Below are 57,671 nucleotides of genomic sequence, written 5' to 3'. Positions count from 1 at the left end.
ATAGACGGCGGCATTGAAACCGCTGAAGCTAAGCGAGATGTACATCAATTGAGTGGCAAACGTCAACGAAAACGTCGTCCAAGGGATTGACTCGTTTGTCAATCTTTCAGCTGGCACGTCGACCACTGCACTGGATCGCATCGCTATGGCAATCGCCACAAATGCCGCGATCAACAGGAATTTAAGGATCACGACGAAATCTTGAACCCGAGCCCCCGGCCGCACCCCAAGCGTGTGCAGGATTGCAGCAAGTACAACGACGGTCGTGGCGATGACGCCTTTTGGCATCGCGTCTTGCCAGCCGAGATAGGCTTCGAACGTGGTCGCAGCAAATGCGATCGCACCCGTAAATCCGGCCAGCAGCGAGACCCATCCGGCCATCAAGCCAGCGATCGGGTGCAGTTTGCGAGAAAGAAACAAATACTCGCCGCCCGACTCGGTCAACTCACGCGCCAACGCGCCGTAGCAGATCGCACCACAGATCGCGATCACGCCTCCGGTGGCCCATGCCACCAGTACCCACGCCGGCGATCCGAGCGCCGCCAACGTGAATCCGCTGGTCGTATAGACTCCCGCGCCGATCATGCTGGCCGCGACCAAGAACATCGCCGAACCCAGACCGAGCGGTGTGTGTTCAGGGGGGGCTTCCGCGTCGGTAACCGGTGATTCGAGTGGTGGGTTATTCATCGCCCGCCTGGACTGGCTTGCGAAACTCGAGGAAGTAGTTTTCTTTAAAACCAGGGATCTTGCGTTCGGCGGTCAGTTCAAAACCAACCGATTGCACTTCGTCGATGAAGGTCGCTTTGCCGGCGCGGACATGACCGAGTGTCCATTCGCGAGACACCCCGGGGATTCGCTCGAAATCGATAATCACCACTCGTCCGCCTGGGCGAAGCGCATTGTAGATCGACTGCATCGTTTGCTCGGGGAATTCAAAGTGATGGTAGACGTCACAGATGAACGCCAGGTCGACCGAGTCCGGCGGCAAACAAACCGAGTCGTCGTCACACATCACCGTCGTCACGTTTTCGACTTCGCGTTGATCAAACTGGTCTACCAAGTATTGGACAAATTTGGGCGAGATGTCCACGGCGTACACCCACCCTTTGGAGCCAACCGCAGTGGACATTAGCAGCGAGTAAAATCCCGTGCCTGCACCGACATCGGCGACCCGGTCACCCGGTTTCAGGTTTAATTGTGTCATGATCGCATCGCGAGCGTGGTAGACCTCGCGGCTTTCGACTTCAAACCGTTCGACCCACGCCTGCACATCCATTTCCGGATCAAGAAAGCCGTCGTTGATCCCCGGATTGACGCTCGCGGTCGTGTCGCCGGACGTTTTTGTGGCAGACGGTTGTTGCGTCGCGGTCTGCGCAATAGGCGCGGTCTGTGCCGTTAGCGGGGTAGGCGAGAGTAACAGGAGCAGCGAGAGCGAGAGCAAGTCAAAACGCTTCATTGGATCCTCGGTCAGGTAGGGGTGAGGGAGTCGACGATGATTGTAGTCAAAACAAGCGAGCCGAGTCCGCAGGGGGAGCGTGTTCGCATTAAATGGTGAAATCGCCAAACGCTATTGACAACCCGCCAAGGCAAGTCCGGCAATGGCTCGCGTCTAGTGGCCGCAGCAAATAGCCTATCCACCACCGTCGAAGTGGCCTCATCATAAAGTGCCGGAGGCACGACAGGATGTAGCATGGGGCGTGAGCCCCATGTCGGCTGGTCCAAACGTCAGCAAAGCCCCAGAGGGGCGGCAGCAATCTTAGTTTTCAGGAGTGACGATCCAGAGTCTTTCGGCGGTGCAGAGGATTGCGGAATCGCAGCCTGGAAAGAACTGTAGTGTCAATCGATTCGCGTGTCCTTCGGGGATGATCCGAAACTGATCCATCGTTCCGGTATTGCGATTCTGCCGATAAGCAACGCGTCTATCTTGTTCGTGCCACCAGATCACCGAATCGGTCGTCGCAATCGGCCTGGTCCTCGATGGTACATCCGCCAACCCAATCTCGTACCACCGATCCTCGTTGAGCTTGAACAGTCGCCACCGTCGCTCTTTTGCGTCAACATCGTAACGGCCGACGACGAATTCATATTCAGCCGTTCGTCGAAACTCTCTGCTCTGGAACCCACCCGATGGAAAACGCGTGAATCTGTCGGCATCAAGTTCATATCGCCAAACACCATTGCGCTGCGAGTAAACGGCTGACTCTAAATCGTATCCTTCATCCATCACGATAATGACTCGGTTCTCATCTTGCGCCATCATCAACCCACAGCGGGCACCCGGAAAATCATCCAAAGGTGTTTTCGCGTCTTTCCTTTGGCATGACGCAAGCAATTCGACCTGTTTTGTTTGCAAATGGATCGAGACGAAGTTTGCGTCGGCTCTTTCTTCCCCAACCCAGCTCAATAGGTTGCCGCCAACCGGCAATACCTGCTGGACACAATTCGATGAAAGCCCCCAGGTCGTGTCGATTTTGAATGCAGGGCCACCACTCAATGGAAACGCCAAGACTCCGCCACCCTCGGTCGTAACAAAGATGTGGTCGTCTCCCTTCACGATCACGTCCGGGATGAACGGCCGGCCATAATAAGTGCGCATGAAGGGCGGGACTTCCTTTCTAACGTTTCGTTCTTTTTCCTCCTCCTTGATTTTCAAATGAGATAACTCCAGCTTCCCGATTTGCCTGACTTCGGCGCCCTCCTCGCCTGTCGTGCGGTAGAGCAATACCTGGGTCGACTTCGCTCGCGTGCTAACATCAAGCGCAACCACAAATATCTCGTCGTCAATGATTTGGGCGTTCAGCAACCTCGGTCCTGTTTTGCCTGACTCGGGGAGCGTGATTTCTCGAACATGCTTCCACGCCAACGGCATGTTGGTGGTTTCACTCGACATGTCCTTTGTCGAAAAGGGTTTTTCGACGCGTGCACGTTTATCCCGAATGACGTCGATCAATGATTCGTATTGTTGGTCGTCTAAGCCAAATCGATTTTCAGCGACCATTTCCATGGTCCTGTCGAGAAGTGCAAGATCTTCGGCGATGTAGTAATAATGCGATGGAGCTACGACGTTTTTAAGGACTTCGGAACAGAGGATGCCGTGGTCAAGTAAACGAAAATAAGGATCGCTGTAAACTTCTCGCCGATGGTCGGGATCGGGAGTCAGCGAACACGTGTAATCGAATAAACGTCCCAGAGTGTTTCGCTGGTAACTCTCTTGATAACGGAGCTTGCGAACGTAGGCGGTAACGAAATCCCGAGACTCGATCGCTGCTTGTTCATCCACCCGCTCGATTTGGTCCGCAATGTCGTTTACCAATCGAATCACTTGCGACTGAAATGCATCCGAATAAACAAACCCTTGTGTGTTCCGCTGCTCACGCAACAAAAAATAGCGAGCGGCAAGACTTGCGCTGGGATTCGCGGACGGGTCTACTTCCGAAAGACTCTTCAGCAGTTTCGCTTTGGCTGACGGGTTCAGATCATCCACCGATAGGCGTAAGCCATAGAGATGTTTGAGCCACCGGTCATGTTTTAGGTTCTTTTCAAACACCGAAACAAATCGCTCGTCCCAATTGACCAGACAATGCCGATCATGGTCCCCGGTCAGTCGCACTAACTCTAACGAAGAGATCTCGTTCTCGAACCGCTGTAGTGCCGCTCCCGAGAGCTTGCGTCTCGCGTCGTTGGCGAAATCGGTAAACACCGTTTTGTAAGCGTCTTCATAGAAGCTGCGTAGGTCGCTGAAAACTTCAGGCGACCGATCTGGGTCGACTCGAAGTACCGAAGAGCCAATGCCATAAGGAAAGGTGAAATCGATCGCTAGCGTGTTCGCAGGACGCGTTTCATCATCGAGAAACGGCCACGCTGGCTTGGCTTGTTCGGTTTGATGAATCTTCATGCGGATTCCGAGCAGGTAGCGTCCGAGTTCGACGCATTCACGCCACTGATCAATGGAGATGTCCTTCCCACCGCGATAAAATTGTCCTCGTGCGGTCCCCACGAATGAATTCGACTCAATCAAGAGGCTTCGGTGGATCGAGCGTGCTAGCGAAACCAAGACCTGCGGATCGTCGCTCAACGCATAGGCCGCTTCGTAACGAACGGCTGCGGAATAGGGTTGCCGCATCATCGAATGCCGCTTTGCTTCACGCTGTAAATTCCTCGATTCCACATCATGCGAGTCACCGTTCTTTTCTCTCATCGATGGCTGCGTCAAAATCGCAGCAATTGACTCGGCAGTCTCGTCAGTTAGCTTTGCAATATCGGCTTCGGAAGCATCGATACGCACTTTTTTAACAAGTGATTTTGGATCGGGAGCATCGGCTTGGTAGAGCAGCAATTCGACTTTGATCGTTTGTTGATCTAAACGCGACAACTGCAAGGTCAATGTTTCAGTCGAGCTGAGTAATCGAGCTTGGATTTTTGCGATGGGTAACATGTCTTCTTTGAGCACAAACCGAAGTCGCGAGCGCTCCAGTAGTCCAACCGAAGGCAGTTGAGTCAAACTCTGCTGGAGCCGAGCGACGTATTGGTCGGATGCACTTTGCCACTTCGGCGGCAGATCAACATTTCGCACCGAGGTCAACGAGATCATCGGTAGCGTTGACAAGTCAATGTCGCGGTACTGCTTGGCTACGATGCCGATGCGTTTCGCCAGTTGGTGCGCAAGTTCGATCGGGTCCGACGCCGCCAGTTCACGATCCTCGATACGTATTCCTGTTTCACCATCGAAAACGATCATCCTGCCGCTGGCGTTCGTGGTGCCTTTCTCCCAAATGGCGAACATTTCAACGCCCAGTAGATGTCCGAGCAACAGCGAGTCGGAGTGGCTGTTCATGGTGGCGAGCTGTTGTTCGCTGAGCACCTGTTCGATACGACTTCGCTCTAAGATTTGAAAGTCGCTATTTTGAGCAAGCTCAACGCTCGCCAGTTCCACGATCGACGCGTCTGCGGGGTCCGCAGCAAAGACCGCGATGGTTTCCGCTCGAGTAGGCGCGGCGAAGACGCAGGTTACCAGCAGGCAGATGGAAAAGAACAAATCGCGTTCGAACATGATTTTGCTGCTTGAATTCAAGTTTGGATGTCCTGCCCCGAGTATACCTCAGACGCCTCGCCAAACGGTTCAGCTACCGAAACGCGAAGTCGTGAGGGCATGCACTGCGGAGGCAAAATCGTATCGTTTGAGCGTCTTTCTGAAGGGCTGGCGGCACGACGGTACGCAGGCAGAGACCCGCGTCCGAGGATTTTCTTGATTCGAAAAGAAGTCGGCAAAAAGATGGGTGGCAAAAATATCGGAACAGTAGGTGGCTGGAGTTTCATTTTTTTGCCTCCTTTCCTTGCGGTTCGCATCGGCCGAATCAACGCGGACCGCACGGAGAGCGGAGCGACACTCGCCAGGATGAACCGCGGGAGGTGACGGTTTGCGAGGACAAAACTGAAAATACCGAACGTGTGGGGTGGGAAATTGTCTTTTTTCTTATAGGCGAAAACCACCTAGTGCGACACTCAGGGAGAGTATGTTAAACTCTGCGGCACACCGGGGGTGTAGCTCAGTCGGTTAGAGCAGGGAACTCATAATTCCTTGGTCGCGGGTTCGAGTCCTGCCACCCCTACTTCTTACATTGCCCCCCAAAAAGTTTGCAATGCCTCGCATCAGGCTCGTCTTTCCAAGAGGGAATTCGAGCCTTTTTCGTAGCTCCGTTCTCGTCATTCACACCAGCTCCCACGCTAGCTCTGGGCACCCGATTTGGCCGCAAATAGGTTAGCGGCACATTGCCAATTCATTGACTTTGGGGCCGTTCCGTGCCACTATTGAAGTACAAATTTCACGAAGTCCAGACGTTGGAGCGAAGCCATGACACTCGAAATCCCTAGCGAATACGAAGGCGTTCTTAACGACGCTGTCGCAAGCGGTGCGTTTGCCACGCCCCAGGATGCGTTGCGTCATGCACTGGCGACCTTTGCAAAAGAGCGTGCAAGTAACACGGGTCAGCAGTTTCCTGATACGCCCCCTCGTCCAATTCGCCAGATGCCCAAGACAACCGACGTTGAGGAATTAGCAAGAAAACAAGGTGTGCAACCCCTGAAGGACTTTCGGCAACTTGAAGCTAGTTTTTGGCCTGCCGATGAATCCGTCGACGACTTCATTCAGGCAATTCGTGAAGGTCGTCAAGACGATGGGGCACGGACGCGGTAATGTCATCTCTGGTTGTCGATACCGATGTCGTTTCTTTGGGCTTCCGTCAGTCCGACAACTTTGTCCAGCACTACGGACCGGCTTTGGTAGGCTCACGATTAATCGTCTCGTTCATGACGATTGCTGAGTTGACTTTCGGTGCTCTTAATCGCCAGTGGGGGCCAAGACTCAGGGGCGAGTGTTGCGAACTGCTGACGGCTGGGTTGCCGCGACAGCCGTCTATTTGAATCTGCCCCTTGTGACCCACAATGCTCGAGATTTCAATTACCTGCCTCAAGTTCAACTGATTACTTTCCCGTAGACGAAGGCCTTTGTCGAACTTGGGCTAAACTTCGATCTGACCTAAAAAAAGCGTGTCGAGTCATCCAGCCGCAGATGCTTGGATTGCCGCGACTTCAATCGTTTTGGCAACACCGTTGACAACCCACAACGCACGTGACTTCTTGCATGTCGCTAGATTGGACTTAATCAATTTTCTTGCAAGGTGATTAGCTCTAGCTTGTTGGATTTAAGCTCTTCTCGGCGTTGGCAAGCGGAGCAGGCAAGTCCAGCATCCAAAATAGCCGAGAAAGAGTCCGCGTACCTTACATCCCCCAGCCTGTTTCGGCAGGAGATGCGAAGACGCTATTTCAGGTTTCCAAACGGTTGGCCCGCGAATCACGTGAATGAACGCGGGTGGGCAATGCACGAAAGCCGCGGTAGCGGCGAAAGCATTTAGCCCCATGCGTAAGCATGGGGTTTCGAACCATCACACTACAAAGCCGCGGAGCGGCGACAGAGATCGTTGTCAACATGCGAAGCAGCGGCAGGGGACAAACGCGGTGGTTCGCACCTGAGTGAAGGCGAACGGATAAAAAATGAAGACGACGTGAGCGTTCAGAGCCAATCACGTATCGTCATGACAGTCTCCTTTTTTCTGTCGCACCAATCTTTCTGTCTATCCATCGTTCGAGCAATCGCCGAACCGAATACGCAGAGAGTCCGACGCACCTCGAGCGTCGTCATTCCACAACCGTCGATCCTGTTGTGCGCTGTCGTTTGGTGTTTGACCATCCCGCAAGTAACGACAGAAAGATTGGTGCGACAGAAAGATTGAAATGTTGGGAATCAAATGACATTCTCGCCGCAATGCGATTGTCACCTGACTTCCCGAACGTGAATCCGGGGGGCCCACAGCAGCAAGCTCGCAATGCGGTGGCGAGGGCACTCCATGCAACCAGAGGTTGGGCAGGAAAATGGAGGGGGCAGGAAAATGGGAAAGCCAGAATGGGATGTTATCTATTCCGGCATCGTCGTCTTACGCCTAGGAAAAAGAGATAGGTTAAAAGATGAAAGGGATAAAAAATGAAGACGACGTGAGCGTTCAGGCCCGATGACGTATCGCCATGGCAGTCTCCTTTTTCTGTCGCACCAATTTTTCTGTCTATCTAATGTCCGGCGATGACCGAACCAAACTTGCAGAGCCTCCGACACACCTCGCGCGTCGTCATTCCGCAACCGTCGATCCTGTCGTGTGCTGTCGTTCGGTGTTTGACCATCCTGCAAGTAACGACAGAAAGATTGGTGCGACAGAAAGATTCAAAAGCGGCGAATCGAATGACCGTCTCACCGCAATGCGATTGTCACCTGACTTCCCGAACGTGAATCCGGAGGGCCGCAGCAGCAAACTCGCGATGTGATGGTGGGTGCACGCCATACAACCAGAGGTTGGGCAAGAAGATGGAGGGGGGCAGGAAAATGGGAGCCGGAATGCAACGTCATTTAATCCGGCGCTGACGCCTTACGACAGAGAAGAAGCGAAAGGTTAAAAGATGACCGGTTAAAAGATGAAGACGACGCGAGCGTTCAGGCCCAATCGCGTATCGCCATGGCAGTCTCATTTTTCTGTCGCACCAATTTTTCTGTCTGCCAATCGTCCGAGAAATGACCGAACCAAACTCACAGGGCTTCCGACACACCTCGCGCGTCGTCATTCCACAACCGTCGATCCTGGCGTGTGCTGTCGTTCGGTGCTTGACCATGCCGCAAGTAACGACAGAAAGATTGAAATGTTGGGAATCAAATGACATTCTCACCGCATTGCGATTGTCACCTGCTTTCCGAACGTGAATTCGTGCGTCTGCAGCAGCAAACTCGCGATGCGGTGGCGAGGGCACTCCATGCAACCAGAGGTTGGGCAGGAAGATGGAGGGGGCAGAAAAATGGGAGAGCCAGAATGGGATGTTATCTATTCCGGCATCGTCGTCTTACGCCTAGGAAAAAGAGATAGGTTAAAAGATGAAAGGGATAAAAAATGAAGACGACGTGAGCGTTCAGGCCCGATGACGTATCGCCATGGCAGGCTCATTTTTCTGTCGCACCAATTTTTCTGTCTATCCATCGTGCGAGCAATCGCCGAACCAAATATGCAGTGAGTCCGACAGACTACAGGAGTGTTTATTCCGCAACAGTCGCCCTCGCCTTGTCTCGGCGTTCGGTGTTTTGAGATGCCGCAAGTGAGGACAGAAAGATTGGTGCGACAGCAAGATTAAAAAGAGGGGAATCCAATGGCGGTCTCACCGCATTGCGATTGTCGCATATTTTCCGAACGTAAATTCGGGGGCCCGCAGCAGCAAACTCGCGAAGCGATGGCTGCTGTGCTCCGTGCAACCGGAGGTTGGGCAGGAAAATGGATGGGGCAGGAAAATGGGAGAGCCGGAATACGGATGTTGTCTATTCCGGAATCGTCGCCTTTCGACTGAGAAGAAGAGAAAGGTTAAAAGATGAAAGGGATAAAAGATGAAGACGATGCGAGCGTTCAGGCCCAATTGCGAAACGCCATGGCAGTCTCATTTTTCTGTCGCACCAATTTTTCTGTCTATCTATCGTCCGAGCAATCGCCGCACCGAATATGCAGTGAGTCCGACACACTACAGGAGTGTTTATTCCGCAACAGTCGCCCTCGCCTTGTCCCGGCGTTCGGTGTTTTGAGATGCCGCAAGTCAGGACAGAAAGATTGGTGCGACAGAAAAATTGAGATCGCGGCAAATCGCCTGCGGACAATCCTTAGGTCGCTCCCAAATCCAACCGAGACATCCGATGGGAATGGCAGAAAGGCGATGTTTGATGAAATCAAATAGGCCAACGAGCTACCAGCTCAATCCATCGAAAGCAAGAGGAGGTTGAACACTGCTTCCCACTCATCTTCGCTAATCGATTAGTGCAGGTCCGTGCCGATTAGTGTTCCGCGCCTTCGGTGCAAAAAAAGTCGTCACTTGTCGACGATCGGTTGCCGCCAGCAGGTGCGGCCGATTGGTTTTCCATTGCTGATCGCCTAGTGCCGTGCTCCGGTGGATAGCTTAGGTGTCCGCGTTTTGGAGGCTGCGTCTTGGAGGCTGCGGTGTGCGTTGTTCGATCACGTGGCACGCGAGACGAGTCAGCGAAGCACAACCGTGCCGATGTATGACAACCCAATACTGAGCCACGTCCAGGCAAGCAGTTTAGCAAGGGGACGAAATGATCCAGGCAGTTTGTATTGATACGCGACGTGGTTGAAAAGAAGCATCAGCGTGACGACGAGGCTCATGTATTTATCGTAACCGTAGTCACCCTCGGTCACCAAAATTGCAATGTTGACAACGAGCATGACGAGTATAAAGCCGAGAAAAGCATTCTTGTACGGAAAGTCATGCCGCGAAGTAGGGACAGGGTCGATCATCTGCAGCTCACGTATGAGTTTGGAAGGCGGTCAGGAAAATCACGTTTGAATTCACATGGTGGCAGCAGTGGGTGATCCTGCGTCCAGACGCACGGCCACCGCCAAATCGGGTGCAATTCTCTGGCTGTCCGCGATGATGACGTTCATCGGCTTGGCATTGTACCCCCGGGAGGGCAACGACGAGGCGTCGTCACGCTGGCCCAAAGCCCGCAAACGCTAAACAGAAATAAGACAATCAATCAATGCCGCCGATTGACGTTACGTCGGAGGTTTTGTCATCAACGGAGAACAACCCGGTATGACCAGCATGGTCGCGAGGACAAGTTTAGTAAATAAGGAATTCATAGTGGCCTTATCGGGTAACTCTCCTTTGAACGCCCGCACGATCGGGTAATCCAGGTGAATTCGACCAAGGATCACACCGTGAGTCAACTGATTCAGCGTGGATCACTCGGTAGCATGCCCGAGGGAACGGCGATTTCAAGGTCGAGGCCCAAGGAAATCGCGACCGATCGCCTTTGTCAACCTTGGGCTCAGCTTCGGGCGGACGCTAAGAAAGCGGGTCGAGTCATCCAGGTCGCTGACGCGTGGATTGCCGCAGCGGCAATTTTATTGGGAGCGCCGCTGGCAACCCACAACGTACGCGACTGCCTGCAAGTCGTAGGATTGGAGCTGATCCATTGTCCGGTGAATTGATTTGGTATATATACTTCAGCTCAAAGCTACCCGGTGTCGGCAAGCGGAGCGTCGATTTAAGAGCCACTTTCGGTGCACAGGACGGTTCGTCCTGATCACGCGACGAATGTTGCCTGCCTACCAGGAGGACGCCGCTCCTACTCGGAAGGATTCTTGCTTTTCGTAATGATCCGGATTCCCTTCTTTTCTTGTTTGAACTGTGAGATGAAGCCCCTTTTCTGCAAGGCTTCCGCCAAAGCCAGGTTGACGTCGCTTTCTGCAATCAACGGCCTCTTGCCGTAATCCGTGATTTCCTCGTAGGGAGTCCCGATTGTTTCGAGATTGCTCATTACCCGGACTTCGTCCCACATTGGAATCATCCGGACTAGGAGCTTGGCTGCATCGCACTTTGGCACGCTTCTGATAACCCTTTCGACGAAATCCGGGTTAAAGTCGTCAATCGCCGTCTCAGGGTTGGCGAGTATCCGGACAACATTCTTATGTAGTTCCACGTCCTCTCCTAGCTCAATCGTTCCAGCTTTCAGAAGCAGTTTCCTCTTCGCATCCTGAGGAACGGTTGATTTGAGGAGTCCAGCAAGTTCCTTCTCTTCGATGGACCAATCTTCAATGTTCTCTTGAAAGGTCAGGAATTGCTTCTCGATCAGTGCCACGCGAAGCGCAGGATCTCCTTCTAACCAAACGTATGCGTCCTTGCTCAACTCGATCATACCGGCGCGGATCAGGTGGAGCTTTTTATCGCGTTCAATCGCGGTCGGAAACTCGGTAATCGTCCCCAGTTCAGGACCGATAAGCATCTGGTAACTTTCCAGTCCCATCTCATCGAAATTGACGAGCAGACCGAAGAGTTCCGGCCGGATTTCCTTCCGGTCCTTGGCCAGCTCGGAGACGACATCGTGCGATTGAAAGACTGACGCAAGCTGCGGAAAATCGACCGTCTCGACAAGGAACTCTTCGAAGTTCTGCCAGTCGATGACAAATTTCTCTTCCTCGACAAGCGTAGCCCAGTAGTGCTTCGGCACGTGCAAAAACCTGAGTCGTGCATTTTGTCTCTCGATCACCCGTTCTCCGAGATTCTCTTCAAGCCCCTGTACTGACAGCAATTTCTCGACGCCCTCTCGAGGCTCTGCGACGGTCGAGTCCACTTCCAGAAAGCAATTCTTGACGAAATCGTTTATGTGCTTCTCAACATGATCGAAGACGCTGGGCGGAGCATTTTTTAAGCTGCGGAACATCTCGGATTGGGCCGCATCCGCTTTCATTCCATGCCACGCCAGAATCGTGGCGACATTCATCGGCGTCATCTTCCAGAGCGCATGCTCGGTCACGCGTTTGATCGCTTCCGAGCGAACGTCGTCCGAAAGGCTCGGAAAGCTGATGTCACTGATTTGCAACCCGCTTTTCGCCAACAACGGAAGTTGTCCGGCGAGTTCGGGTCGATCAAAAATGTCGGGAGCGGATCTCTCGATCATTTGCGTGAACGCACTAGGATGCCGCAGCGCAGTGAGAGTTTTATCTGGCGTTCCTTTGAGAATCTCCTTCACGTGAGGAATTGGGTTCTCGCATTTGGCCGCGGCTTCGATGAAGTCCTCCCAAGCTTCAATGAGTGTCCGTAGCAGTTTTTCAGTATTCTCTCCTTCCGCGTAGTAGGCTTCGAGAAACCGGAAGGCTTCGTTTGGAAATGCCTTGACCCCTTCAACCAACCTGGGGCGATGATCGGCCGCCGTCTCATCAAGGACATGATCGACAATGGTGATGTTGAAACCTTGGGGCTTGCCGAACAAACCGTCATCGAGGATCAGGAGTATCTCACTCGGAGTATCGATCTTCTCGCCGAAATCGATTTCATAACCCTTGTTGAACCTTTGGACGAATTCGCGGTCGACTCGGGTGGTGGCGCCTTTGTGGAAATACGACGTGTAATCGTCGTAGTCTTCTCCGAGATACCCTTGTGTTACGAGGTAGACAAAAAGATCGCCATGCTCGACTTCTGAAACTCTTTCTGTGATCTCCTCGGCTGAGAAAACGCGTTTCATCGGGATGTAGCGAGCATCGCGTAACTCTCTTTCGACCGCGATGCGCCTCGTTGCGATCCCATCTTCCTCGAGCTGGGCGGCTCTGTCGATCTCGTGCAATCTATCTTCGACGGAGAGTCCTGGGTGGATGACCTCTTCCAAGTCCGCCCTCAAGAGCTGCGTCGGCTGGCGATTTTGTATGTCGAGTAATTGGATATCGCTGCTTTCTTGTATCGCCTTCAGGATTGATTCAGCGTTGCCGTGGATACTTATCTCTTGTCCTCGTGCGAGGCGCAAACTTCGTATCTGTCGCTTGTAGTGCCGCTGCATGGCTCCGACGTACGCACAGACTAAGGCTTCCCGAGAATGGACTCGACCTTCTCGCGTCTGCTTCTCCACCTCGTTTATTTGTTTCAGCTGGTCGCTGAGTTCCTCTCGCTTCTTCTGTCTCCGTTCCTGTAGCTCTCCGACGAGGGTCGCAAGAACTCCTTGATTCATATGGAGTATTCCAAAATCGCTCGGGAAAAACACCTTGTATAGGATGATCGCAAACAGCCTATTCGGATCGAGATTGGAATCGGAAAGAGTTCTGCGATACAGGGAGTACTCATTCACGATGTTCACCAAGTGACGGTTGTCCGTGACGTAGACCGTGACCTGACGAAGGAACTTGTCTTGCAGCCCCTCCCTCAGTCCTGCGTTCTCCAACTTGTTGTGTAGAACGTTGTAAGCGTTTCCTGCGCTGACAAAAGGGATGACGGGGATGAGCAGGTCGAAGAACTTGGTTCGATCCTTTCCCTTGAACAGATCGTCGCGGATCGCAAAAAGGAAGACGATCGGCTTGTTGTTGTGCGGCCTCACATCCGGATTGGCATTGATGAGCTGATTGATCTCGCGAATTTTCGTGAAAATCTCGGTCTTCCCGAATCGATCCAGATCCTCGATAATGACGATGTCGCAAGGCGTTTCCTGGAAGAAGTAGACGATCTCGTCCAAGTGTTTGTTAAAAACAGACTCCTTGGATTTGTCCTCCGTCTCGATCTCGGCGTTCTTGAGAGAGAGTTTCTTGATCGAGAGACCCGCGATTGTTTTGAGGATTCCGTGGACTATATCCAGAAATAGGGCCAACCAAAGCAAGCCGACAGTTCCTGCCACCGCAAACTCCTGCCAGCGATCCGCTTCAGCCACGAATTTCTCGAGCTTGTCCCAATACTTGATCGCCGATCCTGTCAAGATTGCGAAGACACTCAGGAGGAACGCCTTTGCCCGCAACCAAGTCGGCTTCCGTATCTTCTTGAAGCGTGAATATTCCAGCTGCTTTCTTCCCGCGCTGTAAATGAGCTGCTGGAGAATGCTCTTTTCAATTCTGTCCGATTTGATCTTCTTTTCGTCGTCGCCCTCAAAGGTAGCCAGGGAGATCCGGATGAATCTCAGTTTGGGGTAATTATCGCGGAAGGCATTGATGAGACTCGTCTTGCCCGCACCGTAGGGACCGGTTACAGCCACGCAGGTGACGTCTTCTTCGATGATCGTGCTGAAAGCGCCAGCGTAGCGTTGGTACGTTTCCGGGTCTGCGACCGGCAATAGCGCTTCGATCTGATCTTCCTTGCTATCCGGTTCAAGCTTGTCGGCAAAAGAGTGAAACCAATTTGTCAACTTCTCGAATCGGCCCGCCATGATCTTCAGAGTTCGTTTTGCGGTTTCCTCCTGCATTGCTGTTACCCACGAAAGAATATATTTTCAGACTTTACGCCACTGCCATCCACGGCGGGGAGGCGATTAACGGTAAAAAACAAGGAAATGCACTGTAATTTGGCTTGCGACGAAAAACAACGGCTTGGTGGGCTTCAGTTTTGTGCACGTCAGCCATTCAGGTTGTTGAGTTTCTTGACACCACGTGCCTGTGCCACTTGATCAATTTCGGAACACTTTGACGCGAAGGCTGTGCCGAAGTTGTGGATGCGGTCTCGGGCTAGAAAGCATTCTTCGCACCCAGTTGCTGTGGGCTCCAGCCTTGAGACACGGCCAATTCACTCGCATTTGTGGCTGGTGTAGTACTCGATTTCGCCATAACGCATAGGAGGGCATGTCCTGAGCACATTAGTGAGTGTTGAAGAATTCAGGGAACCTACCCCAGTGACCGACGCCGGATGCTCCGGTTTCATCGACTGAAGCTCTGACACAGCGGACGGCCAAGGTTATTGGTCGAAAGGGTCACGAGCTACCGCGGTGTCGTACCGGCGATCATGATTCTCCTCGTCGCTATGGGCTTCGAACGCCAACGTCAGGAAGCTGTCCATTGCGTAGCGTTCCATTTGGTTTGGAAGGCGACCGTTTTCTTAGTCTAGAAGAGCGACCGCAACCGCTTGTATCCTGCACATCTTGTTCTAGCCCCATCCCGATAGGGATTCTAGCAATTAGCCGGTGGTTTGAGCGTAGCGAACACCACCGGAAAACCTGAGCCAACCTCGGGATTGACCCTGGAAGGGTCACAGACAACCGGGCTGCGATCCCTCCAGGATCGAAATCGATTTTGCACTCTCGATTCCGCAGGTGTCGCTTCGCTTACCTACGGCTAATGTCTTTCATCTCTATCGGGATAGGATCGAAAAACAATCGTTCGGCTTCGCCGGAGGGTTGTTTGCGGTCGGCAGGCGAAGTGGGGCTCGTGCTTCGTATTGTCTGAAACTTCGGTTCTTTGCTGGAGTGGAGCTTGCTTAAATAAAAACTCGCTGTGTCTTGGGGCTGGGAGGATCTTTAGCAAGATCCACTACCTTCAAATGAATGACCGACAAAGACCTAGGAAGTCGCTGCTAGCACGAGCTCGCTTGTTCCCTTTGGCAAGTCGAAACAGGCGACAAGTTTTTGATCGTAGGCGATCCATGTCCCTGCATCCAAAGTCGATCGATCGGTCGCCTCGCGAAGTAGTGTGCGATCGTTTCCTTGCTGGAGACTCACAGGTCCCGAACCGCCGTCAACCTGCAACGTGAATCGTTCTGTGGCAAAGGGTGCCGTCAGCATCAAGCGGTTACCCACGCGGCTAATCTCGGTCAGCTGTTTGGCGGCCCAGTAACGGGCAATCTCGCTGACCTTCATCCAGATCGTGTCATCGGCGAATCGCGACGCCAACGACCCAACGACTCGTTGGAAGGAACGGAATCCTTCTTCGCTGCCGTTGCTGTACATCCCTGGCCAATGACAAATCATGACCGCCGGTTGCCGCCGCCCGATCAGTTCGACCATTCGGCCGCTGGTCGCCGCAGCATTGCAGTAGCGATCGGGTTCCGAGAGGGAATCGCCTTGCCAACCGCCAAACCAATCGCCTGTTCCCGCCGGCACGTTCACCGTCACCCGCACGTCGTCGGTCCCCACGCCACGCAAATGTTCGAGCTTGGGTTCCGTGCTCTGGTCGCCAGAGATGACGTATTTGAAGTAGTGCGGCAGATCGATCCCGTAGACGTCGCGAACCGCTTGGTCGACCGCGATCGGCAGTTCGGCTTTCATCGAATTGCCAAAGCCACCGGGAGTGGTGATTCCTTCGCAGGGAAGGTCACAGTTCTTCACGAGGCGAAGGGCATAGGCCAGGTAGGCTGCCAATTCGTCGACGCTCTTCTTTTCCTGGGGATACGAATTCTCCATCGTTGCCGCGCTGATTTCCTGCATCGGTCGGCCGGTCTTCAAGTCGATCACACGCGTGTGCGTGATCATCTCGGGATGGATGTCCCAATTGGGGAGCATCAATTCGCGGACAAGTTTTAAGCTGGACTGCAATTCGGATCGCGACCAACCGGGCAATTCTCGGTCAAGCCAGCCGACGCAGGCAGGGTTGGGGACGATACTGTACTTGCCTTTCACTCCCTGGCTGGCACACCACTGACCAAACTTGCGGACAAAGCTATCGGGGATCTCACGCGGCCATGATCTCCACGGTTTTTGATACTCGCTGCGGTTTGGCAAGGCGGTCGCGAACTGCGGAGTGCAAAAGTGTCCCATGTTCACCAGGCACGTCGAATCATCAATGATGAACGACAGCGGCACTCGATCTCGCGGCATCAGCACTTGGATGCTGGCGGGCCGGGTCGGCAGCAAAGCGGACGCCGTGAGCTCAGGCGTTTCGGCCGAGCCTAATCGGGACATCCCCATACCGGCAACGGTTGTCGCGGCGGCGCCCCAGGCACTCGCGCGAAGAAACTCTCGCCGGTCCTGGGGCATAAATGCACGGTGCTGGTTCACTTCGGACACTCCCGGTTGCCATTTGCATGCTCACGGCGGGCACAACACGGCTCGCCGTACTGCTTTATCCTATCGCCCACCGGTGGACACATGGGACCAACTGCGCCGCACGTCTGCTTTGATTCCAGGAACCTATTGAAAGAAGCGGAACCTATTGGAAGAAACTGAAAACGAGCACGCCGACGGTGATCAGTCCCAGCACGACCACCAGCAGGTTTGGCATTACCTTGACCTTCTTCAGCAACGAGGGGCCAAATTGGCCAATCAACAGTAGCGAAACAACGATCCCTAGAATTGCCCCTGCTGTGATGCCTTTGGCAATCAGAAACGCCGAGAGCAGAAGGAGTCCGCCCGTGATGCTGCCTGCGATCAAAGAAGCCTTGCTCTGAGCTTTGACATAGCCCATGACTCCTCCAAAGACGACAAAAACTCCAAAAATTGCTGTCACGATTACCGGAAAGTCCACACAAGTCTCTTTAAATTCGATTGCCAAGTTCTGGCAGAAATGATTCGGATTCCAACACCGATCCATCCACTCAAGCTGCCGTTTACCGAATTGTAATGGGACGTCCCCAAGGTGCCAGCCGCCGAGCGTCCAGTGCCACCTAACTTTGGGTAGCGGTTCGGCGCGGGGCCGTCCGGTTTGTGGCGGGTAAAACGTTCGGTCATGACCGGGCGAGGCCCCACGCCGCTCCGCTACGAAAATCACCCGGCTAGGCACTGTCTGAGAACGCATCAGAGGCGGGAACTTGGTAGCGGAATTCATCAACGGCTTGTTGATTTACTGAGCCGCGACGCGTCAGCGGCCGGGTCCCGCGCGCTACCCGGTGCCTTACGGCCCACGGCTCACTGTTGCGATTTGCATTTCGATTAAATCAACAGCCCGTAAAGCATTTCTTCGTAGCTGCCGTTGTCAGAAGGTGGTGATTCGTATTTGGGTGGCATCCATCCACGCTCTGGCGAGCGTAGCTACAGGACGTCAATGCCGTCATTTGAGACCTGATTTTCTCGCTTGTTGCCGGTCGCCAAATCGGCTGGGGAAAGGTTTTTTTGAGTATTTGAAAATTTTGCGAAGTTTTCTCGAAACACTTTCTTGCCAAACTAGTTCTATAGAGTGCAGTGTATAAGGTCCCACCCTGGATCGTCCGATCCGCTTCTACATTGATGTCACATCGGAAGTGTAAATCCTGTTTGAGGTTTCGATGTCGCTTCTGAGTCTCTAGCGTCCTGGACGTCATGCCTTCGCCTTCGTGATGGCGGTTTCTTCGTAAACGCCCCCGAGATCGCGGGCTAAAGGTCTGCGCAAAACGCGTGTCCCTTGACCGCAATCCGCCCCCGGTCTGCCGCCGGTACGCTCCCGTCCTAGATCCGTATTTTTTCTGTCTTTCCCGTTACTCCCCAGCACAAGGACATTGTTAATGAAAACACGAATGCAAAACTCAGGTTTCACCTTGGTGGAACTGCTTGTTGTGATCGCCATTATTGGCGTGCTCGTCGGATTGCTGCTGCCAGCCGTGCAAGCGGCCCGTGAAGCTGCCCGGCGAATGAGTTGCAGCAACAACTTTAAGCAGCTTGGTTTGGCACTGCATAATTACCATGCGGCTTACAACAAGTTTCCGATGGACGGCACGGGCACTCAGCCTACCGTGCGGACCGACGCGTGGGCCGGCGTGGCCACAGGGAACAACCTGCGTTTGAGCATGCTGGTGGGATTGACCCCGTTTATGGAACAGCAGGCGTTGTGGGAGCAGATCAGCAATCCGTTGGCGTTCAATTCCGACGGTTCCAGCAAATCTCCGCCCTGGCCGGCAATGGGACCGACCCCAGAGAATATCAATTACGGACCTTGGACGACCGAGATTGCGGGACTGCGTTGTCCCAGCGATCCTGGGGTTGGACTGCCCGCACTGGGACGCTCGAACTACGTCGCCTGCTATGGCGATTCGGTCATCAATTCGATCACGAGCGTGTACAGCATCGGCTCTACCGTCACATTCCCTTATGTGATCACCACGACGAACTCTGAAAATTGTCGCGGCGGCAATCGAGGCATGTTCAATCGCGGGTTGCAGCTTGGGGTTCGAGATTGCTTGGACGGGACCGCCAACACGATCATCATGGGCGAGATCGCGACTTACCTTGGGGACAAGGACATTCGTACGATCTCGACGGCAGGCACCGCCAACGTGACGAGTCTGATTCGCGACAACCCCAGTTGGTGTCGTGACCAAACCGGTGGCACGGCAGCCCACATTGATCCAGCGCGTCCGCAATTCTGGAGCGGCAATACCGTGACAGCTGGGGTGGGTCGTGGTTTTCGCTGGGCCGATTCGATGCCTAGCTTTGGCATGTGCTCGACGATTCTGCCACCCAACAAAGAGTATTGCGGACACGGTAGCGACACGCGTCCGAACGTCACCGTGATGTCCAGCCAGCACCAGGGTGGTTGTCACGTGCTGATGACCGACGGAGCGGTGAAGTTTGTCACCGATTCGATCGAAGCCGGTGATTCGCACGCGGGAATGGTTTACAACGGCGGTACGGGGGCACAGGCGCCCGGCAGCAAGAGTCCTTATGGACTTTGGGGTTCGCTAGGGACGCGGGCATCCAAGGAAACGATTCAAGACTTCTAATCGGGCTGGCCGCCAATGGCCGCTAAGCTACGAATGTATCAAACGCCTCAGGCCGAATTCGGCCTGAGGTTTTTTGATTGGCGAACCGTTGATCGATGAATTCGATGCCGCTCGTAAACCGAGTGAACCGGCTGCGTCTTGGAAGACCCAGCGAGTTGCGTAGGGCTATTTCTTTGCGGCGGCTTTCATCGCGGCGGTTTCGGCTTCCTCGATCGCTTTTTGCTGAGCTTCGTATTCCTGAATCGCGGTGGGATCAGCATCCTTGACCACATTTCCATCGCTCGCTTTGTCGCCACAACCAGCGACCACCAGAACCATCAGCATCCACAATACATTCAGTAATCGATTCATTATGTTACCATGTTACAAAGAGAGACGGATCACACTGCTCGGCTTCGGTTTGTTTATGCCTAATAGGCTAGCATGTCCAGCGTTAGAATACGAGCAAAACGAGTAGGTCGGTAGATCACAACGACCCATTTCGCAAATCGATAGATTCCGTTTCCCTGTCATGGCTTCCCGCTAGCTTGGCTTCTTCAAGCAAGGTTCCCCGCAAGAGAATTTCGATGTCCCATCGTCGCTACGATTGCTTGCAGCTCTGGATTGCGTCATGCGGTTTGGCGATCGTGTTGCTTTTCGTTTCGGTGGGATGCAGCGATCTGTCGTCAACGGTGTCGCCAACCAAGCCCACAGTAAGCCCCGCGACGACGGCCGCAGAAACGTCTGGTTCGAAATCGATCGCTGCCGCACCACAGGCGAGGCAACATGCAGCAGACAAGCAGGCGTTTGTCACGCGAATGCGGCCCCAGGTCGAAGCGTTCTGTGGCGATTGCCATGTGATGCCCAAGTCCGCAAATGTGGACCGCGAGCATTGGCCGCGAGAAGTTGCCAAAGGCTTTGAGTTTTATCGGATTTCGGGCCGTACGGATCTGCATGTCCCCGATGTCCAAGAGGTCACCGACTACTTTGTCTCGCTGGCCCCCGAAAAACTTGTGATGCCCGCCTCGATTGCAGGGAATCCATTTTCGGTTGTTGATTTCCAGCCGACTCCGATTCACAAGTCAGTGGGGCGAAGCGTTGCTGCCCAGCCGCCTTGCATCAGCTCGCTAAAGTGGGTTGATTTGGATTCAAACGGTCGCCGGTCGCTTGTTTATTGTGACCTTGGGACAGCGACGCTCTACAAATATCAACCCGATCAAAAGAACAGTGCACCGCAAACGTTGGCCGTGCTGTATCAGCCCGTGCAATTCGATCTGTGTGATTTGAACGAAGACAAACGGATGGATCTGCTGGTCGCCGACCTCGGTGAATTCTTGCCAGCGGACAGTGATCTGGGGCGTGTCGTTTGGTTAAAGCGACAGGAAACCGGTGAGCAGTTCGAGTCGATTGTTTTGCAAGAGGGTCTCGGGCGAGTGACCGATGTGAAACCTGGCGACTTTGACTCCGACGGAGATACAGACATCCTCGTTGCTGAATTTGGTTGGCGAAAAACCGGTCGGATTCTAATGCTGGAGAACATCGGTGTGGATGAACAGGGGCAACCCAAATTTGACATGCGGGTGATCGACGATCGACATGGAACCATCGAAACGCCGGTCGTCGATCTCAATGGCGATGGGCATCTCGACTTTGTGGCGTTGATCAGCCAAGAGTTCGAAATCGTCGAGGCATTTATTAATCAAGGGAACGGTCAGTTTGAAACGCAAACCATTTGGCAAGCCGATGATCCGATGTACGGGTCGGCCCGAATTGAATTGGCGGATGTGGACGGCGACGGCGATACCGATGTCGTCTACGCAAATGGTGATTCCTTTGACACCGGTTCGAAACCCTATCACTCGGTGCAGTGGCTAGAGAATCAGGGCACGTTTCCATTCCAGCATCATCACATCACGTTCATGCCGGGAGTGCTGGCAATCAAACTAGCGGACTTTGATCAGGACGGCGATTTGGACATCGTCGCCGGCGCGTTGGTGCCCGAGCGATTTGATGCATCATTGGAAGCCGCCGGCGTTGAATCGTTGATTCTGCTCGAACAAGTCTCCTCGGGTGAATTTAAACGCACCAAGATCGAAGTCGCTTCGAATCACCATGGTGCCATCGAAGTGGGTGATTTTGATGACGACGGGCACATCGATATTGCGGTTGGGAATTTCTTGCATTTTCATCCCCATTTGCCTTCGCGCCATGACTTTACCCTGTGGATGAACCAGGGCAGACGGTGACCGGTTTTAGTTGCGATGTGCCACCGCTGGTAACGCCAAATGCGAAAGATCCAGTTGCAGTTCAGGGTGCCCCTGCTGGACTTGCCACGGCGTCTGTTTGCTCATTTTTGAGACCACCGCCTCGCGGGCCGCTGTGACGTCCGTGCTTGGATCTTCGGGTAATGTCAACGCGACGGTTAACCATGCTTCCGCTTCCCAAAGTCTGCCGAGGTCCGACAGGATCAAGGCAATCTCAACCGCGGTCGCGCGCGATATGCTTCTTGATCTTACAAACCGATGCCGTGCCTGGCGAAGTCGTTTAAGTCGTTCAATGCAGCGGTCAATCGACTCTAGCGTTTCCGGAGTGACATTCGCATCACAATCCTGTAGTTGATTGAGTTCGGTACGAAGCCCAACCCAGGCATCCACGACATACGAGTCACGTTGGGTTGCTTCCCAATAGCTGCGGGCGGCGCCGCAGTGGTCATTCTGGTGCGAAGCCCAATCGCCTAGGGTCTGCCAGTAGCCGACTTCATCTTTGTAGGCACCCTGCAGCCGATCTGCCCATGAATCGAGCGAATCAAATTTGCCCGCTGCCACCATGGCTTCGCCTAGCAAGATTTGCGACTGTACCGATTTGGGATGAGAATCCAGGATCTCTTCGAGCTTCACGATCGCGTCGGCGTACAGTCCTTGCTCCATTGCAATCATGGCCTGCGGGATGAGTGGCCTCTTGTCGTTAGGGTTGCGAGCGACAATCTTCGCCAACGAATCGGGTTCCGGAGGATTTCGACCGGTGTTGCATAGTGACGTAAGTAATTCGACGTCGAACCGACGATTCAGCACTAAGTAACGGCCATGGGGTTCGGCCAGCGTGCGATTTTCCATTCCCATCGACAGGTCAAAAATCAGTCGCCGCGTTTGCAGCTGTTCAGGCTGAGCTGTGACCGCGGCGGTTAGAAAATCGATTGCGTCCAGTAGTCTTCCGACAAAGATTGCCGCGACGACCGACTGCTGTATTCGCGTTTCATTCTCAAACGCTTCGGCTCGACATGCCGCCATCAACAGGTCAGCCGATTCGCTTGGATGATCGCTTTCGAAAGCCACGCGAGCGAGTTTGGCGAGGACTTGATGATCGTCGCGGTGTTCGTTTAGGACGGCATCGGATAAACGCCACGCCTCGTCCCATCGACCTTGTCGTATTTCTTCATTCAGCGCCGCTAATGGCGATGTTGGCTCGTCATCCTGGGGTGCCCGGTTCCGCTTGCACCCTCCACAGCAGGCCGCCGCAATAACAAAAATCTGGAGGCCTAACGCAATCGACGTTCGCATGTTTTGAATGCTCGATGCAATTTTGAATGGACGGTGAGATAAGACAATCTAGTCTGCGTCATTTTATCACGAACCGTCGCATTGTAAGTCGGCATTGTATGGTGGCTGAGACAGAAACCCATTTTGCAACGCCGCCGACTGTTGAGTCTTGGGCATGCTAGGTTTTACAAACCGGTGATACCTCGTTTCTTAAGTTCTGCCTCCATTCGCTTGATGCTCAGCGCGTCGTAGACGACCATTTCGATACGCTCACCACCTTGATGGAATACCCATTTCCCCGGATAGGCTTGCTCGCATCGAAGATCACCGGACCACCGCACGATTCGTCCATCGGACAGTTTCAGTCCGTTTTCACCAACGGTGATTTTGGGGAACCAGTACCAGGCCGAGGTCAGCCCGGCAGCCATCGCCAGCAACACCGCAAGCACGAAGCGGTAACCCCAGATAAAGTTGCCAGCGGACAGGCGTCCCACGTGACGAACGTAGATGGTGCCGCTGGTTTCCAGGTCCCAAACACACCAGATCCCAAACGCCAAAATCACCGATCCGGCGATCCCCGCGATCCATTTAGCGGCCGCAACGGGCGTGGACCAGAGGACTGGCCCGATGTCATTCGAATTTGGCGGCTTCAATGGAATCCTCGTTGTAAAAGCGGGTAAAGACGCTGAGCCACATTAGCCAACGCTGTAAAGCAACTTTTCTTATCGAGTTTGGCTAATTTAGCGTAGCGGAAGTCGTCAAGACTTTCGTTCGATCGACGTATGCCCCCCGAAACTCTTAACTCGGTCCCTCGCTGACGCTTCGGGTTGTGATGATCATGCCAAGATATCGTGAATCACGTTGCCATGGACATCGGTCAAGCGAAAATCACGGCCGGCATAACGATAGGTCAAACGTTCGTGATCGAGCCCCAAGCAATGCAGCATCGTGGCATGCAAATCATGCACACTGGTGCGATTCTGTTCCGCTCGGAAGCCAAATTCGTCCGTTGCGCCGTAAACCGTTCCCCCTTTGATTCCACCTCCAGCCATCCACACGCTGAATCCCCAGTGATTGTGATCACGACCAAGCAGCGATGCGCCGCCGGAGCCCAGTTCCACCGTCGGCGTGCGTCCAAATTCGCCGCCCCAAAGCACCAGCGTGTCGTCCAGCATGCCTCGCTGCTTCAAATCGGTAAGCAGTCCCGCAATCGGCTGGTCCAACTCGCCCGCCAGTTTGCGGTGGTTGTCTTCAATCTTATCGTGGTTGTCCCACGGTTGCCCCGCGCCGTGCCACAACTGCACATATCGCACTCCGCGTTCGAGCAATCGCCGCGCGATCAAAGTTTGACGCCCGTGTACGCCAGAGCCATAAAGATCCAAAATATGCTGCGGTTCGTCCGCCAGCTCAAACGCTTCTTTGGCATCCTGCTGCATGCGAAACGCCAGCTCATACGACTGAATCCTGGCTTGCAATTGAGCATCGTGGCGGGGCTGAAGATGTTGGTGGTTCCAGCGGCGAAGTAGATCCAATTGCCGTCGCTGGACATCGCTTGACACCTGAGGATGTTCGATGTTTTCAATGAGCTTGCGAAACTCACGATGCTGCGAATCGATGTAGGTGCCCTGAAACGCGCCCGGCAGAAACGCGGATTGCCAGTTCTCGTTGTCTTTAATGGGCAAGCCTCCGGGGCACATGGAAATGAATCCGGGTAGATTCTGGTTTTCGGTCCCCAGACCATACATCAGCCACGATCCCATGCTGGGTCGCGTTTGTACGGAGTCGCCACAATTCATCAACATCAGCGACGGTTCATGATTGGGAACCTGGGCATACATCGAGCGGATGACGGCGATATCATCGATGTGTTGTGCCGTTCGCGAGAACAGCTCGCTCACTTCGATCCCTGATTCTCCATATCGTTTGAACGAAAAGGGGGATGGAAACGCGGCACCGGTTTTGCGTTCGGTCGTCAGCGTGTTTGCGAGCGGTTGGCCAGCATATTTCGCCAACGCGGGTTTCGGGTCAAATGTGTCGACATGCGACGGTCCCCCATTGAGAAAAAAGTGGATGACACGCTTTGCACGACCAGGGAAATGAGGCGATCGCGCAGCCAGCGACCCTGGCGTGCCTGTTTCGAATGCCAGCAATTGATCGTCGCCCAACACGCCCGCCAGCGCCAATGAGCCCAGGCCAAGTGCGGACCGCGACAGTAAATCACGGCGGTTGATATGCGGGTTTGTCATCAAATTAATCCACAAATAAAAATTCGTTGGTGCATAACAACACCTGAGCAAGCTGCTCGAGTTTGTCGAGTTGTTCGGCGGTGTCTTTCGTGAAGTCGGACGTGGCATTCCAGCTTTCGTTTGACGAAGCTTCGAGCGTGATCTCCCAGAGGTACTGATCGCTATTGAGTACTTTGTTGATATCCACGATGAAGTCGATTGTTCCGCCTGGTTGCACGGCCAACGTGTCAACATTCATATCGACGACGTCCATGTGGAGGCTGGCTGATGTCAGCAGTCCGCCAGACGAGCTGAAGATACTGGCGCGAATTCCATCACCTGGGGTTGCTTGATGGGTGACTTTGGAGCGAATCGCAACCGTCATCGCACGTGGAGCGGTCCAGCGACGAACCGCGGCATGCTGAACATCGTTTCCCGGATGGCCGCCGGTCGCGGTGAGCTGAACCCAGCCGAGTTTGGCATCAGGCCACGCGGGGCCGCCCTGCCAGGCTTGGCCAGTAAAATGTGGCAATTTCGTGAATCCCTCAAGCCGCTCTGTTTCGGAATCGTAGTGCCCAAAACCATAGCTCCACTCGAGTTCTCCGGTTTCGATTTTAGTCGGCTCTTCGGAAACCGGATGGGCTAACAACGTCAAAGCATCGGCCATTTCAATTTCACTCGGCGGTCGCTGGTAGGCAAGTTCGAACATTCGGGTGACCGCTTGCTGCGGTGGATCATCTCGCACAAGATTCGCCAGCGCTCGAGCACGCTGGAGCACCAACGGATGATTCATGAAGAACAGTGCTTGTTGAGGAACCGTCGTTTGATTTCGCTTGGGGACATGTAAGTCTGGGTTAGCAAAATCGAACATCCGCAACGCTGTCGGAAAGTACTGCCGATCGATTTGTCCATAGAGGCTGCGACGGTTCGGAAAAGGAGCCGCAAACATGTTGACAGGCTTGCCACCGACGCTTCGATCCAACGCCCCGGAAGCTTGCAGCAGCGAATCACGGAGTTCTTCAAACGAAACCCGCCGCGGATTCATTCGTGAGAGTAAGCGGTTTTCTGGATCGACTCGGGTCACACGTTGCCGAAGTTCGGCGTTTTCAGGCATCATCGAGCTTTGTCGATACGTCGCCGACAACACGATCAAACGATGCAGTGACTTGAGGCTCCAATCTTTCCGTATCCACTCCGCGGCCAGCCAATCGAGCAATTGCGGATGCGAGGGGGGATCCGCACGCACGCCAAAATCGCTGGGCGTCAACACTAAGCCGGTGCCAAAATGATGCATCCAAACGCGGTTAACCATCACTCGTGCGGTTAGCGGATTTTGCGGATCGATGATGGCTTGGGCTAGTTCCAATCGTCCGCTGCCAATTTGGAAGGGTTGCTGCGTTGGCCTGCGGATCGCGCTCAGAAACTGACGCGGCACATCGTCGCCCAGCTTCAATGGATTGCCGCGCAGAAAGATTCGCGGTTCGACCGGCGTCGCCAAGTCCACGAGCGAAACGGCGACAGGAATCGGTTCGGCGGCATTGATCAACCAGCGGTCGATTTCACCTTGAAGCTTCCACAGCGTGGTCACACTGCTACTATCGAAGAACGTTTCACAGTGCGAGATCGGGCTCTCTGGAACGCGGCACACCGGCGAATTCAACACTGCCCGCAGGGCTTCGGTATCGGCATCGTCCGACACTACCTCTGGATCGATTTGGGCAAAGACTTCACCGTATCGATCACAGACCTCGCGGAACGTTAGCGGCGAAGTACCAAAGGCTGCAGCAATTTTTGAGTTGACGTTTTGATTTCTCTCGGACGAATCGTGCCAACGCCGAGTGACTGCTTCAGCCTCGGTGGCGAACGTGGCCGGTTCGAGATCCACGTATGCATGCCACAGTGCAAAGACTGGATCGTGATTCTGTTTCGCAGCACGTAAATAGCCTTCCCACTGCCGCACGAATGCCGGGAGCAGATCCGATTTTTGAAAAATTTGATCAAAACCATCGGCCGGATATTTGTGCAATTCGGTTTGCGCAAACAAGTAATCCGCAATGCGTTCACGGGCCCGTTGTGAAGATTCGCTGGCCAGTTTCTGCATGGTTTCCTGCAGCGCCAGCTGTCGCTTTGCCAATTCGGCTTGAAACGCTTCGTCCCCAGGATGGTCCGTCAGCACGGTTTGTTTTTCGTAACAGCTGTCGAAAACACCGTATAGCGAATAGTAGTCGGCTGTCGGAATCGAGTCATATTTGTGGTTGTGACAGCGAGCGCAGGCGACTGTCAAACCCATCGTGCCACGCGTGACGACATCGATGCGATCATCAATCACATCACGCCGCACGCCCAGAAAGCGACGCCCTAATGTCAGTAGCCCCATCGCCGCCAAGTCCTCTGGTTGGCTGTCGGCGACCTGGTCCGCTGCGATTTGCAGCAACAGAAATCGATCGTAAGGCATGTCGTCGCGAATCGCTTTGACAACCCAATCCCGATACGTCCAGGCCTGGGTCCAAAATCGCTCTTCCCGCGCATACACGTAGCCTTTGGTGTCCGAATAGCGAGCGACATCGAGCCAGTGGCGTCCCCAATGTTCGGCATAGTGCGGCGACTGCAGCAGTCGTTCCACAAGTTTCTCATACGCTAACGGATCGTCATCGCGAACGAACGCAGCAACCTCGTCGGGCGTCGGTGGCAAACCGGTCAATGAATACGTCACTCGGCGGATCAGCGTGCGACGATCCGCAGGGGGTGATGGCGGCAAACCATGTTCGTTCCGTCGGGCCGCGATAAATGCATCAAGCGGTGTCTGAATCCAATCCGCGTCGCGAGGGTTTGGGACGTTGGGAATGGCTGGCCGCTCAACCGCTTGAAACGCCCAGTGATTTTCGCTGTGGCGGGGCGTTTGCTCAGCGGGCTGCATCGACTCCGCAGGCCACCGAGCACCACTGTCAATCCAGGCCTCGATAGAGCGTATTTCGTGCTCTGGCAGTTCTTTGTTGGGCGGCATTTCTAGGCCGCCTTCACGACGGATCGCCGAAACGAGCAAGCTGGCAGCGGCGTCCCCTGGCACAATGGCCGCGTCACTATCTCCACCCGTCAGTAGCGATTGCAGCGAATCTACTCGCAGACCTCCTTGCTGCTTTTTGGGGCCGTGACATTGACCGCAGCGCTCCAGCAGTACCGGCCGCACTTGTTGCTCGAAAAAATGTTCTTCTTGGTCCGTCATCGCAACTGTGTTTTCACCGCCACACGCAGTGGCAACAAATAGCAATGCCGACAGAGCCACGAATCCGGTTAAACAGATGGCATCCGCGGGGCGCAGGTTCCCAGACAAAAGTCTCGAGGGGGTCACGAGAAACATGATTCGTAGGTGGGGCGAGAGGCGGGGCTGGCAAATCGCAAGCAGGCTTAGAATGTACCCGATGTGAGGGGGCAATGCTTCGTTTTAATCTCCTCCCCCCAACTGTAGTGGCACTAAATAGACTTTGCGATTCGCTCTGTATACACTGGTGCGTCCCACTCTGCGTCTCCTGCCCGTGTGGTGCTTCCCCCTCCCTTTCCCTCCACTATCCCAGCCGATTTTCGATGCTACTGCGCTCTGTCTTTCCCTCTTTACTCTCTCTTTTCCTTGCTGTCACGGCCTGTTTGGCAGATAATCCCTCGGAAAAAAACGCCTCCGACACCGAGAAATTTCAAATCCTATTTAATGGGAATGATCTTTCGGGTTGGAAAGGTGTCGATGGCTTCTGGTCGGTCTCGCAAGGTGCGATCGTAGGCCAAACGACCGCCGACAACCCTACCAAAGGCAACACGTTCCTGGTGTGGCAAGGCGGCGAGGTCGCTGATTTCGAATTCCGCTGTAAAGTTCGCTTCGAAGGCAACAACTCGGGCGTCCAGTACCGTAGCGACATCGTCGATTCCGCAGGCTTTGTGCTGGCAGGATACCAAGCGGACTTGCATCCCAGTCCCAACTACTTCGGCATGATGTACGGCGAAAAGTTTGCTGGTCGCGGCATCATCGCCACTCGCGGCCAGAAGATTCACATCCAGGCCGATGGCGAAAAGAAAGTGCTCGCCAAGTTGCCCGCCACGGAGCAGCTTACCGACACGCAGTGGAACGATTTGCGGATCGTTGCCGTTGGTAACCGCATGATCCATCAAGTCAACGGCGTGACCACGGTCGATGTCACCGACGATCATCCCAAGGCGATGCGGAAAGGCGTGCTCGGATTGCAGTTGCACGCCGGACCGGCGATGAAAGTTGAGTTCCGCAACCTGTTGCTGCGAAACCTTGATGCGGAATCGGGCCAGCAGCTTGTTCGCAAGCTCTCGGAATCCGCTGCGGCGCCAAGCAAAGAGGACGCAGCGGCGGATCCGCAATCACCCGATGCGAAAAAGAAGTGGCTGACGAGTGCACCCGAAGCCCAGTGGATTTGGAACAAACAACCGACGAAGAATCAGAAGCTGTTCTTTCAAAAATCCTTTTCGCTCGCGGCGGCCGCCAAGTCGGCTCGCTTGTACACCACTTGTGACAATCATGTGAAAGTTTGGATCAACGGACAATTGGTGGGTAAAAGTGATGCGTGGCAAGAGCCTGTTGAAGCCGATGTCGCGAAATATTTGAAAGTCGGCGAGAACTTGATCGCGATCGAGGGCCAGAACGACGAAGGGACTGCGGCATTGGTGCTGAAGATGACCGCAGAGTTGGCGAACGATACCAAGACAACAATCATTTCGGACAAGTCGTGGAAGATCGCCGATAGCGTCAACGAAGGCTGGCAAACCGGCGCGGCCAACGCAGCGGCTTGGACCAGCGGCACACTGCACGTTGCCGGTAAACTGGGGGTCGGTCCTTGGAATGTTCCTAACTACGGTAACGCAGCCGGCGGCAACAACGATCCGCTGAACCCACGCCACATCATCACACAGCCTGGCTTTGTGATCGAGCGTTTGTACGAGGTCCCAAAATCTGAAGGGAGTTGGGTTTGTTTGACCACCGATGCAAACGGCGGTTTCTTTGCCAGCGATCAAGGTGACAAGGGGCTGTTTCATATCACCTTCGTCGATGGCAAAACCAAAGTCGAGCCGATCGTCGTCAAAGATCCCGAAAACGGCCAAGTCCTCTCGGGAGCTCAAGGTTTGTTGTGGGCGTTTGATTCATTGTGGGTGCACCGCAACGGCGGCCATCTGTATCGCGTGACCGACAGCGACCAAGACGGCAAACTCGACACTGCCGAACGTTACCCGAGCCGAACCGGCGGCGGTGAGCATGGCAACCATGCCCTGATTTTGACCGAAGACGGCAAGGGCATTTATATGGTCGGCGGGAATCATGCTCCGATGGGAGACGTTGTGTCCAAGCGAGTTCAGTCATGGGACGAAGACTTTTTGTTGCCACGGATGTGGGACGCTCGCGGTCACGCACGCGGCTTGTTGGCTCCCGGCGGCTGGGTCACGCGGCTCGATCCTGAAACCAAAGAACAAGAGCTGATCTGTATCGGATTCCGCAACGAGTACGACGTCGCGCTGAACCGATTCGGTGACATGTTCACCTTTGACGCCGACATGGAATGGGACATGGGCATGCCGTGGTACCGCCCCACTCGGATTTGCCAAGTCGTCAGCGGTGGCGACTACGGTTGGCGAAGCGGCAGCGGGAAATGGCGTCCGTATTTCGAAGACAGCCTGCCACCCGTCGTGGATATCGGTCCCGGTTCGCCCACCGGCGTTGCCTCGGGAATCGGAGCCGCGTTTCCAACGAAGTATCAAGAAGCACTGTATGCACTGGATTGGACCTTCGGAACGATTTACGCCATTCACATGACGCCCAACGGTGCGGGTTACACTGGCGAAAGCGAGCCGTTTGTCTACGGCACGCCGCTTCCGGTGACCGACGCGGTCGTCGGTTCGGATGGACACTTTTACTTTACCGTCGGCGGCCGCGGCGCTGCTTCGGCCTTCTTTCGTGTGCGTTATGTCGGTGACCAATCGACGGCGGCTCCCGAAACCAACGCGAGCGATGCCGCTGCAAAAGCACGCCAAACGCGGCGGATGCTCGAAGCCTTTCACGGCCGCGTCGACGCCAAAGCAGTCGAGACCGCTTGGCCGTATCTGGCGAGCGAAGACCGTTTTATTCGCAACGCAGCACGTGTCGCGATCGAATCGCAACCGGTTTCCCAGTGGGCCGATCGGGCCCTGAGCGAATCGGATTTGCAAAGCAAAATCACCTCGGCTGTGGCTCTGGCTCGACTCGGTGATTCGAGTCATCAAGGGCCGCTGCTAAACAGCTTGTTGGCGATGGAACCCGCCGAGCTTTCGGAGATGCAGCTGCTGGGGTTATTGCGAGCCTATGAGTTGGCGTTCATCCGCTTGGGCAAACCGAGCGAAGAACAGCGAAAACAGGTCATCGCGGAACTGGATGGTTTGTTGCCCAATGAATCTTCGGACGTCAATCGCGAACTCGTCACCATTCTGGTTTACTTGCGTTCGCCAACCGTGATTAGCAAGGCGATGAAGTTGATCAGCGAAGGATCCGAACCCGTGATTCCGGATTGGGAAGAACTGGCGAGCCGCAACCGAGGCTACGGAGCGAGCATTGACAGGATGCGTGAAAATCCACCGCCATCGCAAGAGATTGCATTGGCATTTGAGTTGCGGAATTTGGCAACCGGTTGGACGTTGGATCAACGACGAGCCTATTTCGAATTCCTGAATCGTGCTGCCAAAGGTTCCGGTGGCGCAAGCTATCCAGGGTTCTTGGAGAACATGCGAACCGAGGCGCTACAGACCTGTTCCAACGAAGAGCGTGAAGCACTGCAAGGCATCACCGGCGAGGATTTTAATCCCGTACCGGATTTTGAAATCAGTCCGCCCAAGGGGCCTGGGAAAAAATGGAAGCTTGACGAAGCGTTGGCCGCGACCGGCGGCAAGCCGGACTTCGAGCGAGGCCGAAGTTTGTTCTTTGCGGCGGAGTGTGGCAAGTGTCACCGCTTGGCCGGATTGGGCGGCGGCGTCGGTCCCGATTTGACCAGCATCCCTAACAAGTTTGACCAGCGGTATGTGGTCGAAGCGATTGTGCACCCCAGCAAAGACATTTCGGACCAATACGGTTCGACCAATGTGCTGGTGGACAGTGGGCAAGTTGTCACGGGAATCGTGGTCGACAAGGGTGACAAGATCGAGGTCTATCCGGTCAAAGCAACGGACAAGCCTGTCGTGGTATCGAAAGATGAGATCGAGGCGATGGAGCCATCAACGGTGTCGCAAATGCCCGAGGGTTTGTTGGACGCACTCAGCAAGGAAGAGATTCGCGATTTGATCGCCTACCTGATGGCCGCCGGTAACCCCGAGGACCGCCGCTACCAGAAGTAGCGTCAAAGAGCATTCGCCGTAGCGGAAGTCGTCAAGACTTTCGACGTCACGATGGTTCAGTGTCAGACATTACCAATGCAATCAGTATTCTGATTGCATTGGTAAAACGTTGACGGCTTGTTGATTTAGTGAGCCGCGACGCGTCAGCGGCCGGGGCTCACGCACGACCCGGCGACTTACGGCCCACGGCTCACCATTGCGATTTCCATTCGGATTATATCAACAAGCCGTTGGAATTCCGCTATTTTGAAATCGAGTTTGCTAACAGGCTGGAAGCCTGAGCTACGTTAGCGGACGGTGGCAGAGCCGTTAGCGTTTGCGTTGACGGCGGCGTTGGTTGATGCCGCACTTTGGGCGGCGGCTTGGGCAGTCCCTTGCGTCTGAGCGATCGCTTGTTGCTGTGCCGATGCAAAGGCAGCGAGCTGTGTTTCCATCGCGTCGGCGTGGGCCATCAATTCTGCGTTGGCCGATGCGATCGCTTGATCACGCATCTGCGAAATCTCGGCACGTCGTTGGCGTGCCGCGACGGCGATCATCGACGACAAATCGACATTGGCATCCAGGATGCCTGCGATACCAAACTCTCCGCCTGCGTGGCTGTGCGTTTGGGTTTGCGCTTGGGCCGATGCCGAGCCTTGGCTCTGAATCGCGGCTTCGCCCGACGTCAACAGGTTTCCGCTCTCCGCTGCCGCGTTGCTCGCTGCAGCGTCCGCGTGAGCTTGGCCTGCGGCGGCAATTCCGGTTGCAGTCCCTGCGGCAGCATGCGTGTGCCCTTGTGCGTTGGCTTTGATCATCGCCGCGGTGCGAAGTGGATTGAATTGACCAAAGATCGAATCATAAACCGCCACGTCGCTGTGGGTGATTTGGATCGGGGCGGCCGAGACACCGATACGTGCCTGCGTGTTGCTTGACGTCGCGATCTGGTTTTGCCCGATGTGTGCGTTGCCTCGGACATTGGCGTTCGCGCTGGCGTCCACGTGAGTGTTCGCGGCGGCTGAAAGAGCGGCAGACGAAGCAGCCTTGCCGGTCGCTTGAGCGCGGGCGGCCAAACGAGCCGCTTGGCGTGCGGTCGCTTCGATTTGGTTGTTCACTCGCGCGGTCACGTTACCAGCGATTTGAGCTTGGACGCGTTGCTGGACCTGAGCTTGGACTTGAGCCTGCACTTGCGATTGGATTTGATTTTGTACCTGTCCCTGTACTCGCTGCTGAACTTGTGCCTGGACCTGTTGTTGGACACGTTGCTGCGTTTGAGCTTGGGCTCCTGAAAGTGCACCGCCGAGGCCTTGAGCCTGTGCGGTGGTTGAGATCGCAGCACCTGCGACGACGACTGCGATTATCCGTCTGATTCGTTTTTGATCGTTCATCCGTAAAACAAGCTCCATGCGAGGGAATAGAGAAGTGATTGAGTGTTTGTTGGCGATGAGATCCACGACCATCGTGAATCGGGGTGGTAATTCGCGGGGGCCGCGTGTTACTAAGTGCTTTGAACGCCAACCCTCGGTCACTTCACCGGCACAGTACCTCATCCCGGTCCCGATACGCCAGACAGATTCGTTTGCCAATACGATTTTTTGATTGTTGCATCGATTTAATGCTTTCAAATTTTCCTCTTATCCGCCGCTCGCGAATCGCTTGTGTCGTCGCATGGTTGTGTGGCACCTTGGTGAGTTGTCTGTATGCCCAAGATCAACCCGCCGCAGTTCAATCCGCCGCTTTTGCAGGGTTTCCGGCGCCGCAGCAAGTTGGGTCGGCTGCTGAACAGCCCAGCGAGGGACAGCTCGCAATGTTGTCAATGTTGCAACAGCGGGTCACTAAAACCCCCAACCATTCCGATTCATGGCGGTCGCTGGGGCGATTGCAAAACACGCTCGGTGATCCCGACGCGGCTCTTGTTTCGATCCGCCGCGCGATCGAATTGGATCCGTATAACGCGGCCGCCCACTTTGATTTGGGGCAATCGTTGGTTGCGGCGGGACATGGTGACGAAGCACAAACTCATTTCGACCGTGTCTACGAGATCGCGCCGGCCAGTTCGTATGCGGATCAATTACGGCAGCAGGGGGTGGAGAATCGTCGCTCAAGTCATGCTGTGATGGGGACACCCAGTGTACCGCCATCAAAAGTGCAGTCGGCCATTGGTTTGCCAGCCAGAGCGGCGAGCTTTCCGGACGCGTCCGCCCTGCCCTTGCCTGCGGCATCGGCGGAGCAATCGGTCCAGCCCGCCAGCTATTCGATTCAGTCGTTTGATGGATCGGATAATCTGGAACAGCGTTTCGATGAACTCGAAAGCGAAGTCAAAGAGCCGCTGAATCGTCTGCGCGTCTTTTTCGAGACGGGCGTGCTGTACAACTCGAACATCACGTTGACGCCGATCAGTCGTGAATTGGCGCAAAGCGACGGTGCGAGTTTCCAGGCGTTCGCCAATCCTGATCTTGACTGGAAATGGATTCGCACTGAAACGACGCGGATGGGACCGATGTTCCGCGGCTACTTTACGGCGAACGAGCAACAATTCGAGCAGTTCAATTTGGCGAGCTTCCAGCCCGGAGCCTTCTTTGAGCGTGATTTTCAGCTCGGTCAAAACGAGGCGATCGGCCGTTTGGAATACATTTTTGCAAATGACTTTTTTGATGGCGACCAAGTCGGGGATCGTCATTCGGCAACCGCCTCGCTGACTTTGATTCGGCCCGATTTGGACGCCATCTATGGTTATTTGACGGTGGCTCAATCGGATTTCCGCGACGATGGTATCAACCCTGCTGCAACGTCCTTGGATGGCACCACCGTGACGGCGGGGATCAGCCGTTTCTTTCAAACCGGTTGGGATCGGTTGCCAACCTATTCGTTAGGGATCGATCTCGAATCGGCCGATACCGAGGGAGCCGACTATCGTTACCATTCGGTCAACTTGCACGGCTCAACAGGCTGGTCGATCAGCGATCGATGGAAGTTCATTCCAACGTGGGGCATTGGCTATCGCGACTACGCCGACTTCACAGGCCCCGTGGCTCGTGACGAGTTCTTTTGGCGGCTGCATGGTCGTTTGCAGTACGCGGTCACCGATTCGTTGACACTTTCGATGGTGGCCGGGCACGACCGTTTCGCATCCGACAATCAAGACTATGACACCGAACGGACCGAGGGGGGCGTCGTCTTGACGTTCACACGCTAGCGAGCTTAACGACCGCTCAACCAGGGTGCCGCTAGGCCTGCGATGCCCATCACAAACAATATCCCCAGCGTGATTCGCCGCAGTCGTGCACGTCCAAGCCAATTTCCAAAACGCAGACCAGCAAACGTGACCAGCAACAGCAATGGCGTCATCGCTGCGGCCATCAATCCAGGCTGAACGATCCGTGTGCCGAACGTGTAATACAGCAGCCCGATCGCGGGGAACATGCTGATTAAAAACATCCCAAACAGAAAACCGCGAATCCGTCGCGTGTCCCAGTCATGGGCTTGTACCCAAAACACAAGTGCCGGGCCTCCCATGCCCACAAGCCCTTGTAAGAACCCGGAAAGCGGGAAGGCAAGGAAGGCCCATCCGCGATGCAGCGAAGTTTGCGGGCGAGGGTTCAGCACCATCATGGCGATCGTCACGGCAAGCACGACACCGCCAACGACTTGCCGAAGCGTGATCACCGAATAGCTCTCGAGCGTTCGCAGCACGGCGATGCCAATCGGCAAAAACACAATCCGCGTGATGCCAGGGACTTTCAGCTTGGAAAACGAAATCGCATCACGCAGAGTCCAAACACCCCACAGATTTTGCGGGATCGTGGCGACCAACAACGATGTTTGAGCCTCCGGAATCGAATAGCCACACCACATCAACGCAGGGACAATGAATAGCCCTGCAGCAAAGCCGGCTGCGGATTGGACGAAGATCCCGATGCACAGGATCAATGCGAACGGAAGGATGGAAACGAGTTCGTTCATGATGATTCGCAGTGTAACCAGCCAAGTGCAGGTTCATAAGGAGCGGAATCGAAAACGACTCGGTACCCATCCGGTGAGCCGTGAGCCGTGGGCCGTAAGGCACCGGGGCGTGCGTGGGACCCGGCCGCTGACGCGTCGCGGCTCACTAAATCAACAAGCCGTTGACGACTTCCGCTACGCTAAACTCGGACAAGCTCGATAAAAAAACGCCAACGGGAATGAAATCCCATTGGCGTTTCTGTTTTAAAAACGATCCGAGCGACGCGGCTTATTCGTGCTGCATCAAGACGCAAATCGCCGAAGGAGCAAGCACCACGTTTTGGTTGTACGTCAATTCACCGGTCGTTGAGTTGACTGCGAACGAGGCAAGCGTGTGCGAGTTTTGGCCGGCCGCCAACAACCATCGTCCGCTTGGGGCGAGGTTAAAGTTGCGAGGTGTCGCTCCGCGAACGTGTTCGTGCTCGATCACCGACAGTTCCCCGCTTTGTGGATTCACTTTGAAAACGGTGATGGTGTCGTGGCCGCGGTTGGCGCTGTAGACAAATTTGCCGTTGGGATGGACGCGGATTTCCGAAGCACTTTTGAACAGTTCTTTGGCGAGTTCGGATTTGGAAACCGTTGGAATGGTTTGTTTGGGCGTCATCGTTCCTTGTTCGGCATCGTAATCGAACACGGTGACGCTGAGGTCGAGTTCGTTCAGCAGGAAAATCCATTTGCCATTGGGGTGGAATTTCATGTGTCGTGGCCCGCCGCCCAGTGGAGCTTGGCCAAACCCGTGTGATGTCAGCGTGGCGGTATCGGTGTCGACTTTGTAAATCATCACCTTGTCCAACCCGAGGTCAGGAACAAAGGCAAATCGCTCGTCGGGCGAGAAGCCAGCCCAGTGGGCATGCGGTGCTTCTTGGCGACCGGGCACGATGCGGGATCCCCCTTCGTGTTCCATCAGCGAGGTGCGTTTGTTGATCGATCCATCGGCGTGAAGTGAAAACGCAGCGACCGACCCGCTGCCGTATTGAGCGGTCATCAGCATCTTGCCTTGCGAATCGACCGCGACATGAGCGGCGCCGCCGTCACCGATGGCGACCGAATTTAGCAGCGTTAACTTCGCCGCTTTGCCGCTGCCGTCGATCTTAAAAGCCGCGACCGATGCAGTGCCGCCTACATCGCCCACCGCGTACAACACCGAGCCACTGGGATGCATGGCGAGGAACCCGGGGCCGCCCATCTCAGCCGCCAACGTCGGATCCGACAGTTTGCCGTTCTGTGTATTCAGCGTGCAGTGATAGATGCCTTTGCTCGGTTTGGCATTGCTGGTGCCGATCCAAACGCTAATGACAGCATTTTCGCCGGGTTGGGCCGCACCGGATGGCGTTTGGGAACTCATGATTTGTCCTGCGATAAAGAAGCCAAACAACAGAGTTAGAAAGGATGTGCGACGCGTCACGATGTTAGTTTCCTGGGGATTCGGAGAGGGGGGCTGATTCAGACGGGGTGTCTGCCTCAGTAGCCCCTAATCTAACCAACTTGGTCGCCGTTAGGGACGTCCGACGACGAGTCTGGGTAAGCTGCGAGGACCTTTGTGGATTGTCGGTTTTTATTAAAGATCGACCTCGAGGGCGCCGATCTAGTGATAAAGGTAGGTTGATGATTCGAGGGGGGATTCCTCGAAATAACGCGATTGGCTGCGGCGTTTTCTGCCTGATTTGTATCTTGCGAAATCGTAGGGGCGTTGGGATGTCCACAAACCCAATGGCTTGCGATCCGATGCAAGGATCAGACGGATTTGCCGCGCAAACGATCGCGAGTTTGCCATGTTGCGATCCGCATCGACAAAAACACTCTTTCTGGTGCTCGGCCTCGGATTGATCTCGATCCAAGCTGGCTGTGTCGCACTGAATATCCCCAGCGAGCGTTTGGCGGATCCTGAAGACGGCGGCGGCGTGCTAGGCGATTGGAAACACAATCGTTCCAAGCGAATCGCCACCAAGTTGCATCATGCATTCTCGGACCCCGTCGGGATCGAATCGACCGCGGTGTTCGCTGGTTCGGGCGCGTTTGATCCCGATTGCGCTCCAGGCGTCCCGGGGCACGCCGAACCGCTGGACGCCGCGGGTTACCCGATCGACCCGCGTTTCCCGGTCGACCAGGGGTTTGATGGCGGCGCACTCGCCGTCGACCCGTTCGATTCGTCGGTCGAGCAAGATGGATCGATCAAGGCGCCCGAGATCCCTTGGCCGCGATTCCACCCGATGCCGACTCGCCCCGTCTTTGGGGGTGGGATGCACTAGCAATCCCCAGTGTGACCGCGTCTTTTGGCGAGGGATGGTGCCCCGCCAAGTGGTTGCAAATGCTCGGAAAAGTCGAGCTTTCTGCCCAGAATCGCTCACTCTTTACGGACTTCGGATCGCCGAAGAGCGTGTTTCGCCTTCAGGATGTTAAGCCTGGTAAACCTTGCGGCGCGCGTTCAAAACGCATCAAGCGAATGAGCGGATTGTTCCGATGCAAACAGCCATACCGGTGATTCCGGTGTTTGGGCAGCGGGCGTTGTGGAGTCCGCTGAGATTGTGCATCCGAAAGATTCGGGTCTAGGGATATATGCTACCAACAACCCTACGTTGTCCGGCTGTCGGCCGCTTGATGTTTGCCAGCTTTGCCTTTTCGCTGGCTACTTCGACGCTGTCGCTGCCAGCTCAAACGCCGAGTGATTCGGACAAAAGCAGCAACAGCTCTCACGTTTCCAGTGCTCGTCAAACGCCAACGGTTTTGGCGATTCGCCGCGCCGCACCGGCCGTGGTGAACATTCATGGTCAAAAGACAGTGCGTTCGACCGCCGCGGGAATGGCCGGGGCCACTGGTCCCGATTCGTTCCGCCAAGTCAACGGGATGGGAACCGGAGTGGTCATCGATCCTCGCGGATACGTGATCACCAACTTTCACGTCGTCGAAGATGTCGACGATATCCTGGTCACGCTCGACGATGGCCAGACCACGACCGCCGAGTTGATTGCAGCCCGGATCCGCAACGACTTGGCCTTGATCAAAGTCAACGTGGACCGCCCGTTGCCAACGATCCCGCGAGGGACCAGCAGCGATTTGATGGTCGGCGAGAGCGTGATTGCGATTGGCAATGCATTTGGATACGTCCATACCAGCACCCAGGGCATTGTCAGTGCGTTACATCGCGATGTGCCTGTGAACGAGTCGCAAGAGTATCACGATTTGATTCAGATCAGTGCCGGAATCAACCCTGGGAACTCGGGTGGCCCGCTGTTGAACATTGATGGTGACATGATCGGCGTGAACGTTGCGGTTCGCGTCGGAGCTCAACAGATCGCGTTTGCGATCCCGATGGATCAAGTGGTTGATATCGTGACCGAGATGATCGACGAGCACAATGAGAAGCGTTTATTGACAGGTCTGCGAACAAACGGCGGACCCCGCGACGGCGACGGCGTGACTGTTGCCAATGTCTCCGCTAGCAGCCCCGCCGCACGGGATGGGCTGAAGCCGGGTGACCGCGTGGTCCGCGTTGGTTCTCAGCCAGTGGATGACCGACTTGATTTTGCTTTGGCGATGTTGAACGTCAGCCCCGGAGAGCAACTTGAGTTTGCAGTCGAGCGAGGCGGAAAACAAATCGACTTGGCGATGCGTACCGAGCAACCGCCTGCATCGGCATCGTCGACTGTCGAAGAATTGGCATGGTCACGAATTGGTATTCAGGTGCGTCCGGTTGCCGAATCAACGATTCGCCGGCTGAACACACGGATGCGTACGAAGTACCGCGGCGGTTTGTACATTGCCGGCGTTCGACCCGGATCGCCTGCGGACCAACAAGGGATCACCACCGGCGATGTCTTGCTAGGCATTCACGGCTGGCAAACCTCGAACATGGCCGACTTGGCTGGAATCCTCGAGCATCCTGACATGCAACGTGGTCCCAAGGCAAAGTTCTACATCGTGCGTCGTGAGCAAACGTTGTTTGGTCACTTGCAAATCGCAGCTCAAGCGGACAATTCCGCTCGCCGTTAAAGTTTCAGCAAAGAGACAGAATCGCTCGAATCTTATTTCGAAGCGAAGAGCCCGACGTGAACGTCCCGGGGCGAACTTGAGCTTAGCGACCCGCATCGCATTTCAAGTTTGCCGACCCAGCTGGGACGCGTGCGTCGGGCTTTTATCGTAGTGCTCTACCAGGTGCGAGCGGCTTCGTAGGCTGAGATTTTGTCTTCGTGCTGAAGTGTGAGCGCGATATCGTCCAGCCCGTTCAGCATGTTGTGGCGACGGCTTGCGTCGATTTCAAAGCTGCGTTCAAACCCAAGCTTGTCCGACACGGTTTGCTTTTCCAAGTCGACCGTCAACTCGTAGTCGGAATTCTCTGCCGCACGCTTGAACAGTTCGTCGATGTCGGATTCCGACAACGCGATCGGCAGCAAGCCGTTTTTGAAACAGTTGTTGAAAAAGATGTCGGCAAACGAAGGAGCGATGACCGCGCGAAAACCGTAGTCATCCAAAGCCCAGACGGCGTGTTCACGACTGCTGCCGTTGCCAAAGTTTTGGCGTGCTAGCAGCACTGAAGCCCCCTGAGCTTCGGGTTGGTTCAGTTCAAACTCGGGGTTCGGTGTGGTGCCATCATCAAGAAAACGCCAATCGAAGAACAAGAATTGGCCAAACCCCGTTCGCTCGATCCGTTTCAGGAACTGCTTGGGAATGATTTGGTCGGTGTCGACGTTGGCGCGGTCCAGCGTAACGGCTTTTCCGGTGTGTACGGTGAAGTTTTGCATAAGTTGAGGTCGGGGATCAAAAGCGGGGGTGATGTTTTTTTTCTTGAAGTGACGGTGCGATCTGCGGAGCCAAGAAGCCTATAGCGACTTGAAATCCCATTCGCGGATGTCCGTAAAACGTCCGGCGATTGCGGCGGCCGCTGCCATCGCGGGGCTGACCAGATGCGTTCGCCCCCCTTTGCCTTGTCGACCTTCAAAGTTGCGATTGCTGGTGCTGGCACATCGTTCACCCGGTGCCAATTTGTCGGGGTTCATGGCCAAGCACATGCTGCAACCGGCTTCACGCCAATCGAATCCCGCTTCCTTGAATACCTTGTCGAGACCCTCTTTTTCGGCTTGCAATTTGACTTGCCCGCTGCCCGGTACCACCATCGCGTTGACTTTGCTGGACACATGATGGCCTTTGACCACCTCGGCTGCCGCTCGCAAATCTTCGATTCGGGCGTTGGTGCACGATCCGATGAAGACGCGGTCAAGCGAGACATCTTGGATCTTGGTTTTGGCGGTCAAACCCATGTACTCGAGTGCTTGAGCCGTCGATTTCTGATCGGTGGCATCCGAGAAGTCGGCTGGGTCGGGAACCGACGCACTGACGCTGAGCACTTGGCCAGGGTTGGTCCCCCAGGTGACCTGCGGTTCGATGTCTTTGCCTTGGTAGACGTTCGAGCGGTCGTAGGTGGCACCGGCGTCGGTGGGTAATGATTTCCAGCGAGCGACGGCGGCATCGAAGTCGCTGGGGACTTCCGGCAAGCCTCGCAAGTAATCAAAGGTAACTTGGTCCGGAGCGATCATGCCGGCTCGAGCTCCCGCTTCGATCGACATGTTGCAGACCGTCATCCGTTCTTCCATCGTCAGATTGCGAACACAGTCACCGGTGAACTCCAGCACGTAGCCGGTGCCGCCGGCGGTGCCTATCTGGCCGATCAAATACAGGATCATGTCCTTGGCCGTTACGCCTCGCGAAAGTGCCCCGTCGACGCGAAGTTCAAACGTTTTGGGTTTGAATTGCAGCAACGTTTGGGTCGCCATCACATGTTCGACTTCGCTGGTGCCGATTCCGAACGCCAAAGCGCCGAACGCACCGTGAGTCGCAGTGTGGCTGTCGCCGCACACGATCGTCATGCCGGGTTGGGTGTAGCCGTTTTCAGGGCCGATGACGTGCACAATGCCTTGGCGAACATCGTCGATGTCAAACAGCGTGACGCCGAATTCTTTGCAGTTTTCTCGCAGCGTTTCAATCTGTTTGCGGCTGATCGGGTCGGCGATCGGCAAACTACGGTCGCTGGTGGGGACGTTATGGTCCGGAGTCGCGATCGTTCGCTCGGGGCGTCGAATCGGGCGATTCGCCAAACGCAGCCCCTCGAAGGCTTGCGGGCTAGTGACCTCGTGAACCAGGTGCAAATCGACATACAGGATCGCGGGGCCCGATTCGTTTTGATAGACGACGTGCTCGTCCCAGATTTTGTCGAGCATAGTCCGGGGGGTGGACGATTTTCCCGTAGACGATTGAGATTGAGACATTTTGGGCGTGAGAAAGCAGATGGAAGGGGAGCAGAATTACTACGTTTACTGTCAACTGTAAACGCGAAACTGTCAACGCCCAGCGAATTTTCGCCCCATCCACGTCCCTCTAGCACTCACTTAACCCAGCCTTCCTATTCCCCCAAAAAGGTGTCCGACACCTTTTTTGAGCCGAGCCACTCGAAAACGGCTTGCGAGGCGAGACGTTCGCGGCGAAGCCGTTCGGCAGCATCGTCGCTGGCGATCATCGAGGCGAAATTCAGCGATTGGGGGGCGATCGCGATCGGTTCGTATTGCTCGAATGCCTGCATCCGCTCGAATCCACGTGCGATCCGCGTCGTGCCGTCGCTGCCTGTCCATTGCAACCGGTCACTCGTCTGGTCCCACTGGCTGTTGGCGTCGTCGGCATAAATGTTCACCGTGTCGTGCCCCGCGCCGCTGGCGTAAGCCTCGACCGAGTCAAAACCCCGTGCACTGACCTGGTAACCCGGCCCGCTGATGATCGATCGGCTCGACGAAACACTCATCGTGTCGTCGCCATCAGAGTCGTAAAGCGTCGCGGTGTCGTTGCCACCCGCGGTGGCGTAGGCATAAACCCGCTCGAAACCGTAAGCGGCTTGGAACGACGTGTCGCTGCGAAGGCTAGTGAATTGAGGCCGGACGGCGAGCAGATCATCGCCGGCCGAATCGTTCAAAAATGCTTGGTCTTCACCACCCCCGGTGGCGTGGACATAGATTCGCGAAACCTGGTTGATTTCGAATTGAAAACCGACTCCCGATAGCACCGTTTTGTCGGGACCCGATCGAAGCGTGTCGTCGCCGCTGGAATCGTACAGCGTCGCGCGGTCCGATCCGCCACCGCCATCAAACACGACCGACTCGACACCGCGAAACTCAATTTCAAAGGTGTTGGTCGACAATCGGCTCGCTTCGCTGCTGGTCGACGGATGCATCACCAATCGCTCGGCTTCGGTCGAACCGATGATGTGCAGTGAATCCGCTCCCGCACCAACATCAATCACGATCGGCGTCGTCAACGAATCGGCTGCGTCAAAGCGGTAGACATTTCCGCCACTGCGAAGTTCAATTCCATTGGTCAAGTCGAGTACAAACGATTCGTTGTCACTCGTCCCCGTGAAATGAGTGAGGTTGAACTCGGTTTGTTCGCCTTGCTCCGTTGTATCGTCTGGTTCAATGGCGTCCGTCGGGTCGGTTGCAGCGGCACTGATCGCAGCTTGCAAATCGATGACGTTGTACGATGCCCCGGTTACGGAGTCGATTCGTGTTACGGTCGAGTCTCGCAACCTCGCCAAAATGGCGTCCGGAGTCGGCTCGACGCCTTCGTCGATCATCGCTTGACGCACCAGCATCGAGGCCGCTGCGATTTGGGGTGTCGCCATGCTGGTGCCGTTCAGTGAGGCAAAATCGTTGACCTTGCCGTCCCAGCCATAGACGTGATCGGGAACCGAGCTGCGAACCGATTCGCCGCTGGTCGCTAGCAAACCATCGTCCCGCTGTGAAAATGAACTGAGTTCGCCGAGATCGTTCACCGAGCCCACGGCGACCACCGCATCGCTCGCTGCGGGGTACATCAAACTTGTATCGGTGACCGAGTTGCCAAAGAAGTTGCCCGCGGCGGCAAACACCAAAATGCCGTCTTCGCGAAGCAGTTGTAAGTCGTCTTCGAGGATCGACATCGCGTCGGCAAGGTTATCGGCGTTCAGAGCCGCTCCGACCGACAAGTTGACGGTCGTGATGGGCGACTCAAACGCGTTTCGATTTTCGTGTACCCATTTGAGCGAGTCTTCGATCCAGTTCAGCTGGCCCATTCCGGCATCGTCAAAGACACGCAGCGCGACGATATCTGCACCGGGGGCGACCCCAGAAAACGAGTCGGATTGTCCTGCCAGCAGTCCGGCAACATGCGTTCCATGGAAACCGGCTGGTCCATCGTCGTAGGGATTGGCGTCGTTTTCGGCAAAATCCCAGCCTCCGACGACGCGGTATCCGGGGCCAAAGCCACCTCCAAGGGCGACGTGGTCCCAGGCGACACCGCTATCAATCACGGCGACAGTTTGTCCGCTGCCGTTGAGGGGGCTGGTGCCCGGGGCGGCAAGATTACGGATTCCCGCCGCCTGTTCAATCAAGTCGGGGGTCGCAAGATCGGCATCCGTCACCTGCGACGCATGATGGAGTTCCGGTTGTGATGATAAGTCCGAGTTGATGCCCGAAGTCGTGTCCAGGGGGTCGTCGGACAGTCCGATGCTGAGAGCTTCGAGCAACAGATCGCTGGGCAGACTCGCTGACAACGCCAGCCGTTCTTCACACAGTTCGATGACGTCCGCTTCACCGATATCTTGATGGTGATCCGAGATTTTCATGGAGTTTGACGGCGAAAGGCGCGGGTGAGACAAAAGAATTTGCGGATTACTGCTAGTACAGAAACCCTAGGACGCAAACTCACCCACCATCGCTGCAACCGGACTTCTTGTGTCACAGATCGACTTGTGAGGCCAATTTCGCCGACACAATAAGAGAAGTCGTTACATCTGCAACCGCGAACGCTCGATCCTTCACGAGGCTGTCGTCCGATGCCACTGCGTAAACTATGGAATTCCCTCTGTGGTCGAACCCACGGAGCCACCGAAAATACCGTCGACGCGGAGTCCGCTGCGGCAACACAGCGTGAAACACCGGAACCCAGCCCCATAGCCAGCACGCCCAAAGCGGCTGCAGCGTCGGCATCCCCTATTGCGGCCAAACGCAGCGAGCCAAAACGCAGTGAACTTGCTAAGCCGGTAGCGGCACAGCCCGCAGCGGCCCTGTCCGCTGTCACACCTGCCGCGAAGCCCGCGCGAGGGATCCTTGGTTTTGGCAGCCGGAGTGTCGAGCCTGCGCTCTGCAAACTGCTCAAACCACTCAAGATCGGCTCATTATTGGAAGTCGGCGTCGATGACGGCGCTCGCGCCTTGGCAATCGTGGCGACTGTGCAAGCGTCCAATCCCGAGACGAAGCTGCGATATTGCGCAATCGATGCTTTCGAGATGGGCGAAGGGCCCGTGACGCTGATGCAATTTCATCAACGGGTACGCGCCGAAGGGGTCAGCCCTCAAATCTTCCCCGATTCGATCGATAACGGGCTGATTCGGGTCTGCCATACGATTGGACGCGTGGACGTGGTCGTAATCGGGGTGCCAACCGACAAATGGCAAAACCCAAACACCATCGCAATGCTGCGACGCGTTTGCCATCCCGAAACGATCGTGTTCTACAGCGAGAACGGTAAATGGGAGCGGTTTGCCGATACAGCCGCCCCTGCGATTCGCAAAGCGGCATAGTGGTAAGCGGGGGATAGGCTTCCAGCCTCTCATTACATCCTCGACAGGCCGGAAGCCGATCCCGCGTCCCCAAATCCGAAACTCTTGGCGAGTTTCGCTACGGTAAAGCGTGCGTGCCGCGACCGGTTAGTGCCTATCTCGGATAACTTGCTGGACACCAACATGGGGGCAGTTGATTTCGCCATGATGGGGTGTTAAGTTGCCTTGTGGTTGCCTAAAGGTTGTCAGCGGCACCTTTTGCCCCGTCGGCACATTTTGACTTTCCATTTCGTACCACCCGAACTATTTTTAGACTGCGTTTCGGTTCGGCAATTCGATTCCGTTTTCCTTGCGATGCCGCTGCGAACTTAGGCTCGACTTGGAACGGATTTTTGAACTAAGTTCAGCAAACTGAACAGGGTTTGTGTGTCATGATGAGCGAATTCGGAATGCATACGAGTCCATTTTTCCCATTCTCAAACACTCGGATTCCCGAGTTGCGTGGGACTGCCCTTCGCCAATAGGCAAACGTATGTGTGGAATTGTCGGTTACGTTGGAAGCGATAACGCAGGTAGCTTCCTGGTAGACGGTTTGCGTCGCTTGGAATATCGCGGCTACGACAGTGCAGGTGTCGCGATTTTTGGAGGCACTTCGTTTAGTGTCACTCGTTCCGTTGGACGTATCGATGCGCTCGCTTCGCAATTGGGGACCGTGCCACCGACAGGCACACTCGGGCTAGGTCACACGCGTTGGGCGACGCACGGACCTGCGACCGTCGAGAACGCGCATCCCCATCTCGGCGGCGATGGCGAAGTGGTCTTGGTTCACAACGGCGTGATCGAGAATTTTCAAGTTCTCAAAGACGAGTTGATCGCCAAGGGGTATCACTTTGCTTCGGCAACCGACAGCGAAGTGATCGCACATCTGGTCGCCGAAGGACTAAAGAATACGCCGGAAACCCCTGACCAACCCAACATCCGCTATCTGACGGCGGTGCAGTGGGCGATTTCACGGCTTCGCGGCACCTACGGTTTAGCAATCGCGTTTCGTGATCATCCGAACTTTATGATCGCCGCTCGCTTTGGCAGCCCGCTGGTGATCGGTGTGGGCAAAGGCGAGTACTTTGTTGCGAGCGACGCGTCGCCGTTGGTGGGCCGTACGGACCGGATCGTTTATTTGGCGGATCACCAAATTGCCGTACTGACCCCCGAGGGATTTTCGGTACTGCATCGCGATCAAGGCAAAGTACGCGTCGACATTCGTCCGTTGGAAACCGAATCGGGCGAATCCTCTCTGGAAGGTTTCGACCACTACATGCTCAAGGAAATCTACGAGCAACCTGAAGCGCTTCGCAACGCGATGCGTGGCCGATTGGACGACGAAAACGCGACCGCCGTCTTTGGTGGTTTGAATCTGACGCCGCAACAATTACGAACGGTCGAACGAATCATTTTGACCGGCTGTGGAACCAGTTGGCACTCGGCGCTGGTGGGCGAATATCTGATCGAAGACCTCGCGCGTATTCCGGTCAACGTTGAATACGCCAGCGAGTTGCGCTATCGAAATCCGCCCATCGAAAACAACACGTTGGTGTTCGGGATTACCCAAAGTGGTGAGACCGCTGATACGCTCGCAGCACTGCGAGAAACGAAACGAAAAGGTCACCGCGCGTTAGCGGTTTGTAACGTCGTCGGCAGCTCGATCGCTCAGGCCGCCGACGGAGGCGTCTACTTGCACGCCGGTCCCGAGATCGGAGTCGCCAGCACCAAGGCGTTCACGTCGCAGTGCTGTGTGCTCGCGATGCTTGCGTTGTACTTTGGTCGACTGCGGCATCTCAGTTTCGAAAGCGGCAAGTCGATCATCGAAGATTTGCGGCAACTGCCCAACGCCGTCCAGCAAGCGTTGACGTGTAACGAACAGGTTCGTGATGTGGCCAAAAAGTATCAAAACGCATCAACGGTTTTGTATTTAGGTCGCCAGTACAATTTCCCCACCGCGCTCGAAGGGGCGCTGAAGTTAAAAGAGATCAGCTACATACACGCTGAGGGATATCCAGCGGCGGAAATGAAGCATGGTCCGATCGCGCTTGTCGATGACGAAACTCCAAGCGTGTTTATCATTCCTCGCGGCACGACGTACGACAAAGTGATGTCGAACATGGAAGAGGTCAAAGCTCGTGGCGGTCCCGTGATCGCGTTGGCGAGTGAAGATGACCCGCAAGTCCAAGCGGTCGCCGACGACGTGATCGCGGTGCCTCAAGTCGCCGAATTTTTGCAGCCGATCGTGAATGTCGTGCCACTGCAATTGTTGTCGTATCACATCGCGCTTTTGCGAGGATGCGATGTGGATAAGCCGCGAAACTTGGCAAAAAGTGTGACGGTAGAGTAACCCCGATTTTCCTCCTAAGTAAAAACACTCTTCTCCTCTTTCTCGATTGAAAAAGAACGCAACCATGAAAAAGAATCGACTCAGCGACAATTCACGCAAAGCATTGATGATCAACATTGGTGAATCCGCAGGCAAGGAAGTGGCGGATTTGATCGCTCAAATGGCCGCCGAGATTGAAGAGCTTCGGCAAACCAAAGTCAGTGTGACTCGTATCGTGCCCGGCGTTCACGATTCCGTGGCGATGATCGAAGAACCCGTCTAAACGCAGATTCCCAATCAAAGTGGGGATTCGCTGGGGTCCTGTTCAACATCTCCGGCTTAACCCGAGGCGTAAGCGAGAGAATCTTATTCGGGACTCCGTCCCTCGCTTACGCTTCGGGTTGCCGTTTTTTAAGCCGGACGCTCTCTCGTGCTTCACGGCTTTCGTGAAGGTTCCGTGACAACAACTGTCACCCTGGGCTGCATTTAGCCTGTCCCCCCCCCCTCACCCCCTCTCTCTCCATACTCTGGTCCTTGAACCCGATCCATTCATGAGCACTTACCTTGTTACCGGCACCGCCGGATTCATTGGTTATCATCTCGCCTTGCGACTTCTGAAGCAGGGTGTCGACGTCGTCGGTATCGACATCGTTAATGACTACTACGACGTTCAATTGAAACGTGACCGGCTTGCTCAACTGCTTGATTTTGACAACTTCACTCCGATTGAATCGGATCTTGCGGACACCACCGCGGTGATGGATGTGTTTCGCAAACATGACTTCAGCCGTGTCGTGCACTTGGCTGCGCAAGCCGGTGTCCGTTACTCGCTCGAAAATCCTCACGCCTACGTAACAAGCAATGTGGTCGCGTTCATGAACGTGCTCGAAGCTTGCCGTCACGCCAAGACGCCACACTTGACCTACGCCAGCAGCAGCAGCGTGTATGGCGGTTGCACTCAGATGCCATTCTCGGTGCATGACCGCGTCGACCATCCGCTTAGCCTGTATGCGGCGACAAAGAAGGGAAATGAGCTGACCGCGCACACCTACAGCCATCTCTATGGTCTGCCGACGACGGGGCTGCGTTTCTTTACCGTCTACGGGCCTTGGGGACGTCCCGATATGGCGTTGTTCCTGTTCACCAAAGCGATTTTGGAAGGCAAGCCGATCAACGTGTTTAATCACGGCAAGATGCAACGTGACTTTACCTACATCGACGATATCGTCGAAGGCGTGCATCGCGTATCGGAACAGATTGCCCAGCCCAATCCGAATTGGGACAGCAATAATCCCGACCCGGCAACCAGCAAAGCACCTTACCGTGTCTTCAATATCGGCAACAATCAACCCGTCGAACTCGCACACTTTATCGAAGTGATCGAGGACGCGATTGGCATCAAGGCGGTCAAGAACATGATGCCGATGCAACCGGGCGACGTGCCAGCCACCTTTGCCGACGTCGATGCGCTGGAAGACGCCGTCGGATTCCGCCCCAAAACGTCAATCGAAACCGGGGTCAAAGCGTTCGTCGATTGGTACCGCAGCTACTACAAAGTCTAGTCGCCAACTTTTTTCGGACTTCTCTTCCGATTGGGTTTAGGATTTGTAACGGTTATGTCGATCCTAGTGATTAGATGCATTGCCCTGCTCGGTGGTTTTTGGTTCTAAGGGGGCAATGTGTCACAAAGAAGCTGTTAAAGCCGCTGTACTAGCAAAACGCAAACGCTTCAACGCCCCCTCGAAACAAGAAGTTCTCGACCCATGCAACGCCCCGATCAACAATACGTGACTCCACCGTTTCCAGCATTCCCAAGTGTTTCACGGTACGTTCCGCTTGGTTCGATCGCCGACGCGATGACGCGTGTCTGCCGCAGCGTGGATGCCCGTGAAGGCGTCTCGCTGGTCGTCGGACCTCCGGGCACCGGCAAGTCGCTGCTTTGTTCGCTGTTGGTCGATCGCTATCGTCAAACTCACGACGTGGTGATCCTGGGCGAAACGCCGATCGACACCCGAGCAGCCTATTTGCGTCATCTGCTGCATCATCTTGGTGCCGATTACCGCGGGATCGCTGATGCCGATCTGCAGTTGGCATTGGTCGACCGTGTTTGCGACAACGATCCACCCAACGACGGGTTGTTGATCATTGTCGATGAAGCACAAGCGCTCAGCGCCGAAGTGCTCGAGGCGATCCGCATGTCGACCAACATCCAAAGCGGTGGACAGCCTCGCGTGTTTGCCGTTGTGGTGGGCGGAGTCCGGCTCGATGACACACTTGCCGCTCCGTCGATGGAGCCGTTTTCGCAACGTATCGCCGCCCGTTGTTACTTGCACCCCATGAACGCGGACGAGACGCGTCATTACGTCAGCGAAACAATCCAGTGCTGTGGTGCCGATCCTGCTGCGACGATTACCGACGAAGCGCTTGCCGCTGTGCACCATGCCTGTTGTGGCGTGCCGCGTCTGGTCAACCAAATCATGACCGAAGCGATCGATATCGCCGAAGCGGCCGACGAATCTTTGATCACCGACCACACGATCGACCGCGCCTGGGCTCAATTGCAACAATTGCCAAGCCCGATGATCGAAGCACCCGGTGTGAAACAGGAAGGAGCCCCGGTTGAATTTGGCGAGCTCGACGAACTTGATTCAAGCCCATTGGCTAATATCGCATCCCGAGGCGAAGTCGACACCCTCGACGAACAGGAAGCTTTGGCTGCGGATGAGTGTGAAACGGACGCTGAAGTCGCCTGTGAAAACTCGGCAGACGTCACTTCCGAGTCGGATCTGTCGGACGATCATCACGACTTGGTCGCTTCGACAATGCGAGAAAACATGCTCAGTGCCGAGATGTTTTCCGATGGCGACGTCGAAGGCATGACCAAAGGCGAGACTCAATACCATTCGCTCGTTTCGTTTCCGGTTTCGAAAGTAAGCAGCCTTGCCGAACGTCGCGTCACGGTCAAAGACCCTAGCGCGATCTTTGGTGAATTTGATGACGAAGAAGAGGTTTGTCTTAAAGGCAGTGCGAAAGCCGCCGCTCCGATTCTGGACCAGCCTCCCGCAAGTCAGCCGGTTGGCTCGCAACCGGTCGTGGTTGAATGCGACCAGGATCATGCGACCGAGTTTGATGCCTCGGGATCTCATTCATGCGATTCTTATTGCTCGGACAATCAATGCGATGATCTCGAATCGATGTTGCATCAAGAGATCATTGGCATCGCCGACATGGCATCCGGCGCAAATTTCTTTGCACTGCACGAAGCATCCGATCCGCAGTGGGCGGAATCGCAAAACGAGGAAGTGGCCGATCTAGAATTGATCGCCGACGAAGTCGAAGAATCGCCTGCTACGCTGCGGTTGAATCGCGACGACAACGCGGGCGATGCCGATTCGTGTGAACCGGAAACCTATATCCGCAAGGATCTTTCGGAAGGTTCGCTGCGATTGACCGTTCGTGACGACAGTGATTTGTTGGTCATCGAAGAAGACGTCGATCTCTCTCGCTCGCCAAAATCGACCTACTTGGATCGCAACGAAAGCGAAGTGTCGGTTGACTTCCACAGCATGCTGCAGCGGATGCGAACCGGCAGCGAAGTTTAAAGTAGGTGAAGCAATGTCGCTCTCTCAAATCGCTCAGTGGATGATTCAGGTTCGTCAGCAGGACCAGCGGACGCCGGCTTTGATTCTGCCTGAGCGTTTTGGAATGCGAGCGGCCTTTTATGAGTCGCTTGGCAATGCGTTTGTCGACGCAGGAATCCGTCAAGTGCGATTCGACGTTTTGCGTCCGATCGGCGGTCTTTGGCAAGCGACGTCTAACCGCTTGTTTGCGTTTCAGGCGAGCCGGATCAATCGTGTCCTCTCGCGTGGCAATCACGAGGGGCGTCACCTTCATTTGGCCTGGACCGCCGCGATCGCGCGTCCTCTGACCGATGGCACGCCGCGAGACGCTGCGTTTGTGGTGGGGATCGCCGACACCTCAGCCGCGTTGCCCTCCTGGATCACTCCGATCGGAATTTCGGAATCGGCGGCATAGCAGGGTCGCAAATTGAACCAGCGGCGCTACAATCTGTGTTGAAAATTCCGTGGGTGACTGGTCCCGAAGCTTTGTTTCGAGGGATGTTTGTTTGCCTGATTCGTCCCTATCTGACCCTTCTGATCGCCGTTGTCCGAAGCCGCTAACCCTTTATCGAATCCGACCCAGGATCCTCGCTGCCGCGTGTTGGTAGGGGTGTGCACGTACAACGAAGCTTCGAACATTGCCACGATGATCGAGCGGTTGCGAGCGTCGTTGCCCGAGGCGGATCTGTTGATCGTCGACGATAACTCACCCGACGGCACCGCAGGAATCGCGTCTGATTTGGCTCGCGTCGATCCTCAGGTACGCGTCACGGTTCGCGAGCATGAACGGGGCCTCGGCAGTGCGATTCGTTGTGCGATGTCTGATGCGATCGAACATTCGTATGACTATTTTTTGAATCTCGATGGGGATCTCAGTCATGATCCCGCCCAATTGCCGGCGTTGCTCGAACGCGCGACTGCGAATTCCGAAATCGATGTCGTCGTCGGTTCTCGCTATGTCACCGGCGGCAAGATCGTTGGATGGCCGCTGCGTCGACGGATCATGAGCCGCATGGTCAATTCGTTTGCCACGCTCTGTTTGCGATTGCCGGTCAAAGATTGCAGCGGTTCGATGCGGTGCTATCGCGTCGATTCGCTCCGCCGATTGAATCTTGGCGATTGGAATTGCCGAGGCTACGCGTTGCTCGAAGAGCTACTCGTGCTGATGGATCGCCGCAACGCCGTGATGGCCGAAGTGCCGATCACCTTTACCGAGCGTCAGCGAGGCCAAAGCAAGTTGACGTTCCGCGAAGCCGCCCGCTCGGCGTTCCAAATTTTCCGCTTAGCGTTCAAGTGATCCGGTTTCGCCTTGGATGATCGCTTCGAACGCCGCGATGGTGTTGGCGTCGCCTAGCCGAGTCAGATTCTCTCGCAAAATCACATCTTCGGCGGTGCGAATGAAGCGTTCGTACTTCACCAATTTCTCGCGGTCATTCAAGCTGTTTTGGTTCGCGTCAGCGAGCTCGCGGTACTTGGCATAATCGGGATGGGATTCGATCGCATGGATAAAGTCATCGCTGCGATCGGTCATCAACTCAATCCCGATCGGGTTAAGTGGGTTGGCGAGTGCCGGCCATTTGCCTCGCAGATCGTTGGCGATTTTGCGTCTCAGCGATGCACTGTTGTCGGTGGTCGTGGGACGTGATCGACCGCGTCCGCGAGGCCGACGCTCGTCCTTTTTGCGTTCTGCCGCCTCCAAGCGATGTTCGCCCTCGAGTTCTAGTTGCGCCGACAAACCCTCGAGCACCGCACGGTCCGCCGGAGTGGCATATTTCAGCAGCTCGCTGTACTCCAGATCCCGCGGCAGCAAGTCGGGATGTTGGTCATCTTGAAAACCACTCTCTTCGCCCAGGAATTCTCCCGAGGTCTTGATCGGCAAATCGATCGTATCGCTTTTCAAAATGGTGTAAGCGTGCGCTTCTTCGAACGAAACCACGCCATCGTTGTCATAGTCGGGCGGGTCGACCGGTTGATTTAGTCGCGTTCGTCCCGCGATCGCCTCCCAGAAATAGGTGCTGTATTCGACGTACGAGGCTTCGTCGATATCGGGAGTGCATCCGGCGGCGGGGCGATCGTGAACGGTGGCAAAGAAGCCACTTCGCTTTTGCGACGAGCGGCCTTTGTCTGGATCCCCTTCGTTGTACACCAGCCGAGCAAAACCGCCCGCATGACACTGCACCATGATCGTCACCACGCTGACCCCTTCGGGCAATTGGTCCAGCATTTTTGACAGCTCGCTGACCGTGATCTTGGTGTGGTTCCACAGCGAGATCGAAGTGTTATAGGGTTGATTGCGAGTCTGGCTTTCGCTGCCGTGGGCGGTAACGTACAGCACCAACCGGTCACCCTTCTGCATCGTCGAACCGACGTCATCAAACCACTTTTGGATATTTTTCGGCGATGTCGATCCGCGGACGTTGTCGATGCTATGGTTGCGGTACGACAGTCCAAGGTCGCGTTGGCTTCCAAAGAATTCGGCCATCAACTGATTGGCCTTGGGAATCGATGTTCGGTCGATCACTTGCAGGTCGTCGTCAGGATGGTCGCCATCCGAAAAATAGATGTCGTTCTCGTTTTCATCCAGACCACGATCCTTCAGCAATCGCTGAAAGAACAGCACGTTGCGTTCGAGCGAAGCTTGGTTTCCCGACGGCGAGTAGCCGCCGCCAAGCGTCAAAAAGACATCCGCTGCCCTCGCCGATGCCGAAGTGGCAGACGAGGAAACGGCTAGAATCAGACCAGCCAAGGCGGCACGACGCAGACATCTCATCAATGGATTCCAAGTGGAGGAATTGTTGTAGCGGATCTAGCTAAAGATCCACGACGCAGGAGTGTGAGTTCCCGTCTTAAGGTTTGGCCAAGTCGATGGCAACCAGTTCTTTGTCGTTACGCACGTAGGCGGTTTTGTTGGCGTAAGCCGGATGGCTCCATACGACTTTGCGTCCGAAGGCAGTTTGCGTGGGCTCGATCACTTTCACTTGCCCTCGCGAATGATAACCATCGGCATCCATGTCAGCGACCGAAAAATGGCCGTCTTCGCCAAACAGGAAATAGTGTCCAGTGGGCGTATGCCGTGTGACGAAGGCGGTTCCGGCATTAAGACGTCGTTCGTGATCGGGACGAACCGGTTCGTAGGTTTGCCAAAGTCGCTCACCATCTTCGACCTTCGCAGCCACCAACGCCCCGAGCGTTTCATCGGTTCCAAACATCAACCCATCGTGAATCAGGGGCGTCATGGTGGAAACGCTTAAGGACGTTTTGGGGGCACCTGCCCATAGTTCGCTGACCTCCGGTTTGTTTGCGTCGAGTTTCAACATCAGTGATTTGTCTTTAATTCCGCTGGCGAACAAGTACTCGCCACTGCGTTGAGGTTGGCTGATCGACATGCCGTAATCGGGAACCAGCGGGACGGTCCAATAAGTCTCGCCTGTTTTCGGATTCAGCGATGCTACCGCTTGCGGATGCCATGCGATCAACTGAGTCGTGCCACCCGCCTGGATGATCGATGGCGGACAATAGCCTGCGTCGGTGCTGGACAGAGCTTTCCATTTCACCTCGCCCGTGCTTCGGTCAAACGCGACCACGGCTTGTCCCTCGCCCCCCACCATCGTCACGACCATGTCATCGGTTACCAACGGATGTGCTGCGAATCCCCATGTCGGAGTTTCGGCGTTGAATTTTTTAGGCAGGTTGATGTGCCACTTGAGCTTTCCGCTCTGTGCATCCAGAACCGCCAAGTCGCCTTGCGCCCCCAGGATGGCAACGATTCCGCCGACAACCGTCGGTGTCGCTCGTGGACCCACGGGGTAGCTGATTCGGTAGCTACATGGATATTCATATTTCCAAATTTGTTTACCGGTGGTGGCATCAAGGCAGAGCAGTCGTTCGGTCCCTTCGAGTTCCGGTTTCGCACCCGGTTCTTCGACCAACGTTCCCTTGGTCCGTTTGTAATCCATCAGGTAGATGCGGTCGCCGACGACGGCGGGACCCGCGTAGCCACCTTCGACGGGAACACGCCATTTGATCGGCAGTCCATCGGCGGGAATCGAATCGATTACTCCCGTTTCGTTGTAATTGCCGTCACGGGTTGGGCCCATCCATTGCGGCCAGTCGTCGGCCGAGGCAAAGTTCGCAGCCAGCACGCTGGTCGCAGCAAGCATTAACAGGGATCGAATGGTTATCGCTGCAGTGTCCAGAATCATTGCGTCGGGTCCAAGAGTTGCGGAGCAAAAAGGGGAGGCATGCATGCCAGTCGCGGGATGAAAGCGACTCGCTAGATTGTCAGCGACATTCTAAGCGAAATAAAGTACCGAGGGCTGATGTCAAGATCGCAGAATCAAGAATCCGCGACAACTGAGTCCATCGTCGTGCGTAGTGGACGAGGCAACGAGTCCATCGCAAAAAACAAGAAAAGGAGACTCGTCGCCTCGTCCACTACCGGAAACGCGAGATTATTCGCTCCTCTAGCGGGCGTAACGCGGGTCGGTTTTACGGATGATTTCATTGATTCCTGTTTGGTTGAATCCTTTGTAGCCATCGTCACGCTGCAGGATTTCTAAGTGCGAACCGATGCTGCCCGATTTGCGGAACCGCTCGGCTTGCTCGGCCGTGATCACGCCTTCGCTCGCCGCTTGTTCGATCCGCCCGTCCGCAACGGGCCACATCTCTCCCTGCGTAAACGCCTGTTTCAGGAAATCAAAATCAGTGAACGGAGCCATCGTTTGGATACCTCGCTCGGCCAATTGAGTGCGTGCCGCATCAAAATCGAATTGGCATTCCAAGTGATGCATGCCCGCTTGCAATACGGCTTCGCCGTGCAGTTTGCACCACAGCCCGACGGTGCCAAGTTGATCGCGGGGCGGCAACGGTTCGTGAGCAAAATCGCCCGACACCTCTTCGGCAGTCAAATCGACGTCGGCAAAGATGACCACTCCGGTTGCGGGTTGCTCTAACACCTGAGCTCCCCAGCCCGCTTCGGCACCTCCGTAAAACCGTTCACGACACTGAAACCCAAGTTGTTCTAATAGCGAGATCAAGCGAGGAAAGTGTTTGCGGCTGCTGCGGTAGGTGTGGTGGTCATGATTGGCCCAGCCGAGTCCAAGTTCGTCTTGGCGTGATTTTTGAACACGCGCTGCCCGGTTGCGGCTTTCCCAATAACGGCGTTCGGCGGCAAAGAACAAATCGCAAGTGCGATCCTGGCCCAGGTCCTCTTTGGCCGCATCAATCAACGCCCGTGCATGGGCAAAGCCCTCTTCGTCCGACGCAAAGTCACGTTGCCGTAACAAGAACGCTTCTTGGTGTTTCAGGATCGCATCGACATTGATCTCGGCCGCTTCACTCGGTTTGAAACCGACATCCCCGTGCCGCTCGGCCACCCAAAACTCTGTCGACTCGGTTTCCGAAACGCACGCGAGTCGAAGTGACGAATAGGGCCGTCCTTGGATCGGATTCGTCACGCGATGAGCGACGAGGAAATCGACTACCGATTCGACTTGGATGGTCAGTCGTCGTTTGGGGAAGCTCCCTAGCACGACATCAGGAAACAAGCCGTCGGGG

At 55.2% G+C, this 57,671-nt stretch carries 36 protein-coding genes and 1 tRNA gene (2 of these 37 cut by a window edge); 16 read left to right on the top strand and 21 right to left on the bottom strand.

The genetic code is table 11. The features are described from left to right. From ABD971_RS24545 to ABD971_RS24535, 3 genes are all read right to left on the bottom strand, one after another. A protein-coding gene (locus ABD971_RS24545; RefSeq protein ID WP_345326448.1) for an APC family permease crosses the window boundary here: on the bottom strand, nt 1-687 show its 5' portion. Its footprint begins 684 nt before the window's first position; only the first 687 of its 1,371 coding nucleotides appear in the window; the start codon lies at nt 685-687; its stop codon lies beyond the left edge, outside the window. Continuing rightward, nucleotides 680-1,456: a methyltransferase domain-containing protein gene (locus ABD971_RS24540; RefSeq protein WP_345326446.1), complete on the bottom strand. Its 777-nt coding sequence runs from the start codon at nt 1,454-1,456 to the stop codon at nt 680-682. Before ABD971_RS24540 ends, ABD971_RS24545 begins: the two co-directional genes overlap by 8 nt. A 300-nt stretch (nt 1,457-1,756) precedes the next feature. Continuing rightward, complete coding sequence (locus tag ABD971_RS24535; protein ID WP_345326444.1) at nt 1,757-5,050, bottom strand: hypothetical protein; 3,294 nt, start codon at nt 5,048-5,050, stop codon at nt 1,757-1,759. A 485-nt stretch (nt 5,051-5,535) separates the two neighbouring features. On the opposite strand from ABD971_RS24535, the gene ABD971_RS24530 reads away from it, so the two are divergent. Continuing rightward, nucleotides 5,536-5,609: transfer RNA gene (locus ABD971_RS24530), tRNA-Ile, on the top strand. 242 nt (nt 5,610-5,851) lie between these two features. Next, nucleotides 5,852-6,193, top strand: a complete 342-nt coding sequence (locus ABD971_RS24525) for a hypothetical protein (RefSeq protein ID WP_339939064.1) — start codon at nt 5,852-5,854, stop codon at nt 6,191-6,193. 3,415 nt (nt 6,194-9,608) lie between these two features. Here ABD971_RS24525 and ABD971_RS24520 read toward each other — a convergent pair. Continuing rightward, nucleotides 9,609-9,818, bottom strand: coding sequence for a hypothetical protein (locus ABD971_RS24520; protein WP_345326440.1), 210 nt, complete (start codon nt 9,816-9,818; stop codon nt 9,609-9,611). Between the two features lie 495 nt (nt 9,819-10,313). On the opposite strand from ABD971_RS24520, the gene ABD971_RS24515 reads away from it, so the two are divergent. Continuing rightward, nucleotides 10,314-10,586, top strand: coding sequence for a PIN domain-containing protein (locus tag ABD971_RS24515; RefSeq protein WP_345326438.1), 273 nt, complete (start codon nt 10,314-10,316; stop codon nt 10,584-10,586). Nucleotides 10,587-10,723: 137 nt separating this feature from the next. On the opposite strand, the gene ABD971_RS24510 is transcribed toward ABD971_RS24515, so the two are convergent. The 3 genes from ABD971_RS24510 to ABD971_RS24500 form a co-directional block, all read right to left on the bottom strand. Further along, nucleotides 10,724-14,311, bottom strand: coding sequence for a YobI family P-loop NTPase (locus ABD971_RS24510; RefSeq protein WP_345326436.1), 3,588 nt, complete (start codon nt 14,309-14,311; stop codon nt 10,724-10,726). 1,086 nt (nt 14,312-15,397) lie between these two features. Then, a complete protein-coding gene (locus ABD971_RS24505) occupies nt 15,398-16,831 on the bottom strand; it encodes a hypothetical protein (RefSeq protein WP_345326434.1) in 1,434 nt (477 codons plus the stop codon). 151 nt (nt 16,832-16,982) lie between these two features. Beyond that, on the bottom strand, nt 16,983-17,363 hold the full coding sequence (locus ABD971_RS24500; protein WP_345326454.1) for a TMEM14 family protein: 381 nt from the start codon (nt 17,361-17,363) through the stop codon (nt 16,983-16,985). Between the two features lie 886 nt (nt 17,364-18,249). Here ABD971_RS24500 and ABD971_RS24495 point away from each other — a divergent pair. Then, nucleotides 18,250-19,464 carry a DUF1559 family PulG-like putative transporter gene (locus ABD971_RS24495; protein WP_345326432.1) on the top strand — a complete coding sequence of 405 codons (1,215 nt, stop codon included), beginning with the start codon at nt 18,250-18,252 and terminating at the stop codon, nt 19,462-19,464. Nucleotides 19,465-19,629: 165 nt separating this feature from the next. On the opposite strand, the gene ABD971_RS24490 is transcribed toward ABD971_RS24495, so the two are convergent. Continuing rightward, nucleotides 19,630-19,815 (bottom strand): hypothetical protein, encoded by a 186-nt coding sequence (locus ABD971_RS24490; RefSeq protein ID WP_339939049.1) that lies wholly within the window; start codon nt 19,813-19,815, stop codon nt 19,630-19,632. A 215-nt stretch (nt 19,816-20,030) separates the two neighbouring features. Here ABD971_RS24490 and ABD971_RS24485 point away from each other — a divergent pair, with 215 nt between their 5' ends. Then, a complete protein-coding gene (locus ABD971_RS24485; RefSeq protein ID WP_345326428.1) occupies nt 20,031-21,689 on the top strand; it encodes an FG-GAP repeat domain-containing protein in 1,659 nt (552 codons plus the stop codon). 6 nt (nt 21,690-21,695) lie between these two features. On the opposite strand, the gene ABD971_RS24480 is transcribed toward ABD971_RS24485, so the two are convergent. From ABD971_RS24480 to ABD971_RS24465, 4 genes are all read right to left on the bottom strand, one after another. Further along, entirely contained in the window at nt 21,696-23,000 is a 1,305-nt protein-coding gene (locus ABD971_RS24480) for a tetratricopeptide repeat protein (protein ID WP_345326426.1), read from the bottom strand. 164 nt (nt 23,001-23,164) lie between these two features. After that, nucleotides 23,165-23,632, bottom strand: coding sequence for a hypothetical protein (locus tag ABD971_RS24475; RefSeq protein ID WP_345326424.1), 468 nt, complete (start codon nt 23,630-23,632; stop codon nt 23,165-23,167). A 183-nt stretch (nt 23,633-23,815) separates the two neighbouring features. Next, the gene (locus ABD971_RS24470) at nt 23,816-25,225 is read right to left on the bottom strand and encodes a DUF1501 domain-containing protein (protein ID WP_345326422.1); all 1,410 of its coding nucleotides are present in this window, start codon (nt 25,223-25,225) and stop codon (nt 23,816-23,818) included. A gap of 4 nt (nt 25,226-25,229) precedes the next feature. Next, nucleotides 25,230-28,535, bottom strand: a complete 3,306-nt coding sequence (locus tag ABD971_RS24465) for a PSD1 and planctomycete cytochrome C domain-containing protein (RefSeq protein ID WP_345326420.1) — start codon at nt 28,533-28,535, stop codon at nt 25,230-25,232. A 251-nt stretch (nt 28,536-28,786) separates the two neighbouring features. On the opposite strand from ABD971_RS24465, the gene ABD971_RS24460 reads away from it, so the two are divergent. Beyond that, entirely contained in the window at nt 28,787-32,572 is a 3,786-nt protein-coding gene (locus ABD971_RS24460) for a 3-keto-alpha-glucoside-1,2-lyase-like domain-containing protein (RefSeq protein WP_345326418.1), read from the top strand. Between the two features lie 287 nt (nt 32,573-32,859). Here the strand turns inward: ABD971_RS24460 and ABD971_RS24455 are convergent, their stop codons facing one another. Then, nucleotides 32,860-33,936: a hypothetical protein gene (locus ABD971_RS24455; RefSeq protein ID WP_345326416.1), complete on the bottom strand. Its 1,077-nt coding sequence runs from the start codon at nt 33,934-33,936 to the stop codon at nt 32,860-32,862. Nucleotides 33,937-34,163: 227 nt separating this feature from the next. Between ABD971_RS24455 and ABD971_RS24450 the strand changes: the two genes are divergently transcribed. After that, nucleotides 34,164-35,744 (top strand): tetratricopeptide repeat protein, encoded by a 1,581-nt coding sequence (locus ABD971_RS24450; RefSeq protein ID WP_345326414.1) that lies wholly within the window; start codon nt 34,164-34,166, stop codon nt 35,742-35,744. Between the two features lie 5 nt (nt 35,745-35,749). On the opposite strand, the gene ABD971_RS24445 is transcribed toward ABD971_RS24450, so the two are convergent. After that, nucleotides 35,750-36,511 carry a sulfite exporter TauE/SafE family protein gene (locus ABD971_RS24445; protein WP_339939032.1) on the bottom strand — a complete coding sequence of 254 codons (762 nt, stop codon included), beginning with the start codon at nt 36,509-36,511 and terminating at the stop codon, nt 35,750-35,752. Nucleotides 36,512-36,779: 268 nt separating this feature from the next. After that, nucleotides 36,780-37,955, bottom strand: a complete 1,176-nt coding sequence (locus ABD971_RS24440; RefSeq protein ID WP_339939030.1) for a lactonase family protein — start codon at nt 37,953-37,955, stop codon at nt 36,780-36,782. Between the two features lie 367 nt (nt 37,956-38,322). On the opposite strand from ABD971_RS24440, the gene ABD971_RS24435 reads away from it, so the two are divergent. Together ABD971_RS24435 and ABD971_RS24430 are read left to right on the top strand one after the other, a co-directional pair. After that, entirely contained in the window at nt 38,323-38,799 is a 477-nt protein-coding gene (locus ABD971_RS24435; protein WP_345326411.1) for a hypothetical protein, read from the top strand. A gap of 307 nt (nt 38,800-39,106) precedes the next feature. Continuing rightward, entirely contained in the window at nt 39,107-40,540 is a 1,434-nt protein-coding gene (locus tag ABD971_RS24430; RefSeq protein ID WP_339939026.1) for a trypsin-like peptidase domain-containing protein, read from the top strand. 155 nt (nt 40,541-40,695) lie between these two features. On the opposite strand, the gene leuD is transcribed toward ABD971_RS24430, so the two are convergent. The 3 genes from leuD to ABD971_RS24415 form a co-directional block, all read right to left on the bottom strand. Then, on the bottom strand, nt 40,696-41,289 hold the full coding sequence (gene leuD, locus ABD971_RS24425; RefSeq protein ID WP_339939024.1) for a 3-isopropylmalate dehydratase small subunit: 594 nt from the start codon (nt 41,287-41,289) through the stop codon (nt 40,696-40,698). 78 nt (nt 41,290-41,367) lie between these two features. After that, on the bottom strand, nt 41,368-42,810 hold the full coding sequence (gene leuC / locus ABD971_RS24420; protein WP_425571363.1) for a 3-isopropylmalate dehydratase large subunit: 1,443 nt from the start codon (nt 42,808-42,810) through the stop codon (nt 41,368-41,370). A 134-nt stretch (nt 42,811-42,944) separates the two neighbouring features. Beyond that, a complete protein-coding gene (locus ABD971_RS24415) occupies nt 42,945-45,191 on the bottom strand; it encodes a S8 family peptidase (protein WP_345326408.1) in 2,247 nt (748 codons plus the stop codon). A gap of 210 nt (nt 45,192-45,401) precedes the next feature. On the opposite strand from ABD971_RS24415, the gene ABD971_RS24410 reads away from it, so the two are divergent. The 7 genes from ABD971_RS24410 (at nt 45,402) to ABD971_RS24380 (ending at nt 53,412) form a co-directional block, all read left to right on the top strand. After that, nucleotides 45,402-46,148 carry a hypothetical protein gene (locus tag ABD971_RS24410; RefSeq protein ID WP_345326406.1) on the top strand — a complete coding sequence of 249 codons (747 nt, stop codon included), beginning with the start codon at nt 45,402-45,404 and terminating at the stop codon, nt 46,146-46,148. A 511-nt stretch (nt 46,149-46,659) separates the two neighbouring features. Next, nucleotides 46,660-48,516 carry a glutamine--fructose-6-phosphate transaminase (isomerizing) gene (gene glmS / locus ABD971_RS24405; protein WP_345326404.1) on the top strand — a complete coding sequence of 619 codons (1,857 nt, stop codon included), beginning with the start codon at nt 46,660-46,662 and terminating at the stop codon, nt 48,514-48,516. Between the two features lie 64 nt (nt 48,517-48,580). Further along, the gene (locus ABD971_RS24400) at nt 48,581-48,778 is read left to right on the top strand and encodes a hypothetical protein (protein WP_008706582.1); all 198 of its coding nucleotides are present in this window, start codon (nt 48,581-48,583) and stop codon (nt 48,776-48,778) included. A 268-nt stretch (nt 48,779-49,046) separates the two neighbouring features. Next, entirely contained in the window at nt 49,047-50,057 is a 1,011-nt protein-coding gene (locus ABD971_RS24395; protein ID WP_345326399.1) for an NAD-dependent epimerase, read from the top strand. 201 nt (nt 50,058-50,258) lie between these two features. After that, the gene (locus ABD971_RS24390; protein ID WP_345326397.1) at nt 50,259-52,097 is read left to right on the top strand and encodes an ExeA family protein; all 1,839 of its coding nucleotides are present in this window, start codon (nt 50,259-50,261) and stop codon (nt 52,095-52,097) included. Nucleotides 52,098-52,110: 13 nt separating this feature from the next. Next, nucleotides 52,111-52,530 carry a hypothetical protein gene (locus ABD971_RS24385; RefSeq protein ID WP_345326395.1) on the top strand — a complete coding sequence of 140 codons (420 nt, stop codon included), beginning with the start codon at nt 52,111-52,113 and terminating at the stop codon, nt 52,528-52,530. Between the two features lie 129 nt (nt 52,531-52,659). After that, nucleotides 52,660-53,412: a polyprenol monophosphomannose synthase gene (locus ABD971_RS24380; RefSeq protein WP_345326394.1), complete on the top strand. Its 753-nt coding sequence runs from the start codon at nt 52,660-52,662 to the stop codon at nt 53,410-53,412. Here the strand turns inward: ABD971_RS24380 and ABD971_RS24375 are convergent. The 3 genes from ABD971_RS24375 to ABD971_RS24365 all read right to left on the bottom strand — a co-directional run. Continuing rightward, the gene (locus ABD971_RS24375; RefSeq protein WP_345326392.1) at nt 53,398-54,885 is read right to left on the bottom strand and encodes a hypothetical protein; all 1,488 of its coding nucleotides are present in this window, start codon (nt 54,883-54,885) and stop codon (nt 53,398-53,400) included. The two genes, ABD971_RS24380 and ABD971_RS24375, sit on opposite strands and share 15 nt — an antisense overlap. A 76-nt stretch (nt 54,886-54,961) precedes the next feature. After that, nucleotides 54,962-56,317 carry a PQQ-binding-like beta-propeller repeat protein gene (locus ABD971_RS24370; protein ID WP_345326390.1) on the bottom strand — a complete coding sequence of 452 codons (1,356 nt, stop codon included), beginning with the start codon at nt 56,315-56,317 and terminating at the stop codon, nt 54,962-54,964. A gap of 261 nt (nt 56,318-56,578) precedes the next feature. Beyond that, a protein-coding gene (locus tag ABD971_RS24365; protein ID WP_345326388.1) for a hypothetical protein crosses the window boundary here: on the bottom strand, nt 56,579-57,671 show its 3' portion. It continues 260 nt past the right edge of the window; only the last 1,093 of its 1,353 coding nucleotides appear in the window; its start codon lies beyond the right edge, outside the window; it ends in the stop codon at nt 56,579-56,581.

The sequence above is a fragment of the Novipirellula rosea genome, from assembly GCF_039541335.1.
In the GTDB taxonomy this organism is placed as follows: domain Bacteria; phylum Planctomycetota; class Planctomycetia; order Pirellulales; family Pirellulaceae; genus Novipirellula; species Novipirellula rosea.
This window is presented reverse-complemented; position numbering and strand designations above follow the sequence as displayed.

Coding starts and splice junctions, on each gene's coding strand:
- glmS (WP_345326404.1), top strand. CDS start 46,660: ATGTGTGGAATTGTCGGTTACGTTGGAAGCGATAACGCAGGTAGCTTC.
- ABD971_RS24445 (WP_339939032.1), bottom strand. CDS start 36,511: ATGAACGAACTCGTTTCCATCCTTCCGTTCGCATTGATCCTGTGCATC.
- ABD971_RS24430 (WP_339939026.1), top strand. CDS start 39,107: ATGCTACCAACAACCCTACGTTGTCCGGCTGTCGGCCGCTTGATGTTT.
- ABD971_RS24510 (WP_345326436.1), bottom strand. CDS start 14,311: ATGCAGGAGGAAACCGCAAAACGAACTCTGAAGATCATGGCGGGCCGA.
- ABD971_RS24540 (WP_345326446.1), bottom strand. CDS start 1,456: ATGAAGCGTTTTGACTTGCTCTCGCTCTCGCTGCTCCTGTTACTCTCG.
- ABD971_RS24460 (WP_345326418.1), top strand. CDS start 28,787: ATGCTACTGCGCTCTGTCTTTCCCTCTTTACTCTCTCTTTTCCTTGCT.
- ABD971_RS24455 (WP_345326416.1), bottom strand. CDS start 33,936: ATGAACGATCAAAAACGAATCAGACGGATAATCGCAGTCGTCGTCGCA.
- ABD971_RS24485 (WP_345326428.1), top strand. CDS start 20,031: ATGTCCCATCGTCGCTACGATTGCTTGCAGCTCTGGATTGCGTCATGC.
- ABD971_RS24410 (WP_345326406.1), top strand. CDS start 45,402: ATGCCACTGCGTAAACTATGGAATTCCCTCTGTGGTCGAACCCACGGA.
- ABD971_RS24370 (WP_345326390.1), bottom strand. CDS start 56,317: ATGATTCTGGACACTGCAGCGATAACCATTCGATCCCTGTTAATGCTT.
- ABD971_RS24390 (WP_345326397.1), top strand. CDS start 50,259: ATGCAACGCCCCGATCAACAATACGTGACTCCACCGTTTCCAGCATTC.
- ABD971_RS24470 (WP_345326422.1), bottom strand. CDS start 25,225: ATGACAAACCCGCATATCAACCGCCGTGATTTACTGTCGCGGTCCGCA.
- leuC (WP_425571363.1), bottom strand. CDS start 42,810: ATGTCTCAATCTCAATCGTCTACGGGAAAATCGTCCACCCCCCGGACT.
- ABD971_RS24535 (WP_345326444.1), bottom strand. CDS start 5,050: ATGTTCGAACGCGATTTGTTCTTTTCCATCTGCCTGCTGGTAACCTGC.
- ABD971_RS24525 (WP_339939064.1), top strand. CDS start 5,852: ATGACACTCGAAATCCCTAGCGAATACGAAGGCGTTCTTAACGACGCT.
- ABD971_RS24500 (WP_345326454.1), bottom strand. CDS start 17,363: ATGGATCGGTGTTGGAATCCGAATCATTTCTGCCAGAACTTGGCAATC.
- ABD971_RS24495 (WP_345326432.1), top strand. CDS start 18,250: ATGAAAACACGAATGCAAAACTCAGGTTTCACCTTGGTGGAACTGCTT.
- leuD (WP_339939024.1), bottom strand. CDS start 41,289: ATGCAAAACTTCACCGTACACACCGGAAAAGCCGTTACGCTGGACCGC.
- ABD971_RS24435 (WP_345326411.1), top strand. CDS start 38,323: ATGTTGCGATCCGCATCGACAAAAACACTCTTTCTGGTGCTCGGCCTC.
- ABD971_RS24400 (WP_008706582.1), top strand. CDS start 48,581: ATGAAAAAGAATCGACTCAGCGACAATTCACGCAAAGCATTGATGATC.
- ABD971_RS24520 (WP_345326440.1), bottom strand. CDS start 9,818: ATGCTCGTTGTCAACATTGCAATTTTGGTGACCGAGGGTGACTACGGT.
- ABD971_RS24490 (WP_339939049.1), bottom strand. CDS start 19,815: ATGAATCGATTACTGAATGTATTGTGGATGCTGATGGTTCTGGTGGTC.
- ABD971_RS24395 (WP_345326399.1), top strand. CDS start 49,047: ATGAGCACTTACCTTGTTACCGGCACCGCCGGATTCATTGGTTATCAT.
- ABD971_RS24415 (WP_345326408.1), bottom strand. CDS start 45,191: ATGAAAATCTCGGATCACCATCAAGATATCGGTGAAGCGGACGTCATC.
- ABD971_RS24385 (WP_345326395.1), top strand. CDS start 52,111: ATGTCGCTCTCTCAAATCGCTCAGTGGATGATTCAGGTTCGTCAGCAG.
- ABD971_RS24480 (WP_345326426.1), bottom strand. CDS start 23,000: ATGCGAACGTCGATTGCGTTAGGCCTCCAGATTTTTGTTATTGCGGCG.
- ABD971_RS24450 (WP_345326414.1), top strand. CDS start 34,164: ATGCTTTCAAATTTTCCTCTTATCCGCCGCTCGCGAATCGCTTGTGTC.
- ABD971_RS24375 (WP_345326392.1), bottom strand. CDS start 54,885: ATGAGATGTCTGCGTCGTGCCGCCTTGGCTGGTCTGATTCTAGCCGTT.